A 52,265-nucleotide genomic window follows, 5' to 3' on the forward strand; every position below is an offset into this window, starting at 1 on the left:
CGGCCTACGAGCCGACCAATCTCCAACTGAATGCACCCAATCCAATTGTGGGAGCGGGCTTGCTCGCGAAAGCGGTGTGCCAGTCACCGCAAGTGTTGGATGTGCTGACGCCTTCGCGAGCAAGCCCGCTCCCACAAGGGTTCAGCTGTGTGCCGGGGTTCGGGTCCCTTCGACGTTATCCAACACCCGATTCACCGCCAGCTCGGCCAGCATGATGATCTGCTGGATTGCCAGTATCGTCTGTCGCTGCGGGCTGTCGACGTAGGCCGCAATGTCACTGGTCATGATGCTCGCCGAGGCCAGTGATTCGCAGGCGTGGACCAGCAGGCTCTCATTATCCATTTCAGGAGCAACCTGGAACATGGTGCTGGGTCTGTGGAATTTGAGGGTAGTGGCGCAGGGTTTCAGGTAGTGGTCGAGGGCGCGTTCGGCGGCGTCGTGGAGTCTTCTCGAATCGAGGGATTCGTAGGGAGATGTCCCATCGGTTTCAGGGGGATTGGTGTTGGTTTGATCATGGTGAATACTCAGTTTTGTGAAGTGGAGCTACCTTCGATTGCCGCGACGCAATCTGGGGTGGCAGCTGTACGCGGGTTCGCGGACCGATAACTGAGAAATCGGCATACCCTCTACGAAGGTATCCCGCGCACAGCCGCCATGAAACAACCAACAGGCACCGGCAGGTGCTGTCAGGCTGGCGATTATGCATCAGTTATCAGGCCGCGACGCCCAGCCGCTGAATTTCCAGCGACCTCCAGAGCCTAACCACCCAATTTCCGAGGCACAACCGACGCGACCTATCGGAAAACTCCCGTGCATAACGCGCGTCTGTAGGACGAACACCGTCCATTGTGGGAGCGAGCAAGCCCGCTCCCACAGGTTTTTCAGCGAATTCAGAACAGTTGTATGCAAAAAAGGCGATGTCCCTCACGAGACATCGCCTTTGTTTTACCGCCGCTAAAACTTATTCCGGCAGTTTGTACGCAATCACATAGTCACCCATCTTGGTGCCCAGCGAGCCGTGACCGCCGACTACGAGCAGGACGTATTGCTTGCCGTCCTTGCCGGTGTAGGTCATTGGAGTCGCTTGGCCGCCCGCAGGCAGACGCGATTTCCACAGCTCTTTACCGCTGTTCACGTCGTAGGCGCGCAGGTACTGGTCGAGGGTGCCGCTGAGGAAGCCGACGCCGCCAGCAGTCACCATCGAGCCGCCCATGCTCGGCACGCCCAAGGTGAAGCCGATCGGGATTGGCGAGCTGTCGCGGCTGGTGCCGTTCTTGCGTTTCCACACGACTTTGCCGGTGGTCAGGTCGATACCGGCGACGTAACCCCAGGCCGGGGCCTGGCATGGTACGCCCAATGGCGACATGAACGGGTGCATGGTCACGGCGTATGGTGCGCCAGTGTTCGGCTGGATGCCGGCAGTTTCGCTTTCGCGCTTGCTGTCGGCGGCCACTTCGGCACGCGGGATCATCTTCGAGACGAAGGCCATGTAGTTCGGGCTGGTGAACAGCATCTGGCGAACCGGGTCGACCGAAACGCCGCCCCAGTTGAACACACCGACGTTACCCGGGTAGATCAGGCTGCCTTGCTCCGACGGAGGCGTGTACTGGCCTTCGTAGCGCAGTTCCTTGAACTGGATGCGGCACAGCATCTGGTCGAACGGGCTGGCGCCCCACATGGCTTTTTCGGTCAGTTCCGGGGCCAGCAGGTTGAGGTCCGAACGGGCCTGGGTCGGCGCGGTGTGGTCGCCTTTCACGGCGCCTTGCGGTACCGGGATTTCCTTGATCGGGATGATCGGCGTGCCGTCACGACGGTCGAGGACGTACAGGCTGCCCTGTTTGGTCGGAGCGATCAGCGCAGGTTTCACGCCGTCGGCGGTTTTCATGTCGAGCAGGGTTGGCTGGCTGCCAACGTCCATGTCCCACAGGTCGTGGTGGGTGAACTGGTAGTTCCAGCGCACTTTACCGGTGGCCAGGTCCAGAGCAACGATGCCGGCGCTGAATTTCTCGGCGCCTGGGGTGCGGTCAGCGCCCCACTGGTCTGGGGTCTGGTTGCCCAGTGGGAGGAAGACCATGCCGAGTTTTTCGTCGACGCTGGCCAGCGACCACATGTTGGCCGAGTTGCGGCTGTAGATTTCGCCCGGGGCCAATGGCTCGGTGGCGTCCGGCTTGTCGCTGTCCCAGTTCCACACCAGGTGGCCGTCGCGCACGTCGAAGGCGCGGATCACGCCCGATGGCTCGTTGGTCGATTCGTTGTCGGTAACGTGACCGCCCATGATCACCAGATCACGGGTAATCGCCGCAGGCGAGGTGGAGTAGTAGCCACCGGCGGTGAACGGGCCGATGCCTTGGGTCAGGTCGACCACGCCGTTTTTGCCGAAGCCTTCGCAGATCTTGCCGGTGTCGGCGTTCAGAGCGATCAGGCGCGCATCAGCGGTTGGCAGGTACAGGCGACGCGGGCAGGCTTGAGCAACGGCTTTGCCGGCTTCGGAGATAATGGCGGAGGCTGCGTTTTCAGACTTGGCGTAAGCGGCTTCGTCGTAGTACGACACGCCACGGCAAGTCATGTGGGCGAAGCCCTTGAAGCCGACCGGGCTCTTGATCTGCGGGTCGAAGCGCCACAGTTCCTTGCCGGTGTCCGGGTCCAGAGCCAGCACTTTGCTGTGCGCGGTGCAGGCATAGATCATGCCGTTGGCTTTGAGCGGGGTGTTTTCGTTGGTCAGCTCGACCGGGTCATCAGCGGTCGGCAGGTCGCCGGTCTGGATGCGCCAGGCTTCTTGCAACTTGCCGACGTTGGCCGGGGTGATCTGCTTGAGCGGCGAGTAACGGTCGCCGAATTCGCTGCGGCCATAGGCCTGCCAGTCGCCATCAGGCATTTGCGGCGCGGTGCTGGTCATGTCTGCGGTGTCGCGGCCCAGCTCGCCGAACGTTTCGCCCGGGTGAGTGAACAGGCTGGCCAAAGCGGTGACGCCGGCCAGAACCACGGCAATGCTCAGACCGCCAGTGCCCATCGGCGCCGGGCCTGCGAGCAGCAGTGGACGACGGAACCACGGCAGCAACATCACGATGCCGAGGACGAACCACAGGGCCAGACGTGGCACCAGTTGCCACCAGTCCAGACCGACTTCCCACAGGGCCCAGACCGTGCTGGCAAACAGCACGATGGCGTACAGGCCCAGCGCTGCGCGACGACGCAGCAGCAACAGAATGCCGGTCAGCGCAATGCCGATACCGGCCAGCAGGTAGTACAGCGAGCCGCCGAGCATGCTCAGCTTGACTCCCCCGGCCAGCATGGCCAGGCCCATCAGTAGAAGCAGTATGCCGAGCAGGCTCGGTAGCAGACGGCCCCGACTCGAAGCACTTTCGGTGCTCATAATGTGATTCTCCGTGACGTTTCAAGTAGTCCCGCGCAGTAGTCACTGTAGATGACGATTGGGCGCAGGCATGGTTCAGATAAAACTTGTTTGGCTAACTAAATTCTTTTGTGGGAGCGGGCTTGCTCGCGAAAGCGGTGTGTCAGAAGGCTGATGTGTTGACTGACACGACGCCTTCGCGAGCAAGCCCGCTCCCACTGTGGGTATTTGCCAGGCTCTTAGAACGACGACTGGATCTTGATCCCGCCGATCAGGGCATCGTCGACGTTGTTCACGCCACCGGGGTGGCGGATGTATTGCAGGTTCGGGCGTACGGTCAGCCAGTTGGCGAGGTGCACGCCGTAATAGAGTTCGGCGCTGTATTCGGTGTCCTGCGGCGGCAGGAAGGACGGATCGTCATAGTCGTAGACCGCGTTGGCCTGATTGCTCGCTTCGGCGTTTTTGCGAAAGGCTGGATTGACGTGCACGCGGGCCAGGGCGAAACCGATGTCGTCCTTGGCGCGGGCATCGAACGGGCCTTTGTAGACGACGCCGGCCTGCACGTAGTTGTCGATCGCGTTGGTTTTCTTGTCGTGCATCGTGGCGTTGGCGAACACGCTCAGGCCGCGCGAGTGGTCGCTGGCGATGCTGGTGACTTGCTGCTGGGCGCCGAACCACACGCCGTGCTTGCTTGAGGCGCTGCGGTAGGCTTCGCCGCTCAGCGCGGCAGGCTGGCCGTTCTGGTCTTTATAGACGTCAGAGGCCTTGGCGCTGCTGTAGTAGTAACCGGCGCGGTATTCGCCCGGCAGGCCATTGAGCTTGGGGGTCCAGACCAGCTCGACCGGCAACACGGCGCCCTGGGTGCCGCTGCCGCTGAGTTTGAAGCCGTTGCCGCGATCGAGGTTCGACGGGTTCTGCTCGTAGGCGCCGACCTGCGCGTACAGTTCCGGCGTCAGGTGATATTTGACCCGCAGTGCCCACTGGCTGACCGGCCAGTTGTACCAGATGCCGCCGACCCAGTTGCCGACCTGCGAGCCGCAGAACGCCAGGTTCTGGAAGTCGCACGGGAAGCTGTTGAAGTCTTCGCCTTCACCGAAGCGGCCGACCTTGATGTCGAGCTTCTGGTCGAAGAATTTCTGCTGATACCACATCTGTGTCAGGCGCGTGGTCTGGCCACGGCCCCAGACTTCCTGCGCGGAGGTGAAGCCGCCGACGCGCGGATCGTTGATCCGGTCGTTGCTGATGTTGTTGCCGCTGCGCTTGGTGACGGTCAGTTGAAACTCGGCATCGTCCCAGCCAAGGATTTTCTGCAGGTCCAGGTGCGTACCCAGGCCGAACTGGTCGCTGTAACGCGCGGTGCGATCGTGGTCGTAGCCGCCGTGCAGGTTGCTGCCCATTTCGCCGGTGTAATCGAGTTTGAAGTCGTAGCCTTTTTCCGAGAGTTCGGTACGGGTGCCGTTCCAGTCACCGAGCATCCACGGTGAGTCGCTGTCGAAGGCGGGGGCCGCCTGGGCGTAGGTGGCGAGGCCGAGCGCGGTGCAGCCACCGATCAGGCGCAGGGCTGAGATAGCGCTGTCTCGGGAGAAGGAAAAATCAGGCATGGGTCAGTCTTTTTTTGGTGTTTTCTGGGGGTAAACCGAGCGCTTCAAATTGACGCAGACAGTGAAGCGATTCAGCTGAAGGGCGGCAGGATAATGATCTGTAACAAAAAGACAAAGGGCTTTTGCAGACATGCAGCGTTTCGCATTCGGTAACAGTGCGTCAAACGGGCGCATTGTGGGGAGGGGCGCAGGCTGCGATCTTCTTGGGTTGGCCTACATTTGAAGCAAGGCCTTCCACCTGAACAGCCCCTCGGCTAAGGTGCGCGGCTTGTGCATTTTCACTCCATCCGAAGGCCTGGCATGAACGACCACACTCCTGATCCGCTGCATGGCGTCACCCTCGAACAGATCCTCAATGCGCTGGTGGCTCATTACGAATGGTCGGGGCTGGCCGAGCGCATCGATATCCGCTGTTTCAAGAGCGACCCGAGCATCAAGTCGAGCCTGACGTTCCTGCGCAAAACCCCCTGGGCACGGGAGAAGGTCGAGCGTTTGTACGTGAAACTTATGCGCACCAAGCGTCCGGTCTGAGATGGACGCCGTTTTGCGGCGACGCCTGATCATGGTCATCGCCAGCCTCGGCTGGGCCGGATTGAGCATTCAGCTGTACCTGATTTTCCTTGCGCGCCTGAGTGTCGACGCCAGTCTGCTGGGTGGCTTGGTGAGCTTCTTCAGCTACTTCACAGTACTGACCAATACCCTGGTGGCGAGCGTGCTGACCTGCGCGGTAACCCGGCGCGAATCCGCTGCGCAACGCTGGTTTCTGCAGCCTTGGGTCAGTAGCGGGGTGGCGGTCAGCATCGCGGTGGTCAGTCTGGCCTACAGCTTTTTGCTGCGGCATTTGTGGCATCCCGAGGGGTGGCAGTTTATCGCTGATGAATTGCTGCACGACGTGATGCCGCTGCTGTTTCTCGGCTACTGGTGGTGCTGCGTGCCCAAAGGTACGTTGCGCCTTTGGCACCTGCCGGTGTGGTTGATTTATCCGCTGGTGTACTTCGTTTACGCCCTGCTGCGCGGGCATCTGCTGGGCGCGTATGCGTACCCGTTCATTGATGTGACCCTGCTGGGTTATGCACAAGTGTTCATCAATGCCGGGGGGATTTTGGCGGGGTTTGTGCTGATTGGTTTGCTGGTAATCGGCCTCGACCGCTGGCGGTCAGCGTGGCATTGAAACCCATGCGGGAGCGGGCTTGCTCGCGAAAGCGTCGGGTCAGTCAACATCATTTTTGAATGAACCACCGTATTCGCGAGCAAGCCCGCTCCCACAGGGAGGAATCTCATTCCTCTTCAGGAGTACCTTCGGCACGCCAGTAGCCGACGGCTTTGATCAGCTGCTCATCCAGCCCATGCTCATCAATCAGCACCCGGCGGATCTGCCGCGAAACCTTGGTCTCGGTCGCCACCCACGCATACAGATTGCCCTTGGGCACCTGCAACTGTTTGACGGTGGTCAGCAGGTTGTCCTTGCCGCCTTCACGCAGCACCCAGATCACATTGACCTGCGCTGCGCTCCCCAGCACCTGTTGCTCGGCACCGTTTTCTACCTCGATCACCACCAGCGCCTTGCGATGGGCCGCCAGGCCTTCGAGACGCCGGGCGATGGCGGGCAGGGCGGTTTCGTCGCCGATCAGCAGGTAGCTGTCGAAGATGTCCGGCACGATCATCGAACCGCGCGGCCCGCCGATGTGCAGAAACTGCCCGGGTTGGGCCTGCTCGGCCCAGGTCGAGGCAGGGCCGTCGCCGTGCAGGACGAAATCGATGTCCAGTTCGAGTTTTTCCAGGTCGTAACGACGCGGGGTGTAGTCGCGCATCTCGGGCATCGGTACGTCGCTTTTGCCAGCGCCCAGCACCAGGGTCTCCAGCGCAGCGGTTTGTTCGGCGTTCTGCGGGAACAGCAGCTTGACGTGATCGTCCGTGCCCAGGCTGATGAACCCGGCCAGTTCCGGCCCGCCGAGGGTGATGCGGCGCATGCGTGGGGTCAGGTCGACCACCCGCAATACCTCTAACTTGCGGCGTTTTATTTCGTGCATCACGCGGTGAATGGTTTGGGTATCGACTGCAGTCATTCGGCTTTCTCCGGGGCAGATTGAACGGCGGGGCCGTCGACGATGGCTTTGGCGGTGTCGTTGAGTAGCGCGGCAACTCGCTGGATTTCTTCGGCGCTCCAGCGCCCGTGGTGCAGTTGCAACGCGTGGCGCAGGTTGTGCACCGCTTCGTGGATTTCCGGCGGCCGGTCATGGCCGCGCAACGAGCGCTTGCTGACGTCGATACGCATGCGCACGCCATCCAGCGCGACGGCTTGCTCACGTAGGGACAAACGACCGGCGTCAGTCGCGCTGTAGCGCTTTTTGCCGGCATCGGCGTCGCCGCTGATCAAATCGCTTTCTTCCAGAAAGGTCAGTGTCGGGTAAATCACGCCGGGGCTTGGGCTGTAAGCGCCATCGAACATGCCTTCGATCTGGCGGATCAGGTCATAACCGTGGCAAGGCTGTTCGGCAATCAGTGCCAGCAGCAGCAATTTCAGGTCGCCGGGGGCGAAGACTCGTGGGCCACGACCACCGCGTTCGCGTCCGGGGCGTTTCTCGAAGCCGTCGCGGCCGTCACCGTGCTCGCGGTGGGGGGAATGATGGTCTCTCATTTTTGCGTTCTCTCTCGTCGTGTTTAGATACAACTTAAGATATATCTTAATGGGTGCGCAAGGGCTCCTGACCAACGGTGCGGATCTCACCCATCGAATCGGCAGCGGCAAAACCTCGGTAAATGATCAAAAAAAACGGGTATTAAATTGCGCGGCGATGGCGCAGATTAGTGCTAACTCTCTAATGTTCTGTTTCGCCCTTTATTCTCGGTGAAGTGTGGTATTGGTCTTACGGAAGTTGCTGCAAAGTTATGGCGCGTACAGTCAGCGGGTTGGCGCGTTGTAGCCGCTATCTTACAGCCGGACAGGAACTTTCATGGTTTTTGCGGTTTTTTCTTTCTCATCTAATGGCGTTCGGGCTACAAGGTCGCAGGACGTTGCCTGCTTACTTTAAAGATAAATTGGTTGACCATCTCTCGGCGTTGAAAGTTAACGGAGAGCAGTAACTGCTCGTGACTGTTTTGCTCGCGTTGAACTTTCAATGAATCAACTAATTTATTTAAGACAGGTATTCAATGATGCTCAAGAAACTCGCCTTTGCCGCCCCTCTGACTGTATTGGCCATGAGCGCCTCGATGGCGTTTGCCGCCACCGAAGCCAAACACTCCATCAGTATTGTGGCGCACGTACCGGCTGATGACTTCTATGCGGTGCCGGTGGATGCCGATCTGGTCAACAAGGATCAGGACATGAGCTACAACCCGGCCACCGCTTCGATGCGCGAAGTCAACGGACACTTCGATGTGCTGCACACCGCCGGCAAGGTTCACGCCCGTCTGGAAGGCGTACCGAAGCTTATCGGTGGCAGTAACACCATCGACCTGAAAGTCGAACTCAACGGCAAGACGTTGACCACCACCTCCCAGGAAGTGGTCGGCGAGGCCGAGTCCAATACCCGCTACCGCGCGCCCTTCAAGATCAGTGCGACCGGCGCCAAGCCAAAAGCTGGCGACTACACCGGCGTGGTCATGCTGGTCGTAGAACCTTCGGTCTGAGTAATAACGGCAATACCTGACGTTACGTGTTCAAGTAACGTAACCGGCCGGCAACTTGAAAGTTGCCCGGCCGGGCTTTTACTTTCCGGTAATCAGAGTATTAATTCATGTTTCCGATGACGCCCATCGCGGCTGCGCTTGCGTTGCTTTTGAGCACCAGCGTACTGGCGGCGCCCCCTCCGGTAGATAATACCCCGCGAAGTTTGCTGGCTCAGGCGAAAGGTCTTCCGGCGGACTTCGAAGAACATTTCTTTGATGTACCTTTGGCAGTTCGTGTCGAACTTGATCAACAACCCCTGGGCGAGGCAATGATTGTGTTGTCACGCGATGACCGGGTGACCTTGCTCGATTTCACCGACACCAGTGACAGCCGTTTCAGCGCCGCCGAGCGCGAAACATGGGCCAGCACTCTCAAACCGGGCGTAGCCCTTGGGAGCTGCAGCGGACAATGCCCCGAGCAACTGCTGGCGGTGCACTACAACCTGGAAAGCTCGCTGCTGTCGATCGTCACTGAAAACGCCGAACGCGATCCGCAAACCCAACGCTTCCATGAGCAACCCGAAGGCGGCAGCAATGGCCTGATGCTGCGCAATCAACTGAACCTCAATGGTGGCCAGAATCAGGATCTGGGCGGGCGTTTCGGTCTGGAGGCCAGTGCCAGCCTCGGTCACTGGAGCCAGTCCTTCAATATGCAGCTGGCGCGTCTCGGCGGGCCGGACACCCAGACCTATCATGCGGTGCACGAGCTCTATACCCAGCGCGAACTGCAGGGCAGTTTTTTCCGCCTGGGCTATTTCACCCCCAATTCCGAAGGCTTGACCCGTCAGCCCCGTTCATTCGGCACCAGCCCCGACACGGCGGTGGGCGTGATGTACGGCAGCTCCGACAGCCTCGCCGTCGACAGTCCGCGACCCAGCGTCTACCCGATATTTGTCACGGCCAACCGGCAGGCGTCGGTGGAGATCTACCGCGATGGCTTGCTGATCAACACCCAGGCAGTGCCTGCCGGTTTGCAGACCCTCGACACCCGGCCCTTGCCCGGCGGCATCTATGAGGTCGAAGTGCGCCTGATCGAGGATGGCCAGACCACTTCGACTACTCAGGAACTGGTCTACAAGCCGGTCAACTGGCGCAACCTCGACGAGCGCTGGCGCTATAACGTTTTCGCCGGTCAGGAAAGCAAGTTGCTCAGCAACTGGGACGAACAGGACAGCGGTGATTTCACCACCGGTGCGGCGATCAACTACCTGTTGCACCCACGGGTGATCCTCGGATTGTCGGCACGCCAGGTGCGCAACACCTTGCAGTACGGCAGCTCGATCGACTGGAGCCTGGCCGACAGCATCAGCCTCTACGCCAACCTGTATCAGACCGAGGATCACGGCACCGGGGCCGATGTGCAGGGCTTGTACAACTACGGCGCCGGCAGTCTGGTGGTCAGCCACAACCGCAGCTGGCTCGACACCCGCAACACCTACGACACGCTGCCCGACGGCACCCGCGTGCGCCAACGCAACGTCTTCACCGGCGAGACCAGCAATTCGTCGCTGGCGCTCAACCACCGCATCAGCCGCAAGAACTCGCTGAGCGCACGGGTCTCGCACAGCGAGGGCAATGTCGAAGGCGTGGGCATGGACCTGGGCTGGACACAACGCACCGAGCTGTTCGGCAGTGACGCCAACTGGCGGCTGTCACTGTTCGATCGTCCCGGCAGCTACAGCAGTGGTGATGCACGTAATCGCGGGGTCGACCTGAGCATCAACATGGCGCTGGGCGGTCCCGGCCAGCAGGTCTCCGGCAGCATTGGCAGCCGTACCGCACGTGATGGCGGGCGCGACAACAATGGCTCGATCGGTTATCGCAAAGACCTGCAGGATCACATTCTGCAGAGCGTCTCGGTCACGGCGCTGACCGACACCTACGGCGTCGGTCTGGCGAGCCTGGCCAACTTTCGCACCGACTGGGTCAATGGCGACGGCTTCGCGCAGCGCTCGTCCTATAACGGCAACTTCACCGGTGGCGTGAACCTCGACAGCAGCGTGATCGTCGGTGGTCAACGGCTGGTCATGACCAGTCAGCATCAGGGTCGCGGCGCCGGAATGATCGTCGATGTCGAATCGGATATCGCTGACATTGCCTTGCGCGCCGACGACCTCAGCGGCGGCAGCGCAGCGTTGCGTCCGGGGCGCAATTTCATCCCGCTCACGGCCTACAGGAACAGCTCGGTGAGCTTCGACTTCGAAGGCAATCATGTACCGGCAGCCAACATCGAACCGTCCCGTACCCGCTATCACCTGAACAAGGGCGGCGTGGAATACCGCAAGGTGCGGGTGATGCAAACCGTGACCGTGCTCGGACGCCTGCTCGATCCACAAGGCCGGCCGCTCAAGGGCCACCACGTGATCAATCACGCCAGTCGCGGGGTCAGTGAAGTCGACGGGTTTTTCTCGATGGAAATGCATGCCGGCTCGCCAACCCTGGAGGTGCGTTACGCCGATCAGTTGCTGTGCCAGTTCCGGCTCGACACTAACAAGCACCGCAGTGAAAACAACGTGTTGATGATCGGTGATCTGCGCTGCTCGCCGGATACGTTGGCCGAGGCCACCCACAAGGCAGAGACCGCGGGTTGATATAGGCCTGCTTCAGGAGATTTTGCAGACATGAACGTCGCATATTCAGCTACATCCCGTGTTTGCTGGCTAATCGTTATTACGTTGGCCGCGATCGCTTTTCCGGTCTACGCCGAACAGGTTTCCATTACCGCCGAGTTCAGGCCGGACTCGTCTTATCCGCACCGCAACAAATTCCGCAACACCACGCCGTCCAGTGGTTACTGCACTTACGATCCGGCGCAGTGCGAGCAGAACGAAATATTCAGCCTGCAAGTGCCGATCCAGTTCGATTCCCGCGCGCCGATTCCGGCCAACCATGCCTCTCCTCGACACGGCGTGATGTTCCAGGCACCCACACAATGGCGGGAGCTGACGGTCTATCACGAAACCACCCGGGAGCCGGAAAAGGTCAGGGTGCGCATCGTCGGCGTCGGTTCCCAAGTGGTGACCGATGACGTGATCAAGCTGGTGGGCGGTGCTGATGATTATCGTATCGCTCATAACCTGTTGTGGGGCTCGAGTTGGGTCAACGCGCCGGCGCCTTGCATTTACAGTGGGGTGGGTTGGTACGGCCAGGACACCTATGCGTTTTTCTGGAAAACCCCGTCGAGCACGGTGTGCGGCAAGCAGGCGAAGTTCGATGTCCCGTGGGTGCGCCTGGGGTACGTGGATTTTGCTTATGAGCTGGAAACGCCCAACCCGTTGGGCATGTCCTCTGGGAATTACATCGGCGCGCTGACGTACACCGTCGGGCCAAACGCGGATTTCGATTTTGGCGACGTGATGTTGCCCACTAGTTCTTCGCTGACCTTGAACTTCAATCTGGATGTACAGCACACCCTCAAGGTCGAGATTCCGCCGGGTGGCGAAAAAGTCCAGCTAGTGCCGGTCGGTGGCTGGCAGAGCTGGCTGCAGGCCGGTCGGCGGCCGGTGAGCCTGTTCCGCGACCAGACCTTCAACATCTCAGCATCTTCACGTTTCAAGATGTTTATAGGTTGCGGGCCTGGAGTTGAGGACGGATGTGCACTGGAAGATTCTGAGGTGAACCAACGAGTCAGTCTGTTCGTCAGTGTCAGCCTGCCCAATGGCATAACCGACCTTTCCGGCCAACCTGTGAAGCGTTTGCGACTGAAGCCGGGTGCGGGGAACGAGCAATATTTCAAACCCGGTTTCTATGTGGATCGGGCACCGGGAACCCTGCATTTCGAAGTCCCGCCGCATTCGATGGCAAGCATGCTGCGGCCCGGTAGAGGCGGCAGGTATACCGGCGTTGTCGTGGTGTATTGGGATTCGGATATCTGAGGGGGCGGGCTGCGAACAAGCTGGCCATCGTCCGTGGCCGATATGCGCCGTGCGTGTCAATTTTACAGGGAGTTTCAGTGTGAAGACCTGCAATGGGATTCATCGGCGTTTATTAAGTTTTTTCCTGGCGCTGTTCAGTCTGGTGGTTTCGGTGTCGGCACAGGCCGCGTCCATTGATGTCACGGCGTCGTTCAAGCCTGATCCGGGCAACCCGATGCGCAATGAATTTATCAATACGACGCCATATAGCGGGCACTGCTCCATTTACCCGACATTTTGCGAAGGGTTGTCCATCTTCAGCATCCTGGTGCCGATCGAATTCAATGCCATCGGCCCGATCGAAGCCCGGCACAGCGATATGCGCAAAGGTGCAATGTTCAAACCCCCGACCGAGTGGATACCGCTGCAGGTCGTTAATCAAGAGACCGCAGAGCAGTCGTTATTGCAGGTGCGCATCGCATCGATTGGTGGCCGCTACTACCTGCCGGACCGGGTTCAAAGCATCATCGGTGAAGGCGCCCCCGACAGTAATCCGGACGCGCACGAGATGCTGTGGAGCGGGTACAACTGGACGTATCCTCCAGCACCCTGTGGCTACACCGGAGGCATGTTTGTCGAGCCGACATGGCGCTCGTTCTTTTGGTTGACTCCGCCAGGCAGTAGCTGTGTACCGACGGCCGCTTACCGGATTGAAAGCCTGCGCTATGACATGTTTCAGATCGGCTACGAGCTTCGCACCCCCAATCCGCTGAAAATGTCCCCGGGACGCTATGTCGGCAGCCACACCTATGGGATCGGTCCCGGGCGCGATTTCGATATGGGCGACATTATGTTGCCCAGCGATGACAGCCTGACCATCCACTTCAGCCTCGATGTTGAGCACACCCTGAAAGTAGAGATTCCTCCCGGCGGCGACAAAGTCCAATTGGTTCCGGCGGGCGGCTGGCAAAGCTGGTTGCAAACCGGGCGCCGGCCAGTGCGGCTGTTTCGAGATCAGACTTTCAACATCTCCGCCTCGTCGCGTTTCAAGATGCAGCTGGAATGCGAGATGCCAGGGATTGTCACCGATTGCCAGATTCGAGACCCCGTCACCAAGTACGCGGTGGAACTGCAAGTCAGCGTCAGCCTGCCCGATGGCTTGACCGATATGTCCGGGCAACCGGTCCAGCGGCGTCGCTTGCGCACCGGACAAGCCAACGCGCAACAGTTTCAGCCCGGTTTTTACGTGGACAGGGCACCCGGCATCCTGCATTTCGAAGTACCGCCATACGTCATGGAGTTCATGTTGCAGCCCGGCAGGGGTGGCAACTATGCAGGTCGGGTCACGGTGATCTGGGACTCGGAAGTCTGATGGGTCGCGTATCGATACATGGTGGTTGTGTTTTGTTCAATGTGAAGAGGTCTATGGCTATGAAGCGTTTGTTGCTGTTGATGGGGTTGAGCGGTTTTTCTCTGGCCATTTCGGCCGGGCCGCAGATTAACGTTGGCACGGTGTACGACTATCTGGATGGCGACAAAAGTACCTACTTGAAGCGGGTGTTCAACAGCGGTGACAGCACCGCATTCGTCAAGGTCAATATTCTCGAAATCGTCTACGACGCCGACGGTAAGTCGCGGGAAGTCGAGGTCAGGAACCAGGCGGACATGAGCAGTCGTGATGGCCTCATGGCCAGCCCGGCACGGCTGATCGTGCCGGCCAATGGCATGCAGGGGACACGCTTGCTGCTGATGGGCGAGCGTGACACTGAACGTTATTTCCGTGTGCGGTTCATTCCCGTGGTGCCGGAAAAGGAAGATGAATTCGCAGTCTCCGCCGAAGAACGTGACGAATACAAAAACAATTTGTCTGCCGGGGTCAACGTCATGACCGGTTTCGGTACGGTGTTCTTTGTGCGCCCGAAAAACAGCCGATTCGACAGCGTGATCGAAGATGCGCCAACCACGTATCGAGTGCGTAACAACGGCAACACCGTGGTGGTGGTCGATGAGTTTCGCAACTGTGCGCTAAAGGACGAAAACGCCTGCGAGCCGACCACCAAACACCACATCCGCGCCGGTAACAGTTTCGAGTTCGACAAAAAGCCCGGGCGCGAATACCGCTTCAATCTTGTCGAGGGCGATAACAAGAAGCCCCTGAGCGTTGCCGGCAACTCATCGCGGGATGACGTGAGATGATCAAACAATCGTTCATTACCGTGTGCACGGGCGTTCTGACGTTGTTCAGTGCCGGGCTATTTGCAGCGCGCGAGGAGCACCGGTTCCAAGTGTCGGTGGACATTCCGACGCTGGGTTTTTACGTCATACCGGCCGAGACGGACTGGATTCATCGCGCGCAGATTCTGCCATGGAATGTCAGCACGAAAACCTTGGGCGGCGTGCGCAAGCACTTTGATGTCAGGCACGACACCAGTGCAATCGAGGCCCGGCTGGACAGCGAACCCTACCTGTCCAATGGCCGCGACGAGCAGAACATTTATCTGCGCGTGAGCTTCGCCGATACCGTGCTGACCCATGAGGCGCCGCCGCGCCAGGTAGTCTCTGCCGAGCAGGCCAGGGCCGGCGGGCGATACGTGCTGGAGATCCAGCCGATCGTGCCCGCCGGCGGCTACAAGCCGGGGAATTACTACGGCAATGTGCACCTGATATTCAATGCGGCTGCACCCTGAGTTCGCAGGCCTGTCCGGAGTTCAATGGACAGGCCACAGGCTTGCGCGGCGCAATCAAAGTCCGGCGCGCCTCAGTGCTTCACGGGTCAGGCGACGCGCCAGTTCTTTTTCGTCATCCCCCAGATCGATCAGTAAACGGTCGAACACCGCGTCGCTGATCGGTACTTCGGCAAACACCACGGTTGGCGGTACCGGCAGGTCGTTGATCAAGACCTTGAGCTGTTCGCGCAGCGTTGCGCGCTCGGCTGCCAAGGTTGATTCGGTCCATTGGCGCTGGGTTTCGCGCAGTTGCTCAAGGCGCTCGTATTTCGCCTGATACAGGCGCTTGTTGCTCTCGCTGCGTACCGGGTATTTGTCATGCAGATACTGCGCCCAGAAGTCGAGCTCGAGCATCGCGTTGACCAGACCGTCGCCTTCACCCAGCGCCATTACCGTGTCATACGCCTGATCGATCATTACGTCCGTGACGCCGGACACCGGCCGGTACAACATATCCTCGGACTGCCAGGGCAGGTCGAGGCGTTTCGCCAGCCCGGTTTGATAGGCCAGATAGACTTCGACATCATCCGGGTTGCCGCCACGACTGGCGACATCGGCCCGGGCGATTTCATTGACGTGCTCCAGCCGCGCCGCGCCCCTGGCCAGGGTCACCAGTTTTTGTTCAACCTCGGCCGGGCTGGTGGAGTAGGCGTGGGCCTCGAACGCCAGCACGTTGATCCCCATGTGGTTGAACAGTTGGGCACCGGCATCGGCGCAATCCACCGGAGCGATCACCATGGTGAACAGCTTCTCGCGCAAGCGACTGTCGACATGCACGGCATCGAGCATGCGCCATACGCGCTGCATCAGTTGCGCACGCGCGGCACCATCGGCGCGGTAGTCGGCAAAGTCGCGCACACTGAGCAAGGTTGCCATGAACGGCTGGGCGGCCGGCTCCTCGACCAGTTCCGCCCAGGGTGTCTCGCGGTTGACGCCCCAGCCCGGCACATCTCCCCAATAATCGGCGCCATACGTGGAGATGATTGATGTGTTTTGCCCGGGAGCTGCCGGGATGAGAGGTTCGGGAGGTAACGCCATCGAGCGGCGGTGGGCCTGGTAACGCAGTTGGTTGACGTCGGACAGGGCAATCACGTCCAGTCGTGTGCGGGCCACCAGCCACTGCGCATCGGAACCGGTCGGCACCTCGGGAATCACCGTGAGCGGATTACCCCGCAGATCGAGCAGAAAGCCCCGTGGCCTCGGTTTGGCCAGCGTGCCTTCGGGCCACGCGGTCAACCCGGTGTTCTTCAGTCCAACCACCTTCAGTCGCGGCATGCGTGACAGGTCGGGCGACTGGCCCAGCGGGTTGTCATCCATTTTCAGAACCTGCAGATACGTCAGGTCGCGCAGTCGTGCGACCGCGCCGGGGTCCAGCACAATGTGATTATTGCTCAAGCGCAAACGTTCGAGGCGACGCAACGTGGTGCCGATACGCTCGGGCAAACGGGTCAGCTCGCAATATTTGGCGCTGAGTTCGATCAGGTTCGGAAAGTCTTTGAGCAGGCTCGTGCCGTTGCTGGAAAAGCGTGTGTTGTCGAGTTTGAGCACGGTGACTTTGTCGAGGAACTTTTTCAATTCCGGACGCTTGGACCACCAGGTTTCCAGATCCAGCGAGAGCAATTCCCGGGAGAGATCGAGGGCATAGGACGAGGGATCGCTGCGGTTGCCAAGGTCTTCGTTCTTGCGTTCGAAGCAGTCCAGCAAACGCTCATAGATATGCAGCCCGCCTCCGTCACGAAACCCCTGGCTGCCCGGCCCCCAGCTGTCCGGCTGCTGATAGCGCCAGCGATGGACGATGACGCGCAGTTCATCGAGATCGTTTTCATGGGCCTCGATGGCTTGCAATGGCTCACCCTGTGCGCTCAAGGCATCGGCGAACGCGTCGACCTCCGTCGCAGTGAAATGTGGGTGCAGATCCTGAATGCGTTCCTGCAGCGTCACCGAGTCTTTGCTCAAGCCGCCACCGCGCAGCAGAAACAGCGTGTCGTGTTCGGCGACAGGGCGTATCGGGGCGCGCGCCAGTATCGTTCGGCGTTCACTCGGTGCAGTGGTTATGGCGATGACCCACTGCTTGAACGGCTCGATATCGGTCGGCCGGTAGCCCAGGGCGCTGTGCCCGTCATTGTCGATGGCGTGCAGAATCGCCTCATACAAACCGCTGGCTTCATGGATTGGCTGGTTCTCGCCATCGCGCACCTCATAGCGATCAGGGCCGGTACGTATCAGCACCCGCAGTTGCTCGGCTGACTCGGCACCGGCCTCGCATCGCAACTCGCCATTGAAGGTCGCCTCGCGGACTTCAATGCGCAAGGCGCCGAAGGTATCGCTGTAGTGACGCAAGGCTCCGAGAATCAAACGCTCACTCTCGACGTTGCTCAGGCTTTCCAGCTGCAAGCCCTGGGCAGCCCTGACCGACTGCAATTCAAACTGCACCTCGCGGGCGGTGGTGCGCAGGCGCAGTGGCAAGCGGCGTTGCGCAGTGATCTGCTGCAACTCCATGGGACTGGCCTGCGCAATCACTCGCTCGGCGAGGGTCGGCGTCAGCTGCGGACAGTCCACCAGCACCTGCCGGGCTGGAGGGGAGAGCGCCGGTGCGGGTTCTTCAGGTGCCATCCCCAGGTGCAGCAGCGTGTCGATCAGTAATGGCGGCGGCGCAGCGTTTTCCACATACATGCGACGCAGGATGTTTTCATCGGTACCGGTGAGCAGGCGAACCTGCTCCAGTTGCGCATCGCTGAAGCCTTCGGTGCGATGACCGATCCGGCGCATCAATTGTGCACCTTGCCACTGGCGCGGGTTTTCCGTTTCACACACCCACGCGCCATCGCCGTTGTGCGCAAGTGCCGGCGTATAGGCCTGGGGCCTTTGCGGGTGGCGGATCTGGTGCTGCCCGCTGACGGGGTCTTGCGTCACGGCAAATACCTGTTGATCAAGTCGCAGCAGTTGTCTGTCACCCACCGGATGCAATCCTTGAGTATCGGGCCGGGTCGCTGTCGGCAAGGTCTGCTCGGGCAATCGATAGGGTGTCAGGTCGGGGTTCCACAAGCGCGTCTGTCCGTTCGGCAGTTGCACCGGTTTCAACCCTTCGACGAACGCCGAGAGTTTCACCCGCGCGATGTTACCCAGCGTCGCACCGGCAGCAAACGCGCCGAGCTGGACGATGCTTTCGAGGACGCCGATCGCCTGCTCGCCGGCTTCGGCCAAGTGCCCTTCAGCCAGATCCACGACGCCTTCGAAGACCCCGTCGAGCAGTTGATAACTGGTGTAGGCCAGCATCAACTCACCGAGAAACGGCACAAACGGTGTCGCTACCAGCAGCGCCGCGTTGAAGATGTCCGCGAGCATTTTTTGCAGATTGTCCCACCAGGCCCAGCGCGCCATGCGATCGGCGTACGCGGTGGAAATGGCGATTTCGGTGGCATCGTTGAGGATCTTGTTCAACTTCTGGCGGTAGAGATAACCCCATACGTCACCGTTGAACCGGGTGTCGCGGTCGTCCTGGAATCTTGTCAGGCTGAATTGCAGGTCGGGATTGTCCACCGCTGTTTCGCGCCAGCTCGGCAAGTTTGAACCCGCCGGTGCAGGGCGCCACTTCACCTTGCTCAGGCGCTCGTTGAGTCGGGCAAAAAAATGCCCGCGTTGTTGCTGATTGACGAACTGGCTGAAGAATTGCTGATAGCCTGCCGGGGATGTGTGGTCGCGCAGCTGGCGTGTCAGTTCGGCCATGAACTGGAGGGCCGACGGGTACTGCTTGAGGGGGTGTTGCGGGTCATGAGGAACGTAGGCAATCACTGGTACGGGCTTATTGGCGCGGCTGGCATCAGGGGTGATCAGGACAATCCCGATCAGCGCCGCATCCATCATGGCCAGGTTGTAATAGCTGACGGGTTGACCGTCCCATCGCAGGTTGCGGCGATCATCGAGCATCCCTTGCACGACATCGAAAGCGTTCTGGTCGATGTCCTTTTTCATCAGGGCCAGGCGTGCGGCGGCGTTCAGTGCGGCTTTTTGGCCGAGGCAGACCTTGTAGCGCAGCACCTGTCTGGCGACGCCGTCAGTCGGTAGCAAAAAGGCGTTCAAGTGCTGTGTATAACGCGCGCCCAGGTCGAGTTCGCGACACAGTGATTTGAACTGATTGATCGGCAGTCGGTGCTTGAGTGGCTTGATGGTGAAATGACCGCTGGCGTCGGGGCGGGTAATGAATTCCGAGTCCTGACTGAATTGCTCATCACGGGAAAAATTATGCAGCGCGGCGTCCAGTAGCGAGACGGTGCGGCTGGTGGTTCCGCCCGCAAAATCATGCGCCCACCAAGACGTATTGACGGGGGCATACAAGCGCAACCAGGTCTGCTCGACATCATCCTCGACACCGAAGCGATCCTTCAGCGCATTTTGCAGCAGCGGTTTGGCAAAGGCGTAGACGTCTTGCAGATTGTGCAGCGCCTTATCGATATCGTTTTGTGCCGTCCAGGCACGTTTCATCGCTTGTGCAAGGTGCCGCTGCTCGGCAGCGGGCGCAAGCTGATGCCAGTCGGCGATGACGGGTTTGATGCCTTTCAGTTGTTTTACGCGCGCAGCACTGCTGTTGATCAACCAGGCGGGCAGGTTTTTCTTTATCAGTTCGTGGTGAATGCTGCGCTCGTCAGAGAGGGAAGGCGGCGAATGGGCTGGGCGCCCTGGCAGGGGAATGATGGGCATTGCGGTGATCGTCCTTGATCGAAATGGAACGATCAGACTAGGCAGCGGCCGCGCCCGAAAAAAGCGCAAATACCCGCTCGAAACCGTACAGGTTTCGTGCGGATATTTCGAGAAATGCGTACTGAAAAATAGCGGGTTACCGCCATTCCCTGACCGTTGTATGCCTTAACGAGCGGCGGTCACTTGCGGGCCCTGGCACAGGGTGTTCGTGCCCGGTTGCAGGTACGGCGAGAGGATTGGTGCCATGCCCTTGAGCACCTGCACCGGCAGCGCCGAAGTGAACTTGAAGTTCTCTGCCGAGCGCCCGGGGACGAACGCGGTCAGCGTACCGAAGTGGTTGTTGCCGATGTAGAACACGAAGGTCGCGGTGCGGTTGATCGATTTGGAACTCAGGATGCGTCCGCCGGAGCCGATGGCTTCGATGCGGTTGTCGCCGGTGCCGGTCTTGCCGCCCATGACCAGCGGCACTCCGTCGGCGGTCTTGAAGCTGCCGGAGACGCGTTTCGCTGTGCCCGAGTCCACCACTTGCGACAGCGCCTCGCGCATGGCTGTGGCGACTTCCGATGGCATGACCCGTTTGCCCACGTGAGGGTCATTGGTCAGGCGCGTTTCATACGGAGTGCCGGCGGCAAAGTGCAGGCTGTCGATACGCAGGGTCGGCATGCGCACGCCGTCGTTGAGGATGGTGCCGATCAGTTCGGCCAGGGCCGCCGGGCGATCGCCGGAGCTGCCGATGGCGGTGGCCAGCGACGGCACCAGATGATCGAACGGATAGCCGACTTTCTGCCAGCGCTGGTGAATCTCCAGGAACGCCTCGATCTCGAGCATGGTGCGAATACGGCTGTCGCGGGCACCCTTGTGCTTGCTCTTGAACAGCCAGCTATAGACTTCCTGGCGCTCGAACTGGCTGGCCTTGACGATCTGGCTGAAGGTCGCATCCGGGTTGTGCAGCAGGTAGCCCATCAGCCACAGGTCCAGCGGGTGGACCTTGGCGATGAAGCCCTGATCCGGCAGATCGTAGGTGCCCGGGCCGTAAGCGTCGTACAGCCGAATGAGACGGTCGTCGGTGAGTTTTTCGGTGAGCTTGGCGCCTTTGAGGTGCGCGCGCACAAAGGTGTTGAAGTCTTCCTGGCTGGCGTTGGGCAGCAGGTAACGGTGCACGGCGGCCATGCGGATCGGGGTCGGGCGCATGCTGTCGAGGAAGGTGTCGAGGCGTGCCTGGGTGTCCTTGTTCTTGTACTTCTTCCAGAACTTGAGCAGGAACGAGGTGCCTTCGCGATCGGCAAAATTCGCCAGGTATTCCTGACGCCGCGGGTCGCGATCGTCCTTGAGCAACTCGGCGCTGCTGTTGGGGCCGGAGTAGGTGACGTAGCGCACCACATCGCGCATCAGGCGAATGAACGGCAGGTTGATCGACTCACGCAGGGCATCGCGCAGGGTCGGCATCCGGCCGTTGTCTTCCTTGCGAAAGTTGTGAAACACGTGCAGGCCGCCACCGGTGAAGAACGCTTCGCCGGGGCTGGCGGAGTACTTGCGATCAAGCGCGGCGCCGAGCATTTTCGACAGGTCGTGGTCTTTGTTCTGGATCAGGTAATCGATCACCCACTGGCTGAGGCGATCCTGATCCGGTACCTCGACTTTCTTCAACTCCGGCACCGTCATGGCGCCGTACTTGTCGTGCAGCTCGGAGATGATCTGCAGGTAGGTGGTCAGCACGCGCATCTTCGCCGTCGAGCCGAGTTCCAGCTTGCTGCCTTCGTTGATGTCGAACGGCTGGTCGGTGCTGTCGGTCTGCACCCGCACCCGCGAGCCGTCCGGCGTCAGTTCGAACAGGGTGAAGCTGTAGCGCACCTGGGTGGTGCTGGTGGGGGTGAGCAGGCGTTCGCCGATCAGGCCGATCTGCCCGGCAAACGCGGGGTCGGCAAGTTTCTTCAGGTATTCGGTGGCCTGGGTTTGCAGGTCGCCCTGCAAGGTGCTGGTGGCCGACAGGTCGAGGCGGTCGAGGTCGTACAGCGGACGATTGAGCAGGGTTGCCAGCCGGCTGCGGGCGACGCTGATGCCCTTGTTGGCTTCGATTGGCTGAATGGTCGGCTGGGTCTGCCAGTCGCGGTAAGTGACCTTGCTCGCCAGCGCGGCATCGGCCAGGGCATTGTCGATCACACCACCTTGTTTGAGCAGACGCAGGTGGCTGTCGGTGAGGTCGGCAAGTTCTTCGCGGCCCTTGGTCAGGTAATGCGAAGGGCGGCGCTGGGCGATCATCAGCGAGAGCATCTCGCGCAGGGCCAGGCCTTTGTCGGCCATGGTTTTCGGGTCGGTGGCCGGGCTGTTCAGCTGTTCATTGGCCTGGTTGAAATCGCTGCCGTACCAGACCCGCAAACCTTCGGCCATGCCATGCACTTCACCGTGACCCGGCACGGCGGAGAGCGGCACGCTGTTGAGGTAGTCACGAATGATGTTCTGCCGGGCGCCAAGAGTTTGCGGCCCGGGCTGATAGGCGCGCACGCTGGCGGAAATCATCTGACGGATCTTCTCGGCGCCGGACACCGTTAGGCCATCGGGCGAATGCCGGTACTTCTCCAGTTGCGTGGCCAGCGTACTGCCACCGGCCGATTGCCCCGGCAGGTGCAGCAACTTCGCCACTTGCGACCACGCCGCCATGCCGAAGCGCGGCCAGTCTACCGCCGGGTTGGCCAGCGGCTGTTTGGGATCGAGCAGAAAACGGTTTTCGATGAACAACAGGCTGCTGACCACCACCGGCGGAATCGCCGCGAAACTCGAATACAGTTGCTGCGGGTACTTGTACTGATACAACGGCGCGGCGCGGCAATCGGTGATCGACAGCCCGGCCTGGATTTTTTCCGAGTAGGGCACGAACAGGCCTCTGTCGGTGTAGCTGAGCAGCGCTGGGGAAAACCGGGTCTGCTCGGTGATCACGTAATCGCGCTTGAGCAGACGCGGCAGGAATTCATCGAGGGAACTGTAGCCCAGACGCAAATCGAACGGCCCGTTACCCGGGTAGCGGATCGCTTCGCTGGGGCCGGGTTCCAGCTGATATTTGAGCGAGGCGGCGTATTGGCTCAGCTCTCGAGCCTGAAAGCGTGAGGTGCGCATTTCCTTGCTCGCGGCCAGGCCAACCACGATGGCGATAATCAGCAGCAACAACCAGAACGCCTTCCATCCGTGCCGGTTGCGGCGTTTTTGGGGGGGGACAGGCGCTTCATCCACACGTTCAGTCGGAACCACGGCTTTACTCGAATCGGTTTGCCACAAAGCGCCCATAGTCGATTGATCCATTCACGCAGATTGATCGGACTTGACTGAAGCTTAGACGGTGGTTGGTGATGGGGGAAAAAATGTGCGGGGCAGCCATCTGAACAAAACTGAAGTCGGTGGCTGTTTTGAGTGGAGGTTATCTGTACTGAGGGGATTTTTCTGTGGCTAGGGGATTCATCCCCGATGGACTGCGCAGCAGGCCCAAGCTCTTCAAATGCGGAGCCCCTTGGTCAGGGGCCGCTTCGCGCCCCATCGGGGATAAATCCCCTCACCACATTCAAATCTCTTAACCACAGATAAATCCCCTTACCACGGATAATCACCATGATCGGGCTTCGGTAACGGACCTAGAGCCAGCAGGCGTCCCAAAGCGGGTAGTCGCCAATCCGCTCCACCAATCCGGCTCGTAGCGGATTGGCAATGATGTAACGGGCGAACGGTTTCAAGTCTTCGCCGTCGCGTATGGCACGGTCGTGATAGCCGGTTTGCCACAATCGGCCGCGACGACCGGTTTTCCTGTTAATGGCTTGGGTGCAGCGCGCCTTTACCGCGCCAATGACTTTGCCAAGATTGTCGCTGTTCAACTGCATCAGCCAATGAAAGTGATCAGGCATGACCACCCAGGCGATGGACTCCACCAAGCCTTGTTCATGGGCGTGACGAAGTTCTGCGACCAATAAACGGCCTGTGCGCCAGTCGGAAAATACCGGCTGGCGGTCATACACAACTGAAGTGACGAAATAGGCTCGGCCTGTTTCGGAATGTCGGCCTAAACGAAGACGGTAGGTATTTGGTTTGACTGGCATGTTCGCTCCCTGCGTTGAGTCATCCAGGTCCGAAGGCTAGTCGCGGATTGCTTTTGTGGGATCGGTAAATGCCGTAGGAATTTTCGGATTGGGAGGATTGAGGTCACCTGTAATGAGGCGCTGTAACTGCGGTGAGCGGATTGATCTGTGGTGAGTGGATTTATCTGTGATGAAGAGATTTATCTGTGGCGAGGGGATTTATCCCCGATGGCCTGCGCAGCAGGCCCAAGCTCTTGAAATGCGGAGCTCCTTGTTTAGGAGCCGCTTCGCACCCCATCGGGGATAAATCCCCTCACCACAAAAACCTTTCAGCTCACAGGACCATATGAATTAAAGAGTGCCGGTCTAGAGCTGTTTAATCTTCAATACCACCAAAGCAGGTACATGACGGTGCACCCATGCTGTGCAATACTCGCCGGCCTTTTTGGTGGCGAATATTCCTACGTAAAGCAGTTAATGCCTCTCCGTAAACCGGCTTATTGCCGAGACTTCTCGCTGAATGTTGTGGTTTATAGAGTGAAAAGCCCTGTCACAAGCTTTTTATACTGCACGTCCCGCTGATCTTGCAGGTTGGGACCTGCGAGACGTGTTTGCCCACGAGGCAGGTGCGGTTTCTGGAAGCTCAGGCCTATCGGTCGAAGCTTCGATACTCGGTGGTCATATCCAATAACAAGACGAGGTTGTTCCCTATGCCAGTCGGCAATCACCTGCCCCACGGCGAGACCGCTCACGGCGGCCCGCTCAAACGCGAACTCGGTGAACGGCATATCCGCCTGATGGCGCTCGGCGCCTGTATCGGTGTCGGTCTGTTCCTGGGTTCGGCCAAGGCCATTGAAATGGCCGGTCCGGCGATCATGCTCTCCTACATTCTCGGCGGTCTGGCGATCCTGGTGATCATGCGCGCCCTCGGCGAAATGGCCGTGCACAACCCGGTGGCCGGCTCGTTCAGCCGCTACGCCCAAGACTACCTCGGCCCATTGGCGGGCTTTCTCACCGGCTGGAACTACTGGTTCCTGTGGCTGGTGACCTGCGTCGCGGAAATCACCGCCGTTGCGGTATACATGGGCATCTGGTTCCCCGATGTACCGCGCTGGATCTGGGCCCTCGCGGCACTGCTCAGCATGGGCTCGATCAATCTGATCGCGGTGAAAGCCTTCGGTGAATTCGAGTTCTGGTTCGCCCTGATCAAAATTGTCACGATCATTGCCATGGTGATCGGCGGCGTCGGCATCATCGCGTTCGGTTTCGGCAACGATGGCGTGGCGTTGGGGATTTCCAACCTGTGGGCACACGGCGGTTTCATGCCCAACGGCGTGACCGGTGTGCTGATGTCGCTGCAAATGGTCATGTTCGCCTACCTCGGTGTCGAGATGATCGGCCTGACTGCCGGTGAAGCGAAGAACCCGCAGAAGACCATTCCCGATGCCATCGGCTCGGGGTTCTGGCGCATTCTGCTGTTCTACGTCGGCGCGCTGTTCGTGATCCTGTCGATCTACCCGTGGAACGAAATCGGCACTCAGGGCAGTCCGTTCGTGATGACCTTCGAGCGTCTGGGCATCAAGACCGCCGCCGGCATTATCAACTTCGTGGTGATCACCGCAGCCCTGTCGTCGTGCAACGGCGGCATCTTCAGCACCGGGCGCATGCTCTACAGCCTGGCGCAGAACGGCCAGGCCCCGGCCGGTTTCGCCAAGACCTCCAACGGCGTGCCACGTCGGGCGCTGCTACTGTCGATTTTTGCGCTGCTGATCGGCGTGCTGCTCAACTACCTTGTGCCCGAGAAAGTCTTCGTCTGGGTCACTTCGATCGCTACCTTCGGCGCGATCTGGACCTGGGTGATGATCCTGCTGGCGCAACTGAAATTCCGCAAAGGCCTGAGCGCCAGCGAACGTGCCGGCCTGAAATACAAGATGTGGCTGTACCCGCTCAGCTCGTACTGTGCGCTGGCGTTCCTGGTGCTGGTGGTCGGCTTGATGGCCTACTTCCCGGACACTCGCGTGGCGTTGTATGTGGGGCCGGTGTTCCTGGTGCTGCTGACCGTATTGTTCTACGTGTTCAAGCTGCAGCCGACCGGTGATTCGCAGAGTGCGGTGCGTTCGGTTTCGTAAGTTGAAAGTGCGGTAATTAGAGAAGCCCCGGCCAACTGGTTGGGGCTTTTTCATGGGCGCAGCAGGGGGCATTAACCGCCGGTCTGAAAGAGCGATACAAACCCTGCTGCAAGGCTCAAACCTGTATCACTTTGCAATCTCGCGCAGCCGTGAACAGAGGCGCAGACATGAGGACGAGCGCATTTCTCGAACGAGAGCTCAGCCAGCGGCAGGTCGTGCTGTTCTTCCTGCTCGCAACGTTGCTGTACGTCCTGCCACTGCTCCTCGCCGACTTCCCCTACATCGACGACAACTGGCGCACGCTGGCCGCCGGTAACGCCTGGGCCGGGCAGGGGCGGTTGTTTGCCGACTGGTTTTATCAGGCGCTGACCTTTACCGGCGCCGCGCCGAACATCTTTCCGTTACCGCTATTGCTCGCCGTCGTAGCGATGAGTCTGGCCCTGACGCGCCTGACCTTTCACTACTTCGCCGAACCGACGCTGGCCTGCTGTCTGGTGCCGTTGCCGCTCTGGTACAACCCTTTCCTGTTGCAGAACCTGTCCTATCAATATGACGGCCCGATCATGGCCCTGAGCATGGTCGCGGTGATCTACACCATCACGTTCGAAGGTGCATCGCGGGTGCAGCGCTGGCTGGTACCGGCGTTGTTGTTGGCGCTGGCGATCGGTCTTTATCAGATCAGCCTCAATGTATTTGTCGGCCTGTGTTGTGTGGAACTGCTCAGGGCCGTTCACCGGCCAACCCGATGGCCGGAGATCCTGCAGATGCTGGGCGGGAAGTTCGCGCAATTGGGCCTGGGCATTCTGATCTACAGCGTCACGGCCTATCCGTTCATGGACACGTTGCGCAAAACCGAGCTGCTGACCCTCGACGGCCAGCCACTGCTGCAGATCGGCATCAACCTTGAGCGGGTACTGGAAAAAGTCGCGCTGTTGTTTCACGGCGGCTATCCGTGGGTGTTCGCGGTGCTGGTGTTGTGCGCGCTCACAGGCTGTGTGCGGCTTGGACAGTCGAGGCGTCAGCCTCTTTGGCAAACCCTGCTGGCGTGCTTGATCACGTTGCCGATGCTGATATTGCTGGTGCCGGGGATCACGCTGCTGTTTCGTGATTTCAACGAAGGTGCGCGGACCCTGATGGGGTTCGGTGTGTTGCTGGTCGGGTTGTTCTATCTGGCGCACTTTGCGTTGGCATCAGGACACGGTCGTTTACCGTTGCTGCTGATCATTCCGCTGCTGGCGACACTCTCGCTGTCCTTCGCCTATGGCCGAGTGTTGACCCTGCAAAAAGACTTCGCCAGCAGCGCGCTGTACAGCCTGAGCCACGACATTGCCGAGCATCGCGAACTGCGCGAAGCCAAGCGGATTTACCTGGCGGTGAGCTACTCCGATCGTTGGCTGGTGAGCGCGGCCGGTTCGTTCAAACGGCTGCCGGTCCTGCACTATCTGCTCAATGTCGATTACTTCGTCCTCGCGGAAAACCTGCCGTCAGCAGGCATCACCAACGTGGTCGCCGAACGCGAACGGCGCAACGCCACCCGCGTCGGGTATCAGGGGTTTCCGGCGTTGGTGGACAGCCTGTATTACCGGATATATCTGATCGGCGATTACGGTTTCATTGTGATGAAGGAACCGCCGCACGGCAGGATGTTGCAGTGGTAAGGCTGACCGTCCGTCGTAATCCAACCCGTACCTGTAATTTCTGACAGTAGACCGCTCAAGCGCCATGCCCTAGCTTCGAAAGCCCGCCAGACGAAACCATGGCAAGGAACCGCAATGAAAGGATTCCCTGCGCTGACAGTGATTGGAATGGCCGATGCACTCATCCACTGGCAGGTTTTTTTTGTCCTGTGCAGCGCTGCCGGACTGACCCAGGCCGCCAGTAACTTCGCCGCCTTCTGTGTGGCGGCGGCGTTCTCGTTTTACGTGAACATGCTCTACACCTTCGACAGCAAGACGTCGGTGTACGGCTATTTGCTGTTTATCGGTCTGATGGCGGGCGCAAGCTTGGGCATCGGTTCGATTGCCGATATGCGCGGATGGCATGGTTTGCTGACGGTGACGGTGTTTACTGTTCTGAACCTGATGGTGGGCTGCTGTTTTTTCCGGTTTTTGCTGTTTCGCCAGCAACGGACCTGAGGCGCCAGCCTGCCGAGCAGACTGGCGAATCGATCATCATGCAGCAGCCACTTCCTGCGGCTCAAAACTGTCCGCCCTAGCCATCTGCCACATCCGCGAATAGAACTCGCCGTTCACCTCACCCGTGAGCAATTCCCCCGGTTTCAGAAACACATGCAGCTGCGAGAACAGTTTGATTTCAGTCGCCGACATGCGCCGTACCAGGTGCTTGGCCGACAGTTGCGACGGATGCTCGAGGCCGGCGGCGGCGAGCATTTCCGCCAGCGCCTTCAATGTATTGCGGTGGAAGTTGTAAACCCGCTGGGCCTTGTCCGGGACGACGAGGGCGCGCTGGCGCAGGGCGTCCTGGGTGGCGACGCCGGTCGGGCATTTGTTGGTGTGGCAGCTTTGCGACTGGATGCAACCGATGGCGAACATGAAGCCGCGTGCCGAGTTGGCCCAGTCGGCGCCGATGGCCAGCACGCTGGCGATGTCGAAGGCGCTGACGATCTTGCCGCTGGCGCCGAGTTTGATCTTGTCGCGCAGGTTCAGGCCGACCAGAGTGTTATGGACGAACAGCAGGCCCTCGCGCATCGGGACGCCGATGTGGTCGGTGAATTCCACCGGGGCGGCGCCGGTGCCGCCTTCCTTGCCATCGACGACGATGAAGTCCGGCAGGATGCCGGTTTCCAGCATGGCCTTGGCGATGCCCATGAACTCCCACGGATGACCGAGGCAGAACTTGAAGCCCACCGGTTTGCCGCCAGACAGTTCACGCAGTTGCTGGATGAAATGCATCATCTCGATGGGCGTGGAAAACGCGCTGTGGCGTGACGGCGAGATGCAGTCTTCGCCCATCAGGATGCCGCGGGTGTCGGCGATTTCCTGTGTCACCTTGTGCTTGGGCAGAATCCCGCCATGGCCAGGTTTGGCGCCCTGGCTCATCTTGATTTCGATCATCCGCACCTGCGGGTTCTGCGCCTGAGTGGCGAAGCGCTCCGGGTCGAAACGGCCGTCGCTGGTGCGGCAGCCGAAGTAGCCGCTGCCCAGTTCCCAGGTCAGGTCACCGCCGTTTTCCCGGTGATACGGACTGATGCTGCCTTCGCCGGTGTCGTGGGCGAAGTTGCCGAGCTTGGCGCCCTGGTTCAACGCGCGGATGGCGTTGGCGCTGAGCGAGCCGAAGCTCATCGCCGAGATGTTGAACACCGACGCTGAATACGGCTGGGTGCACTGCGGGCCGCCGACGGTGACGCGAAAACTGTTTGGGTCGCTCAATGGCGCCGGGCGCATTGAGTGGCCGATGAATTCAAAGCCCGACTGATACACGTCGATCAGCGTGCCGAACGGTTTGTCGGCGCTTTCATTCTTCGCCCGCGAGTACACCAGCGAGCGCTGGGCACGGGAGAAGGGCAGGGCGTCGCTGTCGGATTCGAGCAGGTACTGGCGGATTTCCGGGCGGATGCCCTCGACCAGATAGCGGATGTTGCCCAGGATCGGGTAGTTGCGGCGTACTGCGTGCGGGCTCTGCATCAGGTCGAACAGACCGAGCAGGCTCAGCACGCCGGTGACGGCGGTGATCGGCCACAGCCAGTCGTGGTCGAGAAAGGGCAGGCTGGCGAGGGTGAAAATCACGCAGACGGCAAAGAAGGCGTAGCGGCTCAGGAGTGACAGGCTCATACGGTTTCCTTGGTTCGGACTCAATAGTTTGCAAACCTGCGGCAGCAGGCGGGCCTGTTGATGAGATCTATTGTGGTGAGGGGATTCATCCCCGATGGGTGGCGAAGCCGCCCCAAAACCATTCACCGCGGTTTAACTGAAAGTCCGCATGCATAGACTTGGGGCTGCTGCGCAGCCCATCGGGGATGAATCCCCTCACCACAGGAACTCAACTCCCACAGGAAAGCATTTCAACGCGTTGTCAGGCGTTTTGCGCCTGAAGAAAAATCGAAAACAGCTCCGACTGGGATTTGATCCCCAGCTTGCTGTACATGTGTTTCTTATGGACTTTCACGGTTTCTACGGAGATTTCCAGCTTACGGGCGATTTCTTTACTGGAGCAACCGCTGAGCATCAAACGCCCGACATCCAGTTCCCGCGCAGTCAGTTGCGCGCCCTTGAGTTGTTGCACCGAGGCTTCCAGTTGCACGCGCCAGTCGACCGGTGCAGGCGCGGCTGCGAGGGCCACGGTTGCGTTGATCTCGTACGGCAGGCGCTGGCGCAACAGGCCCAGTACCCATGGCTGGATCAAAGACAGCAAAGCAATCTGTTCGCCAGTGAAACGTTTTTCACTGCCCAGCGACAGACACAGCGTGCGTTCGCCTTCAAGCTGGCAATTGAACTGGATTTCGTCGGCGACCACATTCAGACGAAAGTATCGCTGGTAATACTCGGTCAGCTCGAAATGCTCCGGCGCCACCTCCGACAGGCGGTACAACCCGGTGCGCGACTGCTCGCGGCAGTCGATGTAGAAGGGATCCAGCCGGTACAACCCGCGCAGATAATCCTGAAACAGCGGGTCGGGACTGCCGTCCTCGCCAGGGCATTCGGCGAAGACCTGCGGGTGCTGATCGGCGCTGAACAGCAGCGCCACCCAGCTATCGAACGGCACGTACTGGTCGAGCAGGCGCACCAGTTGCGCCCAGAAATTGGGCTTGTCGAGCGCGTCGATCAGTTGGCCGACGGCGCGGTGCCAGGTGATGTCATCAAACGAAACGGACATGGACTACCCCTATCGGGTTACCTCGGCCGCGTGATTCCCTGGCCGGTTGCTTGCTGCGCATACTGGCCCACAGACAGCCACCGGGCAATCTTTCCGCGCCCGGCCATGACCACAAGGACTCGCGATGAAAGTCGAACTCGCCCAACTGGCGGGCCGTGACCAAGACACGGCGTACAACCTCGAACGTGCCCTCGCGGCGATCGCCGCGTGCGCCGCTGACACGCCACTGATCGTGTTCCCGGAAACCCACCTGATGGGCTTCCCGACCGCCGACACTGTGGCGCAGATCGCCGAGCCGGTGGACGGCCCGACCGTCAGCACTGTGCTGGCCGCCGCCCGCCAGCGCAACATCGGCGTGGTGATCGGCATGGCCGAGAACGACAACGGTCGTTTCTACAACACCACGCTGCTGATCACCCCCGAAGGCATCGCCCTGAAATACCGCAAGACCCACCTCTGGGCCTCGGATCGCGGCGTGTTCGAGGCGGGCGACCGCTATGCCACCTGCGAGTGGAATGGCGTGCGCGTGGGCTTGTTGATCTGCTACGACATCGAATTCCCCGAGTCCGCCCGTGCGTTGGCGCAACTGGGCGCCGAGTTGCTGATCGTGACCAACGGCAACATGGACCCGTACGCGCCAACCCACCGCACCGCGATCACGGCCCGCGCCCAGGAGAATCAGGCGTTCGCGCTGATGGTCAACCGCGTCGAGGCCGGGGATGACGGCTTGATGTTCGCCGGTGGCAGTGCGCTGGTCGATCCGCTGGGGACGTTGCTGTTCGAAGCGGGGCGTGAAGAAGGGACGTTCAGCGTCGAGCTGGATTTCGCTCAACTGGAGATTGCGCGAAAGGATTATCGCTATCTGGATGATCAGCGGTTGAAGCTGCCGGGGGAGGTGGTGGAGCACGCTTGCGGTTTGCGCGAGTTGCTGATTCCGGTGCGCTGATCCGGATTCTGAGGTGTCTCGGCTGACGCCTTCGCGAGCGGGCTCGCTCCCACATTGACCGTGGTGACCACACCCCCCCGTGGGAGCGAGCTTGCTCGCGAAGAGGCCCATCCAGACAACACACCTGTTTGATCCAAAAACAACAAATCCACCCCCGAAACATTCGCCGAACGTCCACACCTCAGGCCGCGGGTCGGCTCTGGCGCATCGGCAACTCGACGCGAAAGGTCGTGCCCACGCCCGGTTCGCTGCGTACCGAAATGTCGCCACCGTGTTTTTTGACGATGCCGTAGGACAGCGACAGGCCAAGTCCGGTGCCCTGGCCGACCGGTTTGGTGGTGAAAAACGGATCGAAGATTTTCTGCAGGATGTCTGGCGCGATCCCCGCGCCGGTGTCCGCGACTTCCACCCAGGCCGTGTCTTGTTGTTGCCCGGTGCGCAAGGTGATGGTGCCGCGCTCGGGGCCCATGGCCTGAGCGGCGTTGACCACCAGGTTCATGATCACCTGATTGATTTGCGACGGCAGGCATTCGATGTCCGGCAGCGGCTGATATTCCTTGATCAGGTCGGCCTTGTACTTGAGTTCACTGGCGACGATGTTAAGGGTCGACTCTATGCCTTGTTGCAGATTGGCCCACTGCCATTGCTGATGGGTATCGACCCGGGAGAAATCCTTGAGGTCCTTCACGATCTGCCCGACGCGGCCAATGCCTTCCTTGGATTCGCGGATCAGCACCGGGATGTCTTCGAGCAGAAAATCCAGATCGACGTCTTTGCGCAGTTGCTCAAGCCGGGCCACGGACTCGCTGTCCGGCGTGTGTCCCAGCGTCTGCCAGGCATCGAGTACGCTCAGCAATTGTTTGAAGTAGCCGTCGAGGGTGCCGAGGTTGGAGGAGATGAAGCCGATCGGATTATTGATTTCATGGGCCACGCCGGCTGCCATTTGCCCCAGTGAAGCGAGCTTTTCCGACTGCACCAGCTGACTTTCCAGTTGCTTGCGTTCATCGATTTCTCGCTGCAGCTCTTCGCTGGCCTGCTTGAACTGAGCGGTGCGCTGATCGACCAGATGTTCCAGGTGATGCATCTGCAACGAGGCGCGTTCCGTCATCTGCCATTTGGTCAGCAGGGTGTTGGCCATCTGCTGCACTTCGATGTTGTCGAACGGCTTTTTCAGAATCAGCAACCGGTCATGCGCCTGCAGACGTTCCAGCAGTTCATCCCAGGAATAATCCGAATAGGCGGTACAGACCACCACCTGCAACAGCGAATCCTGTTGCCAGAGATGCTCGATGGTTTTCGCGCCGTCCCAGCCGTCGGGCATGCGCATGTCGACAAAGGCCAGCGCGTAGGGGCGTTGTTCCTGCAGGGCCTGCATCAGTTTGCCCAGGCCTTCCTCGCCGCCATAGGCGCAATCGAGCTCGAACAGCGGGCGCTGGGGGCGGGTCTGCGCACCGAACAGGGCGGCTTCCATTTCGTCCAGTTCCTGCGATTGCGCGGCAGCCGGCGCGAGAATCTTGCGGAAGTCTTCATGAATCGACGGCATGTCGTCGATCAGCAGAATGCGGCGGTTCGAATGCTCGCTCATGCGTTCTCCGTGACGCTGATCAGGGGGATCTGCAAAGTGAACAACGCACCTGTGCCCGGTCCGTCGCTGTGCGCGGTGAGGTGCCCGTTCATCTCGATGGCCGCCAGGGCGCAACTGTGCAGACCGAAGCCGTGGCCTTCCTTGCGGGTGGTGAAACCATGGGCAAAGATCCGCGTCATGTTTTCCGGTGCGATGCCTTCGCCATCGTCCTTGACGCTGATTTCGAGAAAGCTGTCATCGACGACTTTTACCGCCAGGGTCATGGTGCGGGGGCGGTTGCTCAGGTCGGACATGGCGTATTTGGCGTTGCTGATGAGGTTGATCAGGATCAGCAGCAAGCGGTGTTTGTCGCCCATCACCTGCGGCACTTCGGCGTATTCCTTGACCACCGTGACGTGGTGTCGGGTCAGGGCCCCGGCGTTCATGCGCAACGCGTCTTCGAGCAACTCGTTGATGAACAGCGGTTCGGTCATGCTGTTGGCGCCAGCATAGGACTGCTGGGTGGCAACGATGTCCTTGATGTGATCGACGCTTTTGTTCATCTGGTTCAATTCGTCGACCATTTCCTGCTGTTCCTGCGCAATCGCGCCCACCAGCTGGTTGAGGTAACCAGGGAGCAATTTGCCCTTGGCGTCTTCGCTGAGGAACGCACCGAGGTCATCCGGGTGTTCGTTGATCAGTTGCATGGCCTTGCCCAGGCCCTGGGTCTTGCTGCTGCGCAGCTTGCGCGTGATCAGGTCGCTGGAGATGTTCACGCTGTTGAGTACATTGCCGACGTTGTGCAGCACGTTGGTGGCGATTTCAGCCATGCCGGCCTGACGTGCCGCGTCGAGCAGTTCGCTCTGGGCGTCCCGCAGTTCCCGGGTGCGCTCCTCGACCCGTTGCTCCAGCGCGTCGTTGGCCGATTGCAGGGCGCTATTGACCCGGTTGATTTCGGCGAAACTGCCGATCAGGCGGATGGCCAGCCACACCAGCGACATCATCAACAGGACCGAAAACAGCAGCAGGTAGAAGTGATACTGCCGATCGACCAGATCGGCGCGCTGCTGATCGCGGTCGAGCATGGTGGTGATGTTGTCGAGGCGGTCGGCCACGGGGATGTTTTCGATGCTTTCGAGCAACTGATTGACCTGTGGCTGCTCGCGAGCGATCAGGGTGATGTGGTTGCTGAGGATTTTGATCGGCGTTTGAAATACCTGCGGCAGGCGCTGTGCGTTCACCGCCAGTTTGTTCAGGCCAACTTCGATGTCGGCGGCCCGGTCATCGGAGGTGACCTGGGCGAACTCCAGGGCACTGAGCAGCAGGTCGTAGGTATCGGTGGTGATGTTTTCCAGTTGTGATTGATCGTAGTCCGACAGGTTGGCCAGTTGCTGCTGGATGTCGTCTTCGGCGGTGGGCAAAAATGCCAGGGAGTTGCGCAACAGCGCGTTGTGCGATTTGAACTGTTCGACCAGACGGGTCTTTTCCTGCATCGCCTGCAGGTAACCCTCGTGGGCCTCGTTCCATTGCGCCGAGTCGTTGCGACCATGCCCGGACTCGATCGCGTCGAAGCGCGCCCAGAGCCGGTTCATCTCGTTCATCGGTGACACCAGCGGGTCGTAGTTGTGGGTGATTGCCACGCGGGCCTTGAGGATTTCGTTTTCCCACTGCGAATTCTGCTGTTTGATCTGCCGGATCAGATCCCGCGACTCGGTGTACGTCATGGTCTGGTCGGAGCTGGATTTGAAGTACAGAAACAGCAGGATCGAGGCCAGCACCAGGGCGACCAGTGTGAGCAACAGCAGACTGCGCCGACGAGAGATGTTGATCATGGCTTGCCTGCCCATTGGCCGGTGAGAGTCGTGAGAAACAGAATGATCAGCCGTTTATCCTCTTCACTCGGCATGCGCCCCAACTGGTACTGGAACATCACATCCACCGCCCGTTCGAGGGTGGGCGCCGAGCCGTCGTGAAAGTACGGTGCGGTGATCGCGACATTGCGCAGGCTCGGCACCTTGAACACGGCCCGGTCCGCTTCATCGGCGGTGACGTTGAAGCGGCCCTGATCGGCCACGGTCGGGTTGCCGCGATCGGCAATGTAATCGCCGAACACGCCGAATTTCTGGAACATGTTGCCGCCGATGTTCACCCCCTGATGGCAGGCGATGCAGCCGTATTCCTTGAAGCGCTGGTAACCGTACTTCTCCTCCAGGGTGAGGATGTCGGTGTTGCCCAGCAGGTATTGATCGAAGCGTGAGTTGGGCGTCAGCAAGGTGCGTTCGAAACTGGCCAGCGCCTGCTGGACATTGGCCTTGGTCACGCCGTCCGGGTAGGTGGCGGCGAAATCGCGACGGTAGTCGGGGTCGTTGGCGATCCGCTCGATAACGGTGCTCCAGTCGCTGCCCATTTCATGTGGACTGGTAATGACGACGTTGCTTTGCTCCTCCAGCGTTTCGACGCGGCCATCCCAGAACTGGCGGAAGTTGAGGGTGGCGTTGAACACGGTCGGCGTGTTGACGGCCACCGGTTTGCCGTCGAAGCCCAGCGACAAGGCACGGCTGTCGGCACCGTTCCTGTCCAGCTGGTGGCAGCTGGCGCAGGACAGCGTGTTGTTGATCGATAACCGTGGTTCGTGGAATAACCGCTTCCCGAGGTCCACCCGCCGGGCATCCTGCTGCGGCACGCCGGGCAAGGGTTTGAGGGGCTCGTCCAGCGGATCGGCACTGGCCCCGGCGCAGAATCCGCACAGCAGCAACGCCATGGCGTGGTGGAAAAGGCTCATCGGCAATCGTCTCCCTGACTCAAGGCCGGTTTTTACGGTGTTGATCAAATCGTCCACGGCGCAGGCTCGGTGCCAGCCAGCAAATGTGCAAACGCGTCTGCCGGCAGGGCTTTGCTGAAAAAGTAGCCCTGACCTTCCTCGCAGTGATGCGCCTTGAGAAAGGCCAGTTGTTCGGCGGTTTCAATGCCCTCGGCGATGACCTTAAGCCCCAGACCCTTGCCCAGGTTGATGATGGCACTCACCAGCGCGGCATCGTTGCGGTCATCGCTCAGGCCGCGAATGAACGACTGGTCGATCTTCAGCACATCGATGGGAAACCGCCGCAGGTAGCTCAGGCTGGAATAGCCGGTGCCGAAGTCGTCGATGGCCAGGCGCGTGCCCAGCGCCTTCAGGCGATTGAGCGCAGTCATCGTCGCCTCGACGTTTTGCATCAGCACGCCTTCGGTGATTTCCAGCTCCAGCCATTCGGGCGCCAGACCTGCCTGCTCAAGCACGTGTGCGACGCCATCGACGAAGTCACGCTGGCGAAAATCGATGGGCGACATGTTCACCGACATACGAATCAGCGGCAGCCCGGCTGTTTGCCAGGCGCGGGTCTGACGACAGGCTTGCGCCAGGACCCATTTGCTCAGCGGCACGATCAGACCGCTGTCCTCGGCCACCGGAATGAAGTCCGAAGGGTAGACCCAGCCATGCCCCGGTTTCTGCCAGCGTATCAATGCTTCGGCACCGACTACCGTGGCCGTGCGCAGGTCGATTTTCGGCTGATAGTGCAGGACGAATTCGTGCTCGTGCAGGGCGCGGCGAATGCCCGACTCGATGCTGTGTTGTTCCCGGGCGTGCTGGTTCATGGCCTCGATAAAGAAGCCGATGTTGTCGGGACCTTGTTCCTTGACGTTGCGCATCGCGGTCTCGGCCTTCTTGATCAGCTCGATGGCTTCGAGGCCGTCAGCGGGGTAGACGCTGATGCCCAGGCTGGCGGTGACGCTGACGTCATGGCCGGCAATCGCCTGCGGCAGGCGAATGGCGGCGAGGAGTTTTTCCGCGATGCCGTGAGTTTGCAGGGGGTGGTCGATGTCGCCGAGGATCACCACGAACTCATCGGAGCCGTAGCGAAACACCGAGTCTGAACCGCGGACACAGGACAACAGTTGCCTGGCAGCCCGCCTGAGCATTTCGTCGCCCGCCGGATGGCCCAGCGCATTGTTGATGCGCTTGAAGCGATCCAGGCCGAGGAACATCACCACCAGTTGTTTGTCATGGCGCCGGCACACGGCCAGGGCCTGGCTCAGGCGATCACCCAGCAGGGTGCTGTTGGGCAGCTCCGTGAGGCTGTCGTATTGCAGCAGGTGCGAGACTTTGAGCAGTTCGTGAACCCGCGCCTCGACGCTCTGCTCAAGGCTGAGCATCTTCAGTGCCGCGTCCTGCGCCAGCTGCCATTTCCAGGTCAGGGCGTTGGCCATCTGACGGATTTCCAGGCTGTCGAACGGTTTTTTCAGGATCAGCAACTGGTCGCCGAACTCCAGACGTTCGGCCATCGCCTCCCAGCTGTAGTCGCTGTACGCCGTGCACAAGGCGATCTGCAGGTTGGGGTCGACCCGCCACAATTGCTCGATGGTTTCCAGGCCATCCCAGCCGGGCGGCATGCGCATGTCGATGAAGGCGAGGGCATAGGGAGTGCCGCTGGCGAGCGCTCGTTTGACCAGCGCCAGGGCTTCCTGACCCTGATAGGCGGAGTCGAGCTGGAAGCTCAGGTGCGGCGCCTGGCGAGTGCCGAACAGCGTCTGTTCCAGTTGATGCAGGTCGGCAGTGTCCGGAACCTGCGGCGCGAGGATCTTGCGAAAGTCATCGTGAATCACCGGCGTGTCGTCGATGATCAGGATGCGCCGGTTGGTCTGGGGAAAAGGGGTTTTCACGCCTCGTCCTCCTTCGGTGCCGGACGCGGGCTGTCCTTGAGCAGTCGCCCGGCCTGCTCGGCGCTGACCGCCGCGCTGAAATACAGTCCCTGCGCGCTGGGCAGCGGGGCGGCGGCGGGCGGCGCGCAAGGCTGATCCGGCGACGGTTGACCTTCAGCGATGATGCCGATGTCCAGGTCCCGGGCGAAGTTGACGATGGCACGCAGGGCGTTGGCGCCGGCCACATCGTGGGCCGCACTGTCGATGAAACTCTGGGCCAGTTTGAGGTGGTTGACCCGGTAGGTTTTCAGGTAGTCGAACGAGGAGTATTCGGTACCGAAATCATCGATGGCGATGGTCACGCCCAGTTCACGCAGGCGCGGCAGTGCATCGTTGTGCGTCCACTTGGTCTGGGCCAGCGTGGCCTCGGTGACATCGAAACGCAGGTCCCAGGGGGCGAGTTCCCAGCGGGCAGTGGTGCGCAGCACGTTGTAGATGAGTTCCGGGCCGCTCTTGAGTTGCGCCAGCGAGAGTTTGATCGCCATCACCGGCGGTGCGACCCCTTCATTACGCCACAGATGCATCTGGTGGCAGGCGTGATCCAGCACCCAGCGTCCGAGAGGAATGATCGCGCCGGTTTTCTCCGCGATCGGCACAAAGTCCGATGCCGGCAGCAGGCCGCGCCGGGGATGTTGCCAAAGGATCTGTGCCTCCATGCCCAGAATCCTGCCGCTGTGCAGATCAATTTCTGGCGCGTAATGCAGCCGCAGCTCATTGCCCTCAAGGGCGGTCATCAATTCGCTGACGAGGGTCATGCGTTCGGCCACTTCCCGAGAGATCTCCTCGGAGTGGAAGTGATATTGGTTGCGGCCCATTTCCTTGGCGCGGTACAGCGCCATATCGGCCTGCCCGAGCAGGCTGTCGGCATCGAGGCTGAGGTCGCTGTAACTGCTGATGCCGATGCTCACCGAAATGTGTAGCGCATTACCGGCCAGGTTGTAGGGCGCCAGCAGCGTGTCGCGGATGTTGGCGGCCATCGTGGCCGATTGGGTCGGGTCACTGACGTCCAGTTGCAGGATCGCGAATTCGTCGCCGCCCAGGCGCGCCACCACGTCGCTTTCGCGCACGCCGAACTTGATGCGCCGGGCGACCTCCTGCAGCAGCAGATCGCCCACCGGGTGGCCCAGGGTGTCATTGATCCGCTTGAAGTGGTCCAGATCCAGATAGAACACCGCGAACGGCATGGCGCCCCGTCGCGCGGCGGCAAACGCCTGATGCAGGCGTTCGATCAGTGTGGCGCGATTGGCCAGGCCCGTCAGGCCATCGGAGCGGGCCAGCAACGCCAGTTTGTCCTCGGCCAGGCGACGTTCGGTGATGTCGAGGATGATGCCTTCGACTTCCAGCAGTCGGCCGTCATGATCGCGCACCGGGATGTAGCGGTTCTCCACCCAGCGCCAGGTGCCCTGGCCGGTGCGCATCCGGAATTCTATGGATGCGCCCGATGCATGCCGATCCAGCACCCGGGCCATGGCCGCATCGACGATGGCGTGATCGTCCGGGTGAATCAGTTCCTGCGCCCAGTTGGGCGAACCCACCAGGTCGGCGGCGACATGCCCGTAACGGGTGATGTTGTGGGAGATGTACATCAGGGCAAACGAAGGATCGCCGCGCAAGCGGTAAAGGATGGTCGGGCTGTTCTGCACAATGATGTTGGCGTCGGACAGTTCGCGGGTGCGCTCCTGCACGGCGTTTTCCAGCAGGTTCATCTTCAGTTCGGCGTCTTCGGTCATCTGCCATTTGACCGTGAGGGCGCTGGCCATCTGCCGGATCTCGATCGCGTCGAAGGGCTTTTTCAGGATCAGCAATCGGTCGTTCAGGGCCAGGCGACGGTCAATGTCTTCCCAGGAGTAGTCGGAATAGGCCGTGCACAGTGCGACTTGCAGCTTGGGATCGACTTGCCACAGCCGTTCGATGGTCTCCAGGCCATCCCAGCCCGGGGGCATGCGCATGTCGATGAAGGCCATGGCATACGGGCGGTTTTCAGCCAGCGCGGCTTCGATTTTGTCCAGCGCTTCGCGGCCCTGAAAAGCCGAATCCAGTTCGAAATGTTGGGTTTGTTTGGCGGACGGGGTGCCGAACAACAGGTTCTCGGTTTCGCCCAAGCCATCGTCGCCGGGGACGACCGGGCTGAGAATCTTGGCGAAATCGCCATGGATCGCCGGACTGTCGTCGACAATGAGCACGCGGCGATTGATCTGCGCGGTTGGCGTGCTCATGTCGCGCCACTCACGCAGAGGTGTGCTGTTGTCATCCGGGGCATCCTTTTCCCTCGCCATTTGCCTGTTCGTAAGCCGATGGAGTCCTGCGCCGTGTACAGCATAGTCGGCCCCTCGGTACTGCGCTTGCGGCGCCGGACGAAGATTTGCGTGAATGCAGGCAAAAATCATCTAGCCTTGGACTCAGGCGCGGACCAGTGAGGTGGTCGGTCGGTGCGTCGTCAACCCCTGTTTTCGCTTGAGGCCATGCCATGGAAGAGCAATCCGCCCCGATGCCGTCGCATCGACCCACGGTGCTGCTGGTCGATGACGAGGAATCGATCCTCAACAGCCTGCGTCGCCTGTTGCGCGGCCAGCCCTATGATGTTTTGTTGGCCACCAGTGGTGCCCAGGCGCTGGACATGCTCGCGCAGCAGCCGGTGAACCTGGTGATGAGCGATGCACGCATGCCGAACATGGACGGGGCGTCGTTACTGGCCCATGTCCGTCAGCTATACCCTGAGACTGCGCGGATCATGCTCACCGGCTATGCCGACCCCGGGGCCATCATCAAAGCCATCAATGACGGGCAGATTCACCGTTACATCAGCAAACCGTGGAATGACGAAGAGATGCTGCTGATCCTGCGCCAGTCCCTCGAGCACCAGCATTCCGAGCAGGAACGCCAGCGCCTGGAGCGCTTGACCCAGGTACAGAACGACCAGCTCAAACTGCTCAACAGCACCCTGGAAAAACATGTCGCGGCGCGCACCGCCGAACTGCAGCAGACCGCCGACATGCTCGATCTGGCTTACGAAGAGCTCAAGCACAGCTATGTCACCGGCACTGAAGTGTTCTCGCTGCTGGCCAATCTGCGTTTGCCGCCTGCCAAACAGACCAACCGGCAGATCATCGAACTGGTGCGCAGCTACTGCAGACAGCACGGGCTGGACGAGGCCACCAGCCGCGACCTGACCATGGCCGCAGCGCTGTATAACGTCGGCAAGCTGAGCTGGACCGACGGCATGATGACCACGCCCTCGGATCTGTTGCGCCATACCGATCGCGAGCGTTATCGCAGTTACCCGAAGCAGAGCGAATCGTTGCTCATGACGCTGGACCCGATGAAAGATGCGGCACGCCTGATCCTGCATCATCAGGAACGCTGGGACGGCAGCGGGTTTCCTGACCGGCTCAAGGGCGAGGGCATTCCGTTCGGTTCACGCCTGCTGAAACTGGCGGTGGATTTCGTCGAGTTGCAGCGGGGCCTGATCCTCGAGCGGCAGATGAACAGCGACGAAGCGCTGCTGTACCTGCGCCAGTACGCCGGGCGTTTGTACGATCCTGATCTGGTCGAAGATTTCATTCTGGTGTGTGCCGCATTCCTCAACGACATCACGCTGGCCGATCCAACAGTCAAGGTGCTGACCACTCGGGATCTGGCCGCGGGGATGATTCTGGCGCGCAACCTGAATGCCGATAACGGCATGTTGCTGCTCAACGCCGGCAAGGTCCTCAACGCGTTGTTGGTGGAAAAGCTGATTGCTTTCGAAGCCATGGAGGGTGGCAAGTACAAGATTTTCGTCAAAGTGCCGGAGGAGGTTGAAGCCGCGCTCAAGGCCTTGGGAGAGTGATCTGCGAGGTGACGTCATTGGACGGGCATGGGATCCTTGCGGTTTTTCCAGGCCGGTGGCTGACCCATGACCTCTGCATCCGTTGCACCTCCACGTCTTATCCGTATTGCCGCCGCCTTGTTGCTCAACACTGAAGGCCAGACCCTGCTGGTGCGCAAGCGCGGCACCACGGCGTTCATGCAACCGGGCGGCAAGATCGAAGCGCATGAGTTGCCGGTGCATGCGCTGGCCCGTGAGCTGGAGGAAGAGCTGGGCCTGCAGATCGATCCGGCGCAGGCGTCTTTTCTCGGCCAGTTCTCGGCGCCTGCGGCCAACGAGCCGGGGTTTGTCGTTCAAGCGGAGATCTTTCAACTGACCATTGATGTCGAAGTCACCCCGGCTGCCGAAATCGAGGAAGTGCTCTGGATCGACCCGGCCACTGACGCTGGTCTGGTGCTGGCGCCATTGACACGCGACCTGATCCTGCCGTTTTATCGCAATTCGCTGACCGCGCTCGCCTGAACATTCACGCAAAGGACACTGCCATGATCCCGCTTCAAGACTTGCTGATCTTCGCCGCCGCCGCGCTGTTGATGGTGCTGACGCCGGGGCCGAACATGATTTACCTGATCTCGCGTTCGATCTGTCAGGGACGCAAGGCCGGGGTCACGTCGTTGTTGGGCGTGGTGGGTGGATTCTTCGTGCACATGTTCGCGGCGGCTGCCGGTTTGACTGCGGTGTTTTTGGCGGTGCCGATGGCCTATGAAGTGTTGAAGTGGGCCGGTGCGCTGTACTTGCTGTGGCTGGCCTGGCAAGCGGTGAAACCCGGTGCGCGCTCGCCGTTCGAGGCGCAGCAATTGCCGCCGGACTCCTCGCGCAGACTGATCACCATGGGCTTTCTCACCAGCGCCTTGAACCCGAAAATCGCGGTCTTCTACCTTTCGGTGTTTCCGCAATTCATCACCCCCGAACACGGCTCGGTGTTCACCCAGAGCATCATCCTCGGCCTGACCCAGATCAGCGTCAGTTTCAGCGTCAATCTGCTGATCGCGTTGTTTGCGGCAGGCATTGCCTCGTGGTTCGTGCGTAACCCGACGTGGCTGGCAATCCAGCGCTACTTCATGGGCTTTGTACTCGGTGGCCTGGCGGTGCGCCTGATGCTGGAACAACGCAGGACGGCCTGAACATGTGGATCGAACGGCTGGACGCCAGCCACGCGCTGGCCTACCGCGAATTAATGCTGGAGGCCTACGACCGCCACCCGCAGGCCTTCACCTCCAGCGTGCGCGAGCGCGCGGTGATGCCGCTGAGCTGGTGGGAAGCGCGGCTGACCAGCAAGCTCGACGCGGTGTTCGGCGCGTTCGAAGACGGTCGGCTGGTGGGCATCGTCGGCCTGGCGTTCGAACTTCGGGAAAAGGCCCGGCACAAGGCAACGGTATTCGGCATGTACGTGTCGGCGGAATTTCGTCAGCGCGGGCTGGGGCTGAAATTGATGGAGGCCGTGCTGGGCGAAGCGCAGCAGCATCCGGCGCTGAAAGTCATTCAATTGACCGTCACCGCTGGCAACGACGCAGCATTTCATCTGTACCAGCGCTGCGGCTTCATCCAGTTCGGCCTCGAGCCGATGGCAGTGCGGGTCGGCGAGGACTACTTCGACAAGATCCACATGTGGTCCGCGCCTTTCGTGCCAACCGCCAGCCTCAACGAACCGCGCTGACCCCATCCAGCGTCGAGAACGACGTGTCCTTGGCCGTCAGCAGGAAATCGCGCATGTACGGCGCATCCAGCATGTCGGCGCGGATCGCCGCGTACAGCGTGGCAAACAGGCCTTTCTCGCCCAGTCGCTTGGCCTTCACATAGCCACGCGAGCTGTACTCGTGCAGCGCCCAGTGCGGCATGCCGCAGACGCCACGGCCGCTGGCGACCAGTTGCATCATCATCACCGACAGCTCCGAAGTGCGGACCTGCGCCGGTTCGATGTCGGCCGGTTCGAGGAAACGGGTGAAAATGTCCAGCCGATCGCGTTCCACCGGGTAGGTGATCAAGGTTTCAGTCAGCAGGTCTTCGGGCACGATGTAGGGTTTGCTCGCCAGTGGATGCTGGTTGGCAACCGCGAGCATCGCTTCGTAGGTGAACAGCGGCACGTAGGTGATACCGGCGATGTCCAGCGGATCGGAGGTCACCACCAGGTCCAGGTCACCACGGGCCAGTGCCGGCAGCGGAGCGAAGGCGAAGCCCGAGGCGAGGTCGAGTTCGACTTCCGGCCAGGCATCGCGGAACTGGTCGATGGTCGGCATCAGCCACTGGAAGCAGCTGTGGCACTCGATCGCCATGTGCAGGCGCCCGGCAGTGCCACCGGCCAGTCGGCTTATGTCGCGTTCGGCGGCGCGCAGCAGCGGCAGGGTTGCATCAGCCAGTTGCAGCAGGCGCAAACCGGCGCTGGTGAAGCGCACCGGTTTGGTCTTGCGCACGAACAACGGCATGCCCATGCGCTCCTCCAGTTCCTTGAACTGGTGGGACAGCGCCGATTGGGTCAGGTGCAGGCGGTCGGCGGCATCGACCAGGCTGTCGGCTTCGCGCAGGGCATGCAGGGTTTTCAAATGACGGATTTCAAGCACCGCATGGCTCCATGAATAAAATTTGTGAACGAGGCGAAGACGGTGAGTTTGTCTCATGTTGGCGGGGCTGTCGACCGCTGAAGTCGCAGCGGGGCACTTCCTGTGCCCCGCTGTTTTTCTGTCTTAGAGGTTGGCGAAATGCTGGATGCCCAGCGGTTTGCCGATATCACCGCGCCAGATCGCCTCGACCTGAGCGCCGCTGGTCGCTTGGGCCTGTTGCCATTGCAGGCCGAGATTGCGCTGCTCTGGCAATTTCAGATGGGCTTTGACGAAGTCGTGGAACGGCACTTTGTCCGAGGTGTAGTGAAAGTGTGCGTACCACAGCGTGCGTGGCGGGTTGGCGGTGAGGTCGCGCACCTCATATTCCTGGAGAAAGTCCTTGCGCCCGTCAGCGCGCTTGCCCAGCGCGCGCATTGCGCCTTCCTTGCGGATATCGAGCATTTTCTGTTGCAGCAGATAGTCCAGATAACCCTCGGTAGGGGTTCTGCTGCGCAGTGACTGATCGATGCGCAACGTACGGCCGAGGCTTATCAATTCCTGGGCCTGGTCCTGCAATTGCACGACCAGTGGCTCGGCTGGCGAGAGCCGTGCGATGGCGTTCGCACGGGTGCTCAGTTCGGTCGCTTCACTGCCTAACATGTGTTCCAGATCGACGGGCAGCATGTCTTGTCTCGCGTAACCGGTGACTTTGCTGTTATAGGCCTGGACGCCGGCCAGGCGCTTTCGGGCTTCTTTCAGCAGCGGCTGCACGTTGGCTGGCAAGGGGGGCGCAGAGGCCGCCGGTTGAGCGTGCAAATGGTATTTGCCGCTCGAACGCGATAACCAGGTTTCCTGATAACCGTCGATGCCTTCGATGGTGAAGCGCTTTTGCCGGGTTCCGGCATCAATACTTTCGATACCGATCAGCAATTGGTTGTCCTCGGTTTCAAACAATTGCTTGCCGCCCGCTTCTTTGGGCTTGATCGCCGGACGCTGCCTGATCGCTTGGCGAGCATGTTGTTCAACCTTGGTCAGACCATCGAGAAACGCTTTGACCTGTTCAAGATCGAGGTGCTGGGGATAACCCAGCGTCCACGCGTTCAACTGCCGACGAAAGCCTGCGTAGGTGTCCAGGCAGTCCTCGATCACCCGGTTGCGCTGTGCAAGGCTGGCCTGCACATCCGGTAGATGATGCTGCGTCAGCAGCGCCCGTCCGACCTTGACTCGTGCTTCTTTGAGTTGAACGTGGAAGTAGACCCAGGACAGATCGTCGACCGCTTCATAGTGGGTAATGATCTCCAGAATGTGCGCGGTTCTGAGGTAATAGTGCGTGGTTTCGCCAAACCGTTGGTTGAGTGGCGCAAGCTCCGCTGTCATTTTGGCTTTGTGTGCGCGGTTGGTGATGCGGCTGTTCCACAGATTGGCCTGTTCGATGAGCCCGTGCTGGTGATCGAATTCCTTGAGGAAGTTTTTGCGCACGACTTTGCGTTGGGCCATGAGGCTTAAATGCGCTGTGGTGTCATCGAAGGGCGTCGCATCAGACTGCGCAACGAATGCGTCGACACTGTCCAGATGCTCCAGCAGGCGTTGGCGGGAAATCGCGGCGCGCTGTATTGACCGATCAACCTGCGCCCATGCGCAGCGACTTTGAATGTCTTCAAGCAGCAGGCGTTTTCTGCCGTGACTCAGAGGCAGTAGTTCGGCAACGTTCTGGTAGAGCTCCTGAGCCAGTCCGATATCGTTGAGGCAGGCGGCGTCGACCGTCGCTTCCAGAGATTGACGCTCGGCAATGGACAGTTGGTTGTCACGCTCCAACAACCGGTTGTAACGCTCCAACAGTTGGTTGGAACTGCGCGTCTGGGTATCAAGGCGCCGGGTGTAGGCATCGGCGGTGTTGGTCAGGGTCAATTGCCTGCGCAGTTGCCGATCGGTCCACCAGCGCGGCAACCACTGGCGGATCGGGGCGGGCCAGAGCGGATCCATGCCGTCAGCCAGATGCCCGAGTACCGCGCCGCCGCCTGCGCCGCCCCCCTCCATCACGGTGCCGAACACCGCGTAGTGAGTGTTCCACTGGCCGCTTTCGTCGAGGGCGATCGGCTGTTTGTAGCCGCGAAGCCAGGTGCCGTAGAGTCTCCAGCCGCGCGGTGCATCGCCGAGCTGGACGCGATAGGTGCGGCCCTGACGGACGATGAAGTCGCCATCGACATGGCGGTAGACGTTGCGGTAGACGCCGTGGGTGGCAGGGTGCAGGCCGGCCAGGGAAATTTCGTGTTCGTATTCGTAACCCTTGAAGCGATCGAGCGACTGCCGGGCCCATTGCCAGGACGTCGGTATCGCGGCCGGTTTGCCCCATGCCGCGCGTTGCCGTCGACGGGTCACCAGACGTGCGGCAGCCGGGGCCGATACCGTCCCCGGAAGCACGTCCATGGCAGCATCGATCAGTGACAGCAGCACCGCCTCCACCTCGGCCAGCCCCTGACCGATCTCACCCCGCAAGAACGCCGCCACGGCCAGATTGGCGCTATTCCAGGCGTCATACAGGGACACCGCTGCGCCGATGAACGGCAGCATGCCGATGGCCATTTTCAGGTAATTGAACAGCGCACCGGACTTCAAGGCGCAGTGCTCCAGATACAACGCATCGTTGGAGCGCGAGCTGTTGCGATGGGCTTCCAGCAACCGGCCCATGTGCACGTTCAGCAGATGGTTGGCGAGTGATGTCGTAGCGGGCCATGCCATTCCGACGCCGATCAGGGCATCGAAGTTGCGCAGTTGCGCCTGCTCGATCCGGCTGACATGACTGGCAAAATCGCCGCTCACGGCGCGCCCGGCCAGATAGTTGACCATTTTGCTGTCCACGCAACGCTTGAACAGATCCAGGCGCGCCTGTTCCAGTGTTTCGTACTGGCGCAGGAAGATGGCGTCGCTGCTGTCGGGCAGATACAGCAGGGTCAGGCCAGCGGTTTGCTCGACAATGAACGTCACGCCTGTGAGCGTGCTCGGTCCCTGATGCGCGGTGTCTTCACCGCCGACCGTCAGATGCGCCGGCAGCAGTGCTATGCGTTGACCATCGACCGCGTAAGCCTCAGGTGTTGTCGCATCGATGGCAATCTTCAGCAGGTCATGGCCGGCGCTGTCGATGTGTCCTTGCAGCAGGGCGAATTCGCCTTGCAGTTTGAGCATCAAGCGCCACGGCTCGCTCAGGCATTCGCGGCGCCAGGCCTGTTGGAACGCAGGTTCTGCCGGCGTGCCGAAAAACGTCTGGCGAATCAGGCTTTCGTAGCGTCCGGGCAGATCCAGTTCTGTCACCAGTTTGCGCAAGTAGGCCGGTTTGAGCCCGGCCTCGATGCTCCGCCGGTCGGCGGCGTCTTCGGTGCTGACCTTGAGCCGCATGAACAACAGGCGCCACCCCATGTCCTGGTCGATGTTGTCCTGTGCCAGTTGTTCGAGGGTGATGTCGCTGCGTCTGGCGCTGGCCGTCAGGACATTGCGTTGTGGTGTGCCGGGCGCGGCGCCCTCGATCAGGGTTTTTTGCCAGACCGTGGAATCGGGCAGGTCGAGGCTTACGGACACACGTGTTCCCAACGAGAAGTCTGTGCGCAATCGGGCGTCGATGCGTTTTTCGGCGAAGGCCTGACGCGGCGGGAGTTCGCGCTCGAGCAAGGCATGGGCGCGTCGAATGGCGACGAGATAATGGCTGATCAGCGTTTTGATCCGTGCACGGTGTGCGCCGTCCACGTTGTCGAACCATGCGGGCAGGTTGCCGGCCAGCGCGGCGCTGTGATCTTGCTCCTGGCGCTCGGCAAATGCCCGTTCACGGGCCTGCGCGAGCGGCAGGGTCAGGCGCGGCAGGTGTTGTTCGCGCAGCTTTTCCATTTCGCTGTTGCGCTCGCTGGCATGCGTGGGCAACGGGTTGTCGTGCAGAATCTGCGCGGCTTGTTGTTCGCACTGATAGAGCTGCTGATCAAGCGACCAGGCGAGCGGATCGCTCTTGAGTGGCGTCAGGTGCAGGGCCAGTTCGTGATCGTTGGGCGAGCGCTTGAACAGGTTCTGCTCCAGCGCCAGACGCGAATCGAAGCGCTGCAGTCCGCCGAACTGGCCCGGCCAGTAGAGCAGCAGGCTTTCGGTCGAGCCTGGCTCCAGCGCCAAAGACGCGGCGATGATCAGCACACCATGCAGGTCCTCGATGTGGGGAAGGTCCTGGTCTGCCGCCGACAACGACACGCGGGCAATCACCCCGTCGACCAGCTGAGGGTTGCGCTCAGGTGCGTCCAGCAACGCGATGATTCGCCGGTGCTCCTCGACGCTCAGGTGATCGAGCACCCGTTGCAGTTCGACCTCGATGCGCAGCCCCGCGATTCGGGCCTGCAGCAGCGCGTGGTAATGGACATTTGTGGCATGGCGCAGTTCGAGCATTTTCAGTGGATCGCGGTTGTCTAGCAGTGCCGATGCTGCATCATGACTGGCTTGGCGGGCCTCGCTCAGCGCGTCGAACTGCTGCGCCAGTTGCTGACGTTGCGGGCTGTTCAGATCCGCGGCAGCGGTCTCGCCAAGCAAACGGTCGAGCGCGCGCTGTTCACGCGCCAGCGTCTGCCGGCGCAGCTCAAGGGGAATGTCGGCCACCAGCAAGCCAAAGGGCGTAACCTCATCGACGGTTGGCTCGGCGCTCTCAGGCAGAGTGGGCGCGACCGGAAAAAATTTGTCGAGCGCGGCCCAACCAGCGCCGGTGCTTGCCGATGTGGACATCAATGGTTCAACTCCGCGTGTGAGCGGATCGTTACCGAACTCGATGAAGTCCAGCGAGGTGGTGCGTAGCGGGTCCGGGTGCTGATCAATCAGCCAGCGTTCAAGATCGGTCTGCTGTTCGAAACGGATCAACGGTTGCGGGTGCGCGGGCAGATAAAGCAGTACCGTTTCCTCCAGCTGGATCAGCAACGTGCCGTACAAACGCAGACGGCTGTTATCGACACGGTTGAGTACCGGTTGCGCGACCCGCAGATCCGCAGCGATCTTGCTCGAAGGTGTGAGGAGCTGCGCCAGCCTGTGTCGTTGTGCGGAGTCGAGCTTGCCTTCGGCATCCGCCCATTGAATCGCGGCCTCGAAATGCAGGTGATAGAGACTCAGGGCATGGTCGCGACGCGACAACGCAGTACCGGGCGCGCGGGCACCCCACCAGGCGCTTTCGGGCTGCCGGGGGTGGTGGGCCATGAGATCCAGCCATTGCTGGTGACAGTCGTTCAAACGCGCTGTCGCCAACAGGTGAAGATTTTGATCGACGTGTGGCTGTAGTCGTTGATCAAGGCCGAAATCGGCCGTTGCAGGGGGCAGTGCGTGGGACATGCGACAAGGCTCCAAAAGGCATGCAGGCCGGAAAATCCCGGGCATTCATGCCATTAGAGGCGAGCCGTCACAGAGCCCTGCGGTACATAGTTATCGCTTGATCGCGCATTCGTTTCGGTGGGTGTCCACCTCAGGTCACGCGCGATCAATAATTACCTCAGTGATCAAGGCAAGCGGGATTGCGCGACGTCCTGATCTTCTTGTCGGAGTTCAAACCGCGCATTCTGCGTAGAGGTCGGCATCGTCAGTTTTATGATCGGGACGATTTTGCCTTTTGATTCGTTGTAGAAGTCGCGTTGGTTATACCTCGCCACGGCCAGCCCGCTATCCACGTAGAAGAATGCTTCGATGGGCAGTTGTGCCGGGATCCCCTTCGGCCAGGTTTTGATGATGAGTTCGCTGAATTCATTGAACCCCGGACGCCCGACGGGTTTCAGCGCGATCGCGCGGATGGCTTGATAAAACGAGTCGGCGGCGAGTTCATTCATTTCGTCGCGCACATCGAAGCTGCACTGATAGCGGAAATAATCGACGTTGTGGGTGAAGGTGTGGGCGACCCACTGTTCGGCCGTGGTGATGTTCTGGGACTGGCAGCGTTTACTGACGACAGGGTAAACATCGGATGCACCACAGCCCGGTTTATCCCGGCCCCATGTCGCGCCGTCGATGGGAAACACACACAGCACCATGGTTTGCACAGTGCCCACCGGGCGTTTCAATACCGGGTAAATGATGTAGCCATTGTTCCGGTCCCAGGGCATGTGCCTGAAACTGGCGTCTTTGCGCAAATACGAGAACGACATTCCGCCCAGTTCGATGGCACCGGGACTCGGGTCCCAGACATGGAAACCGTTCGGGGTATCGGTGGCGCGCAACATCAGGCCGGAGCAGAGAAAGGCTGGCTGGCTGGACGCGCCATTACACATTCTGATGGTTTCGTCATAGCGCTTTTGCAGTTCGGCAGCGACACCGACCCCTGAAGGCATCTGCGGTACCTGAGTGACCTCCATCGGTGGAGTGCTGCAAGCAGAGAACAACAGTGCGAGTGCAACTATCCAGATTCTCATCAACTTTCCTCCAGGATTGATTGTGTTGTCCTGGTCTCAGTGCAACGAAAAGCGGGTGTGCGCACTACTGACAGAAATGACAGTTGCGACGAACGGTTGCGGCTGACAGCGAATGACCGCTCGGCACTCTTCATCAAACTGTCACGCAACTGTGGCAGCGCGCTTGAACAAACTTCATCAGACTCGCGCTCTACTGGGGTTCTGCGTTTCGGTGTTTTTCCATGCGTTTATTTTTTCTGTTGGCCGCGCTGTTGTTCGGCCTGCCGTCGATGGCGGCTTCGCGTTGCGACGTCAATGTACCGACTGAACGGGTCGATCTGGCGCAGGTGAGCCTGGCCTACCAGAGCATTGGCCGCGCGTCGGATCCGGCGCTGTTGCTGGTCATGGGGCTGGGCGGGCAGTTGATCCACTGGCCGGACGAAGTGGTGGTTGCGTTGTGTCAGCAGGGTTTCCGGGTGATCCGCTACGACAACCGTGACGTTGGCCTGTCGACCTGGCGCCAGGCGCCGGCCGAGGCCAACCTGACCTTTGAAGTGCTGCGCTACAAGCTCGGCCTGCCCATGTCAGCTCCGTATTCACTGACCGACATGGCCGATGACGCGCTGGGTTTGATGGACGCGCTGCACGTCGAGCAGTTCCACGTACTGGGCGCGAGCATGGGCGGGATGATCGCCCAGCATCTTGCAGCAATGGCACCGCAACGGGTGGAGAGCCTGACGCTGATCATGACCAGTTCCGGCGCCGAAGGCTTGCCGGCACCGAGTGCGGCGCTGGTGCAACTGCTGGCGCGACGCGGTGCGCCGAATCGCGAGGTGGCGCTGGAGCAGCAGGCTGATCTGTTGGCGGCACTGGGCAGTCCGGCGGTTACTGATGATCGGCAGGCGTTGCTGCATCAGGCAGCGGTGGCCTACGACCGGGCGTTCAACCCCGAAGGTGTGAAGCGCCAGATCATGGCGATTCTTGCGGAACCGAGCCGGGTGGCATTGCTCAATCAACTGCGGGTACCGACCCTGGTGGTGCACGGCACGGCCGATCCGTTGCTGCCGGTGATGCACGGTGTGCATCTGGCGGCGCATATTCGCGGCAGTCAGTTGAAACTGATTCCGGGCCTGGCCCATCGTTTTCAGGAAGCATTCAAGGCGCCGTTGCTGGCGGCGGTGTTGCCGTATCTGCAGCAGCATCGTGAAGATACGTCGCACTGGGCGCAGATTGAACCGGTGGCAAGCGGTAACCTGCTGTAGGCGAGGTTTTGGCGGTGTTGATTCGGGCCTCTTCGCGAGCAA

The 52,265-nt window shown here is 60.5% G+C and carries 34 protein-coding genes and 1 pseudogene; 17 read left to right on the top strand and 18 right to left on the bottom strand.

Annotated features, from left to right (window positions below; genetic code table 11):
- Positions 1-141 precede the first annotated feature (141 nt).
- The 3 genes and pseudogenes from PseAD21_RS20290 to PseAD21_RS20305 all read right to left on the bottom strand — a co-directional run bounded on the left by PseAD21_RS20290 (position 142) and on the right by PseAD21_RS20305 (position 4,953).
- Positions 142-515: pseudogene (locus PseAD21_RS20290) on the bottom strand (DUF6124 family protein).
- 446 nt (positions 516-961) lie between these two features.
- A complete protein-coding gene (locus PseAD21_RS20295; RefSeq protein ID WP_102357364.1) occupies positions 962-3,373 on the bottom strand; it encodes a glucose/quinate/shikimate family membrane-bound PQQ-dependent dehydrogenase in 2,412 nt (803 codons plus the stop codon).
- A gap of 218 nt (positions 3,374-3,591) precedes the next feature.
- The gene (locus tag PseAD21_RS20305; protein ID WP_102357366.1) at positions 3,592-4,953 is read right to left on the bottom strand and encodes a carbohydrate porin; all 1,362 of its coding nucleotides are present in this window, start codon (positions 4,951-4,953) and stop codon (positions 3,592-3,594) included.
- Between the two features lie 300 nt (positions 4,954-5,253).
- On the opposite strand from PseAD21_RS20305, the gene PseAD21_RS20310 reads away from it, so the two are divergent.
- Positions 5,254-5,484, top strand: coding sequence for a VF530 family DNA-binding protein (locus tag PseAD21_RS20310; protein ID WP_027612109.1), 231 nt, complete (start codon positions 5,254-5,256; stop codon positions 5,482-5,484).
- Position 5,485: 1 nt separating this feature from the next.
- Positions 5,486-6,124 carry a Pr6Pr family membrane protein gene (locus PseAD21_RS20315; RefSeq protein WP_102357367.1) on the top strand — a complete coding sequence of 213 codons (639 nt, stop codon included), beginning with the start codon at positions 5,486-5,488 and terminating at the stop codon, positions 6,122-6,124.
- Between the two features lie 106 nt (positions 6,125-6,230).
- Here the strand turns inward: PseAD21_RS20315 and PseAD21_RS20325 are convergent, their stop codons facing one another.
- Positions 6,231-7,019 carry a siderophore-interacting protein gene (locus PseAD21_RS20325; protein WP_102357369.1) on the bottom strand — a complete coding sequence of 263 codons (789 nt, stop codon included), beginning with the start codon at positions 7,017-7,019 and terminating at the stop codon, positions 6,231-6,233.
- Positions 7,016-7,591 (bottom strand): PadR family transcriptional regulator, encoded by a 576-nt coding sequence (locus PseAD21_RS20330; protein ID WP_102357370.1) that lies wholly within the window; start codon positions 7,589-7,591, stop codon positions 7,016-7,018. The genes PseAD21_RS20325 and PseAD21_RS20330 overlap by 4 nt, the downstream gene beginning before the upstream one ends.
- Positions 7,592-8,109: 518 nt before the next feature.
- Between PseAD21_RS20330 and PseAD21_RS20335 the strand changes: the two genes are divergently transcribed.
- From PseAD21_RS20335 to PseAD21_RS20360, 6 genes are all read left to right on the top strand, one after another.
- A complete protein-coding gene (locus PseAD21_RS20335; RefSeq protein ID WP_178082150.1) occupies positions 8,110-8,586 on the top strand; it encodes a CS1 type fimbrial major subunit in 477 nt (158 codons plus the stop codon).
- Positions 8,587-8,693: 107 nt separating this feature from the next.
- Positions 8,694-11,216: a CS1-pili formation C-terminal domain-containing protein gene (locus tag PseAD21_RS20340; RefSeq protein ID WP_102357373.1), complete on the top strand. Its 2,523-nt coding sequence runs from the start codon at positions 8,694-8,696 to the stop codon at positions 11,214-11,216.
- A 30-nt stretch (positions 11,217-11,246) separates the two neighbouring features.
- Complete coding sequence (locus tag PseAD21_RS20345; RefSeq protein ID WP_102357375.1) at positions 11,247-12,500, top strand: hypothetical protein; 1,254 nt, start codon at positions 11,247-11,249, stop codon at positions 12,498-12,500.
- A 79-nt stretch (positions 12,501-12,579) separates the two neighbouring features.
- Positions 12,580-13,851 carry a hypothetical protein gene (locus PseAD21_RS20350; protein ID WP_256588200.1) on the top strand — a complete coding sequence of 424 codons (1,272 nt, stop codon included), beginning with the start codon at positions 12,580-12,582 and terminating at the stop codon, positions 13,849-13,851.
- Between the two features lie 59 nt (positions 13,852-13,910).
- Positions 13,911-14,675 (top strand): pilus assembly protein, encoded by a 765-nt coding sequence (locus tag PseAD21_RS20355; protein ID WP_102357380.1) that lies wholly within the window; start codon positions 13,911-13,913, stop codon positions 14,673-14,675.
- On the top strand, positions 14,672-15,166 hold the full coding sequence (locus PseAD21_RS20360; protein WP_102357382.1) for a CS1 type fimbrial major subunit: 495 nt from the start codon (positions 14,672-14,674) through the stop codon (positions 15,164-15,166). Before PseAD21_RS20355 ends, PseAD21_RS20360 begins: the two co-directional genes overlap by 4 nt.
- Positions 15,167-15,220: 54 nt before the next feature.
- Here PseAD21_RS20360 and PseAD21_RS20365 read toward each other — a convergent pair whose 3' ends face one another.
- The 3 genes from PseAD21_RS20365 to PseAD21_RS20375 all read right to left on the bottom strand — a co-directional run bounded on the left by PseAD21_RS20365 (position 15,221) and on the right by PseAD21_RS20375 (position 23,982).
- Complete coding sequence (locus PseAD21_RS20365; protein ID WP_102357384.1) at positions 15,221-19,903, bottom strand: NEL-type E3 ubiquitin ligase domain-containing protein; 4,683 nt, start codon at positions 19,901-19,903, stop codon at positions 15,221-15,223.
- A 165-nt stretch (positions 19,904-20,068) separates the two neighbouring features.
- On the bottom strand, positions 20,069-23,182 hold the full coding sequence (locus PseAD21_RS20370) for a transglycosylase domain-containing protein (protein ID WP_102357385.1): 3,114 nt from the start codon (positions 23,180-23,182) through the stop codon (positions 20,069-20,071).
- 341 nt (positions 23,183-23,523) lie between these two features.
- A complete protein-coding gene (locus tag PseAD21_RS20375; protein WP_102357387.1) occupies positions 23,524-23,982 on the bottom strand; it encodes a transposase in 459 nt (152 codons plus the stop codon).
- 689 nt (positions 23,983-24,671) lie between these two features.
- On the opposite strand from PseAD21_RS20375, the gene PseAD21_RS20380 reads away from it, so the two are divergent.
- The 3 genes from PseAD21_RS20380 (at position 24,672) to PseAD21_RS20390 (ending at position 28,225) form a co-directional block, all read left to right on the top strand.
- Positions 24,672-26,090 (top strand): amino acid permease, encoded by a 1,419-nt coding sequence (locus PseAD21_RS20380; protein ID WP_102357389.1) that lies wholly within the window; start codon positions 24,672-24,674, stop codon positions 26,088-26,090.
- Between the two features lie 167 nt (positions 26,091-26,257).
- Positions 26,258-27,748, top strand: a complete 1,491-nt coding sequence (locus PseAD21_RS20385; RefSeq protein ID WP_102357390.1) for a glucosyltransferase domain-containing protein — start codon at positions 26,258-26,260, stop codon at positions 27,746-27,748.
- 114 nt (positions 27,749-27,862) lie between these two features.
- Positions 27,863-28,225 (top strand): GtrA family protein, encoded by a 363-nt coding sequence (locus PseAD21_RS20390; protein WP_102357392.1) that lies wholly within the window; start codon positions 27,863-27,865, stop codon positions 28,223-28,225.
- Positions 28,226-28,261: 36 nt separating this feature from the next.
- On the opposite strand, the gene PseAD21_RS20395 is transcribed toward PseAD21_RS20390, so the two are convergent.
- Positions 28,262-29,881: an FMN-binding glutamate synthase family protein gene (locus tag PseAD21_RS20395; RefSeq protein WP_102357393.1), complete on the bottom strand. Its 1,620-nt coding sequence runs from the start codon at positions 29,879-29,881 to the stop codon at positions 28,262-28,264.
- A gap of 241 nt (positions 29,882-30,122) precedes the next feature.
- Positions 30,123-30,923 (bottom strand): LuxR C-terminal-related transcriptional regulator, encoded by an 801-nt coding sequence (locus tag PseAD21_RS20400; RefSeq protein WP_102357395.1) that lies wholly within the window; start codon positions 30,921-30,923, stop codon positions 30,123-30,125.
- A 124-nt stretch (positions 30,924-31,047) separates the two neighbouring features.
- On the opposite strand from PseAD21_RS20400, the gene PseAD21_RS20405 reads away from it, so the two are divergent.
- Positions 31,048-31,869, top strand: a complete 822-nt coding sequence (locus PseAD21_RS20405; RefSeq protein WP_102357397.1) for a carbon-nitrogen hydrolase family protein — start codon at positions 31,048-31,050, stop codon at positions 31,867-31,869.
- 181 nt (positions 31,870-32,050) lie between these two features.
- Here the strand turns inward: PseAD21_RS20405 and PseAD21_RS20410 are convergent, their stop codons facing one another.
- Genes PseAD21_RS20410 through PseAD21_RS20430 form a run of 5 tightly spaced genes read right to left on the bottom strand, consistent with a single transcriptional unit; the run spans position 32,051 to position 40,386 of the window.
- Positions 32,051-33,454: an ATP-binding protein gene (locus tag PseAD21_RS20410; protein WP_102357399.1), complete on the bottom strand. Its 1,404-nt coding sequence runs from the start codon at positions 33,452-33,454 to the stop codon at positions 32,051-32,053.
- Positions 33,451-35,265 carry a DAHL domain-containing protein gene (locus PseAD21_RS20415; protein ID WP_102357400.1) on the bottom strand — a complete coding sequence of 605 codons (1,815 nt, stop codon included), beginning with the start codon at positions 35,263-35,265 and terminating at the stop codon, positions 33,451-33,453. The genes PseAD21_RS20410 and PseAD21_RS20415 overlap by 4 nt, the downstream gene beginning before the upstream one ends.
- Entirely contained in the window at positions 35,262-36,215 is a 954-nt protein-coding gene (locus PseAD21_RS20420) for a cytochrome-c peroxidase (protein WP_102357402.1), read from the bottom strand. The genes PseAD21_RS20415 and PseAD21_RS20420 overlap by 4 nt, the downstream gene beginning before the upstream one ends.
- 44 nt (positions 36,216-36,259) lie before the next feature.
- Positions 36,260-38,131 carry a bifunctional diguanylate cyclase/phosphodiesterase gene (locus PseAD21_RS20425; RefSeq protein WP_102357403.1) on the bottom strand — a complete coding sequence of 624 codons (1,872 nt, stop codon included), beginning with the start codon at positions 38,129-38,131 and terminating at the stop codon, positions 36,260-36,262.
- Complete coding sequence (locus tag PseAD21_RS20430) at positions 38,128-40,386, bottom strand: EAL domain-containing protein (protein ID WP_178082151.1); 2,259 nt, start codon at positions 40,384-40,386, stop codon at positions 38,128-38,130. Before PseAD21_RS20430 ends, PseAD21_RS20425 begins: the two co-directional genes overlap by 4 nt.
- 251 nt (positions 40,387-40,637) lie before the next feature.
- On the opposite strand from PseAD21_RS20430, the gene PseAD21_RS20435 reads away from it, so the two are divergent.
- From PseAD21_RS20435 to PseAD21_RS20450, 4 genes are all read left to right on the top strand, one after another.
- Positions 40,638-41,999, top strand: a complete 1,362-nt coding sequence (locus PseAD21_RS20435) for an HD domain-containing phosphohydrolase (protein WP_102357406.1) — start codon at positions 40,638-40,640, stop codon at positions 41,997-41,999.
- A gap of 66 nt (positions 42,000-42,065) precedes the next feature.
- Positions 42,066-42,500 (top strand): NUDIX domain-containing protein, encoded by a 435-nt coding sequence (locus tag PseAD21_RS20440; RefSeq protein ID WP_102357408.1) that lies wholly within the window; start codon positions 42,066-42,068, stop codon positions 42,498-42,500.
- A 23-nt stretch (positions 42,501-42,523) separates the two neighbouring features.
- Positions 42,524-43,162 (top strand): LysE family translocator, encoded by a 639-nt coding sequence (locus PseAD21_RS20445; protein ID WP_102357409.1) that lies wholly within the window; start codon positions 42,524-42,526, stop codon positions 43,160-43,162.
- 2 nt (positions 43,163-43,164) lie between these two features.
- Positions 43,165-43,695, top strand: coding sequence for a GNAT family N-acetyltransferase (locus PseAD21_RS20450; protein WP_102357411.1), 531 nt, complete (start codon positions 43,165-43,167; stop codon positions 43,693-43,695).
- Here the strand turns inward: PseAD21_RS20450 and metR are convergent.
- The 3 genes from metR to PseAD21_RS20465 all read right to left on the bottom strand — a co-directional run bounded on the left by metR (position 43,679) and on the right by PseAD21_RS20465 (position 50,925).
- Complete coding sequence (gene metR / locus PseAD21_RS20455) at positions 43,679-44,596, bottom strand: transcriptional regulator MetR (protein WP_047296309.1); 918 nt, start codon at positions 44,594-44,596, stop codon at positions 43,679-43,681. The two genes, PseAD21_RS20450 and metR, sit on opposite strands and share 17 nt — an antisense overlap.
- 123 nt (positions 44,597-44,719) lie before the next feature.
- Positions 44,720-49,783, bottom strand: a complete 5,064-nt coding sequence (locus tag PseAD21_RS20460; RefSeq protein ID WP_371859076.1) for a dermonecrotic toxin domain-containing protein — start codon at positions 49,781-49,783, stop codon at positions 44,720-44,722.
- 296 nt (positions 49,784-50,079) lie between these two features.
- The gene (locus PseAD21_RS20465; protein WP_256588201.1) at positions 50,080-50,925 is read right to left on the bottom strand and encodes a hypothetical protein; all 846 of its coding nucleotides are present in this window, start codon (positions 50,923-50,925) and stop codon (positions 50,080-50,082) included.
- Positions 50,926-51,203: 278 nt separating this feature from the next.
- Here PseAD21_RS20465 and PseAD21_RS20470 point away from each other — a divergent pair, with 278 nt between their 5' ends.
- Positions 51,204-52,223 carry an alpha/beta fold hydrolase gene (locus tag PseAD21_RS20470; protein WP_102357415.1) on the top strand — a complete coding sequence of 340 codons (1,020 nt, stop codon included), beginning with the start codon at positions 51,204-51,206 and terminating at the stop codon, positions 52,221-52,223.
- The last annotated feature ends 42 nt before the right edge of the window (positions 52,224-52,265 follow it).

This window comes from Pseudomonas sp. AD21 (assembly GCF_002878485.1).
Classification (GTDB): Bacteria; Pseudomonadota; Gammaproteobacteria; order Pseudomonadales; family Pseudomonadaceae; genus Aquipseudomonas.

Excerpts from the sequence above, each read along its gene's own strand:
- PseAD21_RS20295 (WP_102357364.1), bottom strand. The coding sequence starts at position 3,373 with ATGAGCACCGAAAGTGCTTCGAGTCGGGGCCGTCTGCTACCGAGCCTG.
- PseAD21_RS20305 (WP_102357366.1), bottom strand. The coding sequence starts at position 4,953 with ATGCCTGATTTTTCCTTCTCCCGAGACAGCGCTATCTCAGCCCTGCGC.
- PseAD21_RS20310 (WP_027612109.1), top strand. The coding sequence starts at position 5,254 with ATGAACGACCACACTCCTGATCCGCTGCATGGCGTCACCCTCGAACAG.
- PseAD21_RS20315 (WP_102357367.1), top strand. The coding sequence starts at position 5,486 with ATGGACGCCGTTTTGCGGCGACGCCTGATCATGGTCATCGCCAGCCTC.
- PseAD21_RS20325 (WP_102357369.1), bottom strand. The coding sequence starts at position 7,019 with ATGACTGCAGTCGATACCCAAACCATTCACCGCGTGATGCACGAAATA.
- PseAD21_RS20330 (WP_102357370.1), bottom strand. The coding sequence starts at position 7,591 with ATGAGAGACCATCATTCCCCCCACCGCGAGCACGGTGACGGCCGCGAC.
- PseAD21_RS20335 (WP_178082150.1), top strand. The coding sequence starts at position 8,110 with ATGCTCAAGAAACTCGCCTTTGCCGCCCCTCTGACTGTATTGGCCATG.
- PseAD21_RS20340 (WP_102357373.1), top strand. The coding sequence starts at position 8,694 with ATGTTTCCGATGACGCCCATCGCGGCTGCGCTTGCGTTGCTTTTGAGC.
- PseAD21_RS20345 (WP_102357375.1), top strand. The coding sequence starts at position 11,247 with ATGAACGTCGCATATTCAGCTACATCCCGTGTTTGCTGGCTAATCGTT.
- PseAD21_RS20355 (WP_102357380.1), top strand. The coding sequence starts at position 13,911 with ATGAAGCGTTTGTTGCTGTTGATGGGGTTGAGCGGTTTTTCTCTGGCC.
- PseAD21_RS20360 (WP_102357382.1), top strand. The coding sequence starts at position 14,672 with ATGATCAAACAATCGTTCATTACCGTGTGCACGGGCGTTCTGACGTTG.
- PseAD21_RS20365 (WP_102357384.1), bottom strand. The coding sequence starts at position 19,903 with ATGCCCATCATTCCCCTGCCAGGGCGCCCAGCCCATTCGCCGCCTTCC.
- PseAD21_RS20370 (WP_102357385.1), bottom strand. The coding sequence starts at position 23,182 with ATGGGCGCTTTGTGGCAAACCGATTCGAGTAAAGCCGTGGTTCCGACT.
- PseAD21_RS20375 (WP_102357387.1), bottom strand. The coding sequence starts at position 23,982 with ATGCCAGTCAAACCAAATACCTACCGTCTTCGTTTAGGCCGACATTCC.
- PseAD21_RS20380 (WP_102357389.1), top strand. The coding sequence starts at position 24,672 with ATGCCAGTCGGCAATCACCTGCCCCACGGCGAGACCGCTCACGGCGGC.
- PseAD21_RS20385 (WP_102357390.1), top strand. The coding sequence starts at position 26,258 with ATGAGGACGAGCGCATTTCTCGAACGAGAGCTCAGCCAGCGGCAGGTC.
- PseAD21_RS20390 (WP_102357392.1), top strand. The coding sequence starts at position 27,863 with ATGAAAGGATTCCCTGCGCTGACAGTGATTGGAATGGCCGATGCACTC.
- PseAD21_RS20395 (WP_102357393.1), bottom strand. The coding sequence starts at position 29,881 with ATGAGCCTGTCACTCCTGAGCCGCTACGCCTTCTTTGCCGTCTGCGTG.
- PseAD21_RS20400 (WP_102357395.1), bottom strand. The coding sequence starts at position 30,923 with ATGTCCGTTTCGTTTGATGACATCACCTGGCACCGCGCCGTCGGCCAA.
- PseAD21_RS20405 (WP_102357397.1), top strand. The coding sequence starts at position 31,048 with ATGAAAGTCGAACTCGCCCAACTGGCGGGCCGTGACCAAGACACGGCG.
- PseAD21_RS20410 (WP_102357399.1), bottom strand. The coding sequence starts at position 33,454 with ATGAGCGAGCATTCGAACCGCCGCATTCTGCTGATCGACGACATGCCG.
- PseAD21_RS20415 (WP_102357400.1), bottom strand. The coding sequence starts at position 35,265 with ATGATCAACATCTCTCGTCGGCGCAGTCTGCTGTTGCTCACACTGGTC.
- PseAD21_RS20420 (WP_102357402.1), bottom strand. The coding sequence starts at position 36,215 with ATGAGCCTTTTCCACCACGCCATGGCGTTGCTGCTGTGCGGATTCTGC.
- PseAD21_RS20430 (WP_178082151.1), bottom strand. The coding sequence starts at position 40,386 with ATGAGCACGCCAACCGCGCAGATCAATCGCCGCGTGCTCATTGTCGAC.
- PseAD21_RS20435 (WP_102357406.1), top strand. The coding sequence starts at position 40,638 with ATGGAAGAGCAATCCGCCCCGATGCCGTCGCATCGACCCACGGTGCTG.
- PseAD21_RS20440 (WP_102357408.1), top strand. The coding sequence starts at position 42,066 with ATGACCTCTGCATCCGTTGCACCTCCACGTCTTATCCGTATTGCCGCC.
- PseAD21_RS20445 (WP_102357409.1), top strand. The coding sequence starts at position 42,524 with ATGATCCCGCTTCAAGACTTGCTGATCTTCGCCGCCGCCGCGCTGTTG.
- PseAD21_RS20450 (WP_102357411.1), top strand. The coding sequence starts at position 43,165 with ATGTGGATCGAACGGCTGGACGCCAGCCACGCGCTGGCCTACCGCGAA.
- PseAD21_RS20460 (WP_371859076.1), bottom strand. The coding sequence starts at position 49,783 with ATGGCCCACCACCCCCGGCAGCCCGAAAGCGCCTGGTGGGGTGCCCGC.
- PseAD21_RS20465 (WP_256588201.1), bottom strand. The coding sequence starts at position 50,925 with ATGGAGGTCACTCAGGTACCGCAGATGCCTTCAGGGGTCGGTGTCGCT.
- PseAD21_RS20470 (WP_102357415.1), top strand. The coding sequence starts at position 51,204 with ATGCGTTTATTTTTTCTGTTGGCCGCGCTGTTGTTCGGCCTGCCGTCG.